Here is a 40,967-nt window from a genome sequence, read left to right on the forward strand (position 1 = left end):
AATAGAGATAATTAACTGATTAAACAAGGAGAATTCTGATGAAAAACATGATTTATACGGTTTTTTATACCTTAGTTATTGCATCTTCAGTTTCTACAGTTTGGGCAAAAAATCCAAATGATGCTAAATTTTCACATATAGGAAATAGTGCTGCTATTCCTAACAATGCTGATACACTGGATGCTACTCATAAGTTTGATGTTCATGTCCAAGGTAAAGCGATTTCAGAATTAACGATTCATTTACCAAAAGGAGTAAATATTGATAAAGGAATTGAAGTCCAAAATAAATTAAGTCAAAAAATTCCTACGACGGTTTCTATGAATGCTACCAAAGCTACGGTAGTTTTTGCAGAGCCAGTAGCGCCTGGTACAAGCATATCAATTCGTATGAAAGGAGTTAATACTCAAGGTTACGAGAAAACTTGGCATTATCCAGTATCAGTCAAAAAGGTTGATATGAAAGAAGAAATTTCACTCGGTTTAGCCAGGATTCAAACTTACGGTGGTTAAGCTAACTAACCACTGTTTCAGCTTTGCTGTACCTGTTGGAACTTGCTAAGAATCATGTAAGTATGTGTTTCACTTATTAAGTTTCAAAGAACTCCAAAAAATAAATTATTGCACTTGAAGCATTGACTGTTGACGGTTCACAGTTAACAGTCAACATAGCAATGAAATATTTTCTACTTGCAAGTTTCTAATTGAATTTAATTATTTTCCAGAGAAGTTTGTTTATCTGTTGTAACTTTAAGTTATAAGTTTTCTCAATTCCAGATTTTAAAAAATCAGAAGGCTGGAACAAAAATATGTCATTAAATTCACTAGGAATTTCGGGTAATTTATTTGAATCAACGATTTTAAACTGTACGTTTGGCAAAACTAAGTGACTGAGTATTTGTATTTCTGGAACTATTTTGGCATCACTAATTAAAAGTGCTTTTTGATATTGAGAAACTATGTTCGCCACCTGTGGATATTCTTCATATTTTTCCGGAAATTTGTTCCACCACATTTGAGATTGAGAACTGATTCCGCAAGATATGATGCCACTAATAATTATCAACAAACTTGCCAATGACCAAAACTTTTTTTGAAAAGCTTTTTTATAGTTAAACCTGATTTTATTGGCTAATAAATAAGCAATACTTAACTGTATACCTAAAATACAGGGAAGTGTATATCGACTAGTACCATATCGCTTGTGAAACACAAAGTCTAAAATTACTAAGGGAAGACCCACAGATCCAATTAATGTTAAAACAAATAACCATACTCTTTTATTAGTTCTTCGGCAAAGAACATAAATTGAATAAATAATTAGAACTAAAATAATGCCGATAAAAGGAATCAAGGCAAATTTAAGTTCCTTAGAGTCACTAGGACTAACACCTAAATCAAGAACCACACGACTAATAATTCCAGCCCATCTTGAAGCTGAATCAAATAAAGTTTGTTTTACATTCGCCCAATATACTGCATCTGAGTGACTATTTGTAACTATAATCCAAATCCAAGGTACAAAAGTTATAAACCCTACAAAGGATGCTAACAGGTAATAAATTGAAGTTTTACTCAATCGAAAGCGTTCAATTATCGCTACATAAATTGCCTGTGCAACAGCAATAAAACCAAAAAATATATGACTATAAAATGATAGTGATAATGTTGCTGCATAAATGCACCAACTAACCTTGGTTTTCAAACGCATCGCTCGCAGTAGCGCTGCGCTTGATATTAAAATAACTACCATCCATAAACTATAAGCTCGTGCTTCTTGTGCATATATGACATGAGCAGGTGAAACAGCTACCAACGCCATCGCTATCCACCCCGTTAGCGAAGATCTAAATAATTCTTGACATAGCCAATATATACAAGGAAATGTTAACAAACTAATAAAGGCCGAAAAACTTCTTGTTACTGCTATAGAATTACCAAATAACTTCACCCAAAATCTAGTCAGCAAAACGTGTAATGGTAAAATATGTGCGTCTTCTATAACTATGCCTTTCATGACATCAATCGTAGTTTTTTCTGGATTAGGATATTGGTATTTATTTAGTTCTTCTTTATTAATTAAATTACCATTACGTAATTTGTTTTCAAGTTCTGACTCCGTATATCCAGATATGCGTAATGATGATACAACTTCATCACTCCAGTAAATCTTTTTATCAAGATTCACAAAGCGGAAAAACACACCTATTACTAATAAAATAATTATTAAAAAGCGTATCAAAGATTGAAAAAAAAGCCTGTTTTGTGAAAATAGATTTTTCATTTCCATTAAAATTTTAAGTGAAGATAACAACATTTAATTTTGTTAATTTATTTTAATATATTACTACAATTTAAGTTATTTTTTATTTAAAACTACCTGTTAAATTAACTTCAAAATGAATTAAAAACGAGTATGTTTAATTATATTAAAGTTGGAATTAGTCAGAAAATAATTGTATTTTTCAAGAGAAATTTATTGAAGCTCGTATATGGATAAGTATATTTATATGGTGATTAAAATCTTTATGTAATATTTTATATTAGATATACATTCAAATTGAAAATACTCTTAATAAAGATAAAAAGATTCAATGAAGTTTTTGCTAAAAATTTTAAATATTCTTTGCATAACTGGAAAATTCCAGTGAAATTGAGGTTTATTGAAACCCTGAGTAAATATTATTTTTCAAGAGTTTTAGCTGAAGCTAACATTAGTAGTAATTAAGGCGTTGCATGTATGATGTATATGAGTATCCTATCTGATAGTCATCTGATACTATTTATTTATATAGCAACCTATTGCATCTACATTAATTTACCAAGTGTTTGCATTAGTTCTGTTATTTTTGCTCCCTTAGCTAACCATATCTGCCAAAAGCCCTCTGTACCATCAGAGGGCTTTTATTTGCTTTCAACTTGGTTAGGACTCACGTATGCTAAACGAGAAATTACAGCAATTTTCAGGTAAATACACCATCCTGTAGGGGCCATACCTACCACAGACGTGGTTCAAATAGATGAAAACTGCTGTAATTTTTGTGGAGTGAGTGTCTTACCCAACCTAATTATGCAGGACTTACGCAAGTGTATTAGTATAAAGCTATTCTACAGACTCTTTGAGCTAAACATGACTCTGATTATGGGGAGTATTGAAAATCTGAAATGTTGTCAAGGAAAATAAAATAATTGCCAATATCACTAAATTGATTTCCGGTAATTGTGACATCTACTGAGTTGATGGTATCATTGCCATTGTTAGTTGTATTAACACCGTTTCCATCAATTAGTGACAGAACATTGTTAGAGATGTTAGCACTGCTAGTAACGTTATCATTAAAAAATTCTAGTTTAATACCATTAACAAAATTCGAGTCTCCTGGGTTAAAATCTCGGATATTGATAATTGTATTCTCAGATATTGTCAAGATTGTCTGAGAATTATTCCTAACTTGGAAATTCATGCCATCTTTATTATTTATGTCGTTGATAGTATTCCCAGAAACACTAATATTGTTAGCAACAACATCATCAGCAGCTTGGAAGTTGATACCATTTGAAATCGTACTTGTGTTTACTCCAGTGATTTGATTGTTATTAATATTTATACTGCTTAAATTAGCATTGCCTGTTAATTGAACATCTACACCACTACCAATATTAGAAATAATATTATTATTAATGTCTACTGTACCGGATGCACTACCAGACAAATTAACACTAATATCATTGGAGTTTTCTGACAAATTATTATCACTAATTGTTAAATTCACGCTATCTGTAGAATTTTGGGTAAAGATACCAAAACTGTTATTCAAACCGTTAATAATATTTCGATTGATGGTAACTGTACCTGTGACTTCAAATAAAGCAATACTGTCTTGATTCGCATCAGTAATTGTATTGTCTTCTATATTGAGAGTACCGTGGGAATTTTCCACCTGGATACCTTGACTACCTGCATTGGTGATAGCATTATCAGTAATTTTTGCTGTTTCAGCACCACTTAATTTAATTGCTACAGCTTGGGGATTTTCGATAATGTTGTTTATCACTTCTAAATTGCCTTGCAAATTATCTAATTTAATACCTTCAGCAGTAGTATTTAAAATTTGATTTTCTGCAATACTGACATTCAAAGTAGTTGTAGTGCTAAAGTTACCAGCATGAATACCGCGTCCAGCTATGTCAGAAAGATTATTACTACTAACACTAACTGTAGAATTGACATTATCAAAAATTTCTAGATTGATACCATCAGCTAAATTTAAATCTCCGGTATCAGTATCTCTGATATTGCTAATTGTATTATTAAAAATTGTCAAGCCAGCACGACTATTTCCATTAAGTTGAAGATTAATTCCATCCCCATTGGTTATGGTGTTGATAGCATTACCTGAGACAGTTACATTATCAGCAATAACATTATTAAAAGTTTGGAAATTGATACCATTAGATGTGATATCTGCATCAACTCCAGCAATTTGATTGTTGTTGATAGTTATACTACTTAAATTAGCACTATCTGATAATTTCACATCTACAGCCGTGCCATTATTAGTTATGGTATTGTTATTAATTTCTAAGGTTCCTGAAGCAGTACCCGCTATACTGATGGCAATATCTTTAAAATTTTCTGTCAATTCATTGTTGATAATTGTTAAATTGACATCACCTGTAGTATTGGTAAAGTCAATACCACTGCTATTGTTACTACCGTTGATATTGTTCTGACTAATATTTGCCGTACCTGCGATTTCTGATAACTTAATGCTTGCTTGTTTGCTATCAATTAAGGTATTATTATTAATATTTGTAGCACCGCTAGCAGTTTCTACTACAATACCCCCATTGCCAGTATTGTTAATGCCGTTATCAGTAATTGTGGGAGAAACAACTTGAATTAGGTGTATGCCATCTCCAGAGACATTATTGATAGTATTACCATTAATTGTAGGACGAGCGATCGCATTATCTATTGCTTGTAATTGAATAGCGCGATCGCCACTATCACCACTGCCAATATTTTGGATAATATTATTAGCAATAGTCACAGTTACATCTGCTTTATCTCCCACTGCAAAGTCAATTCCATTATTATCAGAGGTATCTAAAGTATTTTCTGTAATTGTGAAGTTTGTAATACTATTATTAAACAAATTCGCTGCTATATTTGTAGCTTCTGGCTTTAATAAATCAACTTTGATACTACTATCACCAACATTACTAATGATGTTGTTGATAATGGTAAAATTAGCTTCAGAATTAGCAATGGCAGTAATTGAAATTCCTTCATCAATAATGTTAGTCAAGGTATTTCCACTTATTAAAAACATACCTTGACCAAAGTTACCTAAGTTCAACTTGATACCATCTGCACCAGAACCACCATTAACTTGACCATTGTAAATAATCTGGTTATTCAGGATATTAGCTGTAATACTGGCGTTGCTACTACAGGTTTTATTGATAAACGCTACATCAACATCACGACAGAGATTAACTTCAATTCCATTTACTCTATAATTAGTATCAACATCAAAGTTAGTAATGATGCGGTTATCGCTAATTGTTAAATCTGTAATCCCCTGGTAATTCCAGACAAAAACCCCACTTTCTAAACTAGTGTCAATTGTAGGACTGCGGGTATCAATAATAGTATTTCTGGCAATTTCTACTGTACCTATGACATTTTCTAAATAAATACCTCCGCTAAATGCATTGGTTATTTGATTATCTAAAATTCTCACATTACTAATATTAGTTCCCTTCACACCTCTGGCATCATCAGTCCCAGGAATTTGAAGATTAAATCCCGAAATCACAGTATTATTCCCCAGTGTAATTAATCCATTTCCAGTGGGAACCATACCCGTAATTGTTGGATTTATCCCACTACCAGATAAAGGTAGGGTGACAATTCCCAAATCTTTGACATTAACTACTTGTAGAGGGCCATTAGAGAACACTCGAACACCATCGGGAATAGTAAATGGCGGAAAAACAGTGGTTGAATTAGAACGAACATAAATAACATTGTCTGCTTTAGCCACCGCCAAAGCATCAGCAATTGTGCCAAAAGGAGCTTCAAAAGTACCATTACCAGTACCACCAGGAGCTACATGAATAATGATGGAGCGATCGCTAGTATTATTATTTGTAGAAGTATCAATATTATTTGTAGAACCTTGATTTCCTGATTCAATGCTTGCAGCAAAACTATCAGTTCTGTTTTCAACAGCAACTAAAATATTAGCTTGGTTTTCTACCGTTGTTGCCATCCGTGCTAAAACACTATCTTTCTTGGGCTTGCTTCTTCTACTACCACTACCAGGGAAATTCGCACCAATACTAAAAACCAGCCTAGTATCAAATAAGTCATCATTTTGCAGAGAAAGACTCAAACCTAAATAATCATTCGGACGAGCTTCAATTCTCGTTTTCCAACCAAAAGCTTCCCTTGATTGACCGCCAGAATAGTAGTATACACCTGCATAGCCCCGCAAATCGCCGCTACCAATTTTTGTCAAACGCGTACCCACTTCTGCATCTACACCAGACAGCGCCACTTCTAAAAAGCGCGATCGCTCTATAATTAATGAATTACCTTGAAACAATGGTAGATTTCTTTGGTCAATTTGTTTTTCTGAAGAATTCAAAGGCAGATAAGCATTAAAACGAAAATCCCAACTACCTAAAGCTTCAAAACCTAACCCTAATCGCTCAAAATTACTTCTACCTGTGTCGCGAGTAGAATAAGAGATATAGCCACCAATAATCCGATTATCTTTGGCACTAAAAAATCGATGTCCTAACAATATATTGCTAGCTAAATTAGAATCATTGTCTAATAAAATCCTGCCTTGTAAAAAAGTCAAACTATTCCCAGGAGTTTGTAAAACAGGCAAAAACCCCTCAAAAGTGCTAAATGATTCATATCCTCCACCCTCAGTGGTGTAGCGTACTCCCAAGCGGGGTGAAAATATCGGTTCTGGTTCTGGTATTGTTTGAGCGATCGCTGTTGACGCACAAGCCAAAACCCCAAACAAAGTAACGCAACCCAAATATTTCAAACTATTCATTGGTAGACCTGATATATAAAACCCAAATCAATGTAGAGACGTTGCACTGCAACGTCTCCTGTTCTCCAAACATTAGATAAACCTGCTAGTAGAATTTTTGCGGCGAATACCAATTACACAAGGACGAGGAATACCCGTAGATTGCTACTGTGTGAAGATTCCAAAACAGTCTTCAACTTTGACAGCTGCTAGCCAACTACTCATTCGTTATCTATGTATTTAGTCAATACCAGTTAGCTGATACAGCCGAAGATATGACCGCTTACATCTTAGTTGTATTTTTTCCAACTGTCACTATAGTTAAAGATGCTTAAAAATCGCTGCTAAAAACAAGGAAGCATCAGGGGTGTAAGGACAACACAAATGAACCAAATTGGTTTTATAATTCTTCGCACTTATTCACACTATTAAATAAACATTCAAATGCTTGAGTATAAAATATCAATTGCAAGTCAGCCATACTCTAAAGAAGTTGAGTTTATTGACAAGCAACTTCACGAATTCAATGTAGACAAGATTGGCGATTATCAATATACGCCATTGTTTTTACTACTTCGTGATTCTCAGAAAAACGTAGTCGGCGGCTTGGAGGGTTTTATTGGCTTGGGATGGTTCCACATCAGTACTCTCTGGGTTGCACAAGAGTTAAGAGGTGATGGATATGGAAAAGTACTACTTTTTACCGCAGAACAAGAGGCTGTTAATCGTGGTTGTTTACACGCTTATGTTTTCACTTACAGTTTCCAAGCTCCTGGATTTTATCAGCACTTGGGTTATGAAGTATTTGGAGAGTTGGAAGATTTTCCTCCAGGTCATCGCCGATACTTTCTAAAAAAGTTTTTACAAAAAACACTTAGTTAAATTCAACAGTGCAGATTAGCGATCGCAAAACAACCACATAACTGAGATAATTTTAATAAAAATTAATATTGTGTAGCAATGCTAAGACTAATTACTGACTTTGACGGCCCAATTATCGATGTTTCCGAACGCTACTACCGAGTTTATCAATTTTGCTTGGAAAAAACTCGTCGCCCAGACCAAGCAGTAAAAGAACTTCCCAAAGCAGAGTTTTGGGAGTTAAAGCGCAACCGCGTTCCAGAAAAACAAATCGCCTTAAATTCTGGTCTAGATGAAGCCCAAGCACAAGAATTCGCTCAGTTGCGGCGACAAACAGTACATACACAACCTTACTTCGAGTATGACACCCTTGCACCGGGCGCTGTGGATGCATTGTTAAAGATTCAACAAGCCGGAATTGATTTGGCTGTTATGACTATGCGCCGAGTCAAGGAACTAGATTATGCCTTCAAAAAATATGATTTAGACAGATTTTTCCCCGAAAATCGTTGTTATTGCCTGAGTAACGACTACGTTAAAACCCGTGACATTGAAGATAAACCTTTGTTGATGGCCAGAGCAATAGAAGAACTACCTGCTGCTGCTGATACCTGGATGGTGGGAGATACAGAAGCCGACATCACCGCAGCCAAAAAACACGATATTAAAGCCATTGCAGTGGAATGTGGCATTCGCGATCGCACTCAATTAGAACTTTACCACCCCGACTTAATTGTTAAAGACTTAAGTGCTGCTGTAGATTTAATCCTAGAGCCTAAAAGTTTTACCTAGATTCGTCATAATGGCTCAAAACCTGAGCGTGACACATGAATAACTAAATATTTTTACTGAGGCTGTACTATATAACTTGGGTTAATTTGGGACGTTAATACCAAACTGACTCGGTAATTTTGTGTGCGCGAAAGCCTCAGACAGTCATACTAACTTCACTGTTACTGCTAGCTGTAATCCCAATGCATCCAGTAATTTACTCAGGCAATAAAATTCAATTTTTCCTTCCTCAGATAACATCAAGTAAAGTTGCTCATAGCATTGCTTAACTTGCGCTGGAAACCGATCGATTCCACCCTGTGCTTCAACGATATTTGTGAGCGCTTTTACTAACATTTTAGGGTCGCCCTCTTCTAGAACTACTTCTATATAAGATGCTGCTTCTAGTGGGTCTTGTAAATGCTTAATTAGTCCTTCGTGATAGCTTAACTTCTAGGCATTATCTCGGCTCCTATAGTCTTTCCAATATTCATGAGCTTTCACAATATCTTGTTCCTGAGTGCTTTTATCTCCACCACATAAAAGAATAATAACTGTTATCCCTTCTTGTCCAAAGTATATGCGGTAGCCTGGGCCATAATCGATTCTTAATTCGCAAACACCTTCTCCAACTGACTTATAATCACCTAAATTACCATCTTCAACTCCATCGAGTCTGGTTCTTTTTTTAGCTTTTGCTCTTCTATCTCGCAGAGAATCAAGCCACTCATCAAAAACATTTTTACCGTCTACTGTCAAGTAATTCCTAATTTCTCTTGGTTGCACTTCCATGATTATCTGGAAAAGTCTATTTATAAATCATGAAATAATTCATAGTTTTACCGCCAACCTTTGACTAACTAACTCAGCCGCTAAATCTATGGCCGCCTTCATACTCGTAGCATCAGCAATTCCTTTACCCGCAATATCAAATGCTGTTCCATGATCTGGTGAAGTCCGCACAAAAGGCAGACCAATAGAAGTATTAACTGCTCGGTCGAACGCCATCAATTTCACGGGAATTAAGCCTTGGTCGTGGTAAAGTGCCAAGTAGGCATCAGCAGGATTTGAAAGGTGAGAATTTCCGTACCAAGCTTGACCAGGCTTAACCCACATAGTATCAGGTGGTATCAGCCCGTCTAATTGTAATTGCGGTCTGTTTTGCCGTTCTTGCTCCAACCAGGGAATTAACCAATCTTGTTCTTCACGTCCCAATTGTCCCTGTTCTCCACTATGGGGATTTAAACCTGCGATCGCAATTCTCGCTTTCTCAATGCCAAAGTCTTGGTTTAAACACTCCACTAACAAATCCAGTTTCTCTGTCAACAACTGGGGTGTCAATGTTTCAGGCACTTGACACAGAGGAATATGTGTGGTAGCAAGTAAAGCACGGAGTGTCCAATTAGTATGGGGCGATCGCGCCACAAATAACATCCCAAAGCGCTTAACGCCAGACTTCTGAGCCAGCAGTTCTGTTTGTCCTGGGTAATCGTAGCCTGCGGCTTTCCAAGCAGACTTAGCGATGGGCCCAGTGACGATACCATCAAATTTACCCGCCAGTGTTTGGGCGATGGCATATTCCATATAAGCAAAACTAGCCGCACCACTAGCAGCATTACCTATTCCTGGAATAATTTCACCATTAATTTCCTCGTTTAACTGTACATCGATTACTGACAACAGCTCTGGATTAACCAAAGGTACTAAATTTTGAGTTAAATTTAGCCTTTCATAAGTCTGTGCCAGTAAATCTCGGTTACCCACTACAGTAATGTCATATTTTTGACTGATTGTCGGGTCTGCTAAAGCTTTCAAAATCACCTCAGGCCCAATTCCTGCTGGATCTCCCAAAGTTAACGCTAAACGCGGAGGATTTTCTTTGCCAAAATTTTCTAAATTACCTTGATGATTTTGATACATAAAATTTTCTCATAATTATCATCCAATTCTCCCTCATCCATCCGATCCCCCCGATCTCCCTCATCCCCCCTCCACAGTAGAGATTGCCTCCAAAACCAGTAGGGATTACCTGCTAAACTAGTTTAAAATTATTTACACAGGTCTAATATCGCAGAAACTATCGAAAAGCTTCTGGTAGACCCACTTTACACAGGCCAACTTATATTAAGGAGAATCACACTAATGGGCGCCGAAATTTTGAATGCAGCTCTATTGTCCTTCGGTTTAATCTTCATCGGCTGGGGCTTAGGCGCGTTGTTACTAAAAATTCAAGGCGGAGAAGAATAGTTGACACTTGAGAGCCAAGTTGCTTGCAGCCGGGAAATCCGTCCAACGCACTGGCTCTTGTTGACGCTCAAAGTTAGGAGTAGACGCCATTAATCCTTGTCTCTACAAGAGTTAACAATTGTTCTCCTTGTTCCCTTGTCCCTTCATCTCCCCCACTCCCCATTCACTTTTCCACCCCTAACTCACAAAAAAGCTTGTCTGCCAACCGGACAGCCGTTTTCTCATGAATCTCTCAAATTCAATGGATTTTCTGAAAAAAATGTAAATTTTTGTTTACATTTAATTATTCTGATAAGATTCTTTTCATAAAACATTAAGATATATTACAACCCTCATGACATTATTAATCGTCGGTGCCACTGGCACCTTAGGAAGACAAGTGGCTCGTCGTGCTATCGATGAGGGATATAAAGTGCGCTGTCTAGTCCGCAGTAGTAAAAAAGCAGCTTTTTTGAAAGAATGGGGTGCGGAACTGGTATCGGGAAGTTTGCGTTACCCAGACACCATAGAAACAGCCTTAGAAGGAGTAACCCAAGTAATTGATGCTTCGACATCCCGCCCTACAGATTCACTAAGTATCAAACAAGTGGACTGGGACGGTAAAGTAGCATTAATTCAAGCTGCAAAGGCAGCGGGTGTAGAGCGTTTTATATTCTTTTCGATTTTAGATGCTGATAAATACCCAGAAGTGCCGCTGATGGAAATTAAGCGATGTACAGAACTGTTCTTGGCTGAGTCTGGCTTAAATTACACCATTTTGCGGCTAGCTGGTTTTATGCAAGGGTTAATTGGTCAATACGGAATTCCCATTTTGGAAGGACAACCAGTTTGGGTAACTGGTGAATCTTCTCCCATTGCTTACATGGATACCCAAGACATTGCTAAATTTGCCATCCGCGCTTTGAGTGTGCCAGAAACAGAAAACCAAGCTTTTCCCGTAGTAGGTACTCGTGCATGGAGCGCAGAAGAAATCATTAGCTTGTGCGAACGCTTATCTGGAAAAGAAGCCAGGGTGACACGGATGCCCTTAAATTTACTGCGTGCTGTGCGCGGTTTTATGCGCTTCTTTCAATGGGGATGGAACGTAGCAGACAGGCTGGCATTTACAGAAGTCTTGGCTAGCGGTAAACAATTAAATGCTCCAATGGATGAAGTGTACAGAGTATTTGGTTTAGACCGAGAACAAACCACAACTCTAGAAAGTTATCTGCAAGAGTACTTCAGCAGAATTATGAAGAAGCTTAAAGAGTTAGACTACGAAAAAAATAAGACTAAAAAGCAGAAATCTAAAAAAACTCCTTTTAAACAATCTTCAAAAGCCAATAGCCAATAGTCATTAGACTTTGGAATCTAGACATTTAACAGCGAACTATCCGGCGCTGACCGCTTGCGGTACAGCGCACTCTTTTCCCAGATTTAGCTAAATTAATGACTAGATTGTCAAAAATGTGTAACGATTACATAATACAGAGCATTGCCTAAACTTGGATATTTGAGTGTGCCGAAAGCAGGCATTATCTACAACGACGTTAAACCGGTAGCGGGTCGTGTCGCTATCGAGTTGAAAGACAAGCTAACCGCAGCCGGTTGGAATGTGTGTGTCACATCGAGTATCGGTGGCATATTGGGCAACTCTACCCCTGATAGTCCAGTACGCCACACCCCCCTAGACGGTCTAACCCCCCCCGGTTTTGACTCAGATATGAAATTTGCGGTGGTGTTAGGAGGAGATGGTACTGTTTTAGCAGCATCTCGCCAGGTAGCCCCCTGTGGTATTCCACTGTTAACAGTAAATACCGGTCACATGGGATTTTTGACAGAAATTTTCCTCAATCAATTACCCCAAGCACTGGAACAGGTGATGGCGGGTGAGTATGAAATTGAAGAACGAGCCATGCTCACTGTCAAAGTGTTTCGTGGAGATTCAGTACTGTGGGAAGCTCTGTGCTTGAATGAAATGGTGCTGCATCGGGAACCCTTAACCTCCATGTGCCATTTTGAAATTGCCATCGGGCGTCATGCGCCAGTAGATATTGCTGCGGATGGCGTGATTGTTTCTACACCAACTGGTTCCACAGCTTACTCATTGAGTGCTGGCGGCCCAGTAGTGACTCCTGGCGTACCTGCTCTACAGCTAGTACCTATTTGCCCCCATTCTTTAGCTTCTAGAGCATTAGTATTTCCAGACACAGAATCGGTCAATATTTACCCAGTCAATATTCCTCGGCTGGTGATGGTAGTGGATGGGAATGGGGGTTGCTATGTATTACCAGAGGATCGAGTACATATAGAGCGATCGCAATATAGTGTCCGATTTATTCGCCTACAACCACCAGAGTTTTTCCGAATTTTACGAGAAAAATTAGGCTGGGGTTTGCCACATATCGCCAAACCAACTTCTGTAGAATTACCATAATCATGGGACATAGGGTATGGGGATGGGGCATAGGGCATAGGGCATAGAGCATGGGTAAGAGGCAAAGGGGCATGGGGTAGAGGGGAAGATCATCTCCCCTGCTCCCTGCTCCCTGCTCCCTGTTTCCCTGCCTCCCTCATCTTCTCCATGCCCCGTGCCCCATGCCCCATGCCCATATCCCAAATTCTTATGACAGTTGCTCAAAGTCCCTGTGTTGTGGTGATTGAAACCGATGAAAATCTAGCAAATCAGCTTGCTTGCGATTTGTTAGAAGCCGGCTATGAATCAATTTTGGCTCATGATGCAACTAGCGGGCTACAACACTGTCGCGATCGCCAGCCTGCTTTAATTGTTTTAGACCGAATGCTAGCAGGAGAATCAGGACTCTCATTGTGTAAAAATCTCAGAAGCATTGGTGTGCGATCGCCTGTGTTGATTTTAATGGCAAGGGATACAGTTGACGATCGTGTAGCTTGTCTAGAAGCTGGAGCTGATGATTACATCCTCAAGCCTTACCGTTCAGAAGACTTTTTGAAGTTAATTCGCCTCTACTTAAAACCCGATGTGGATACCACGGAGCAATTACGCTTCGGAGATTTAATTTTAGATATAGCAACTCGCCGTGCCATACACAACGGGCGGCCAATTGATTTGACAATGAAGGAATTTGAACTTTTAAAATTCCTAATGGAACATCCCCGTGAGGTCTTAACCCGCGAACAAATTCTAGAAAATGTTTGGGGTTATGATTTTCTAGGTGAATCAAATGTTATTGAAGTTTATATTCGCTACTTGCGTCTCAAAATTGAAGATGAAGGCCAAAAGCGCCTCATACAAACAGTGCGGGGTGTCGGCTATGTTTTAAGAGAGTCATAGTCAGCTAATGCACGCTAAATAAAGCATAACTACTTCTGGTAATTGTTGACCGTTAACTGTTGACCGTTGACTGTCAACAGTCTAATCTTCCGTTCTCGTCTGAGAAAAGGTTAAGGGCTAAGGGGTAAAGTATAGACTTCTAGGAGAAGTCGGAAAAAGACAAGGGGAAAGGAGATACATGTTTGGTATTTTCCCTTTCCCCTTTCCCCTTTCCCCTTTAACCAAACCATATTGGCCTGTTTCATCAAAAGTCTCTAAAATATCCCCTATTAGAATCCAAAATCGGATAAATTCTGTAAAATTGAAATCTAAATTACAAAATCAAAAAACTAATATGACTCGTTGGCTAAGCTTGCTCTCGATGTTATTAGGTATTTTGCTGATGGGTTGTTCTGCGCCGACAACAGCCATACCTTCTACCCCCACATCTAATTCTCCAACTCCAGCGCCAGAAAATTTAGGTCAAAAACTACCAATTTCCGCTAAAGCTATTGTTCCCAATGGCACAACTATTCAATTAGAAGTAGCAAAGACGCCGCAACAGCAAGCGATGGGCTTGATGTATAGACCTGCTTTGCCAGATGACCGAGGAATGCTATTTCCCTTTGCTTCACCACAACCAGTTAGCTTTTGGATGAAGAATGTACCGGTATCCTTGGATATGGTATTTCTACAAAATGGTGTGGTTAAATATATACAATCATCTGCACCCCCATGTGCTAGCGAGCCTTGTCCTACCTATGGCCCGAATACACTAATTGACAAAGTAATTGAACTCAGATCTGGACGAGCTGCGGAATTAAATTTAAAGGTCGGGGATGTTATCAAAATTGAGTTTTGAGCCTCTGGTGCCCTATTTTGACCTCAAGCTATCAAAATCTATGTTGTTTTTGTAAAAAATGTCACTTTATATGGTAAAACAGTCAGTTATGAGGCTACTATTTAAAAACTGTGGTAATAATGTAAAATCCTACCGTCTTTAAGCTGAAATCGCAGTTTTCAGTTTCGATTGTAAAAATATTCCCTTAGACGTAAGTGTAAATAGTCGTCAATAGGGGACTATAGGCTATGGAATCTTTGTTACTACATGTGTAATTAACTTAGAGTACACAGTAGACGAGATGAACTCAATTTAACTAAGTAAAAATACTGCTTGAAATTCGAGCAGATGATTTGTCAAAAATTTTTATTTCCAGACTTTCTGTGAGAAGCCTGCTTTTAGGTAGACCAAGAAAATTGGGTCTGGATGTCTGGTCGATAGCGACACAGTGACAGATGAAATATTGGCTACTAGCTAGCAATTAATCATGAACTGATATATGACAATACACTCTGCACAAGGAGGTGAGACACAAATGTCACCATCAAAATATTCTCGACTTATTAATTTTTTGCAGGAAGATTTGGCAATTTCCGCAGCTTCACTAGCGGTGGCACTTCGTCATCGCGAGCAAGACCCAGGCCCTTTGCCAATGATTCTTTGGCAGTATGGATTGATTACTCTAGAGCAGTTAGAGCAAATTTATGATTGGCTGGAGACAGCATAATTAAGCAATTTAAAATCCAAAAGGAGGAAAAGCCATCGTGTTAGTTTGCTTGTTATTAACTGGATGCCAATTGAAGTCAGGGTAGTTTATGAATAGCTTATTCAAAATAATTGAGGCATATCATATCCACTCTAACTTATGCAAAGGTTGACATATGGAGAAATTGTCTCTAGCGGTTTTTACTAATTTGCATACAAATCACAAGAGCGAGCTGATGATTCTACTCGCTCTTTTGATTTGTCATTGGTCATTAGTCATTAGTGAGTTAAAAATAACCAATGCCCCATGTCCTATGCCCCATGCCCCACTAATCTGTAAACACCTTAGCGGCTGCTGCTACACCAGATCCTGGGGTGAAGTCTTCATAGCCAAGTTCTCTTAAGGTAACTTCTAAGGATGCTATGCAGCTGAGGATATCGCGATCGCTCACAAAACCCAAGTGACCTATACGGAAAATTTTATTGCTCAGATGGTCTTGACCGCCTGCTAAAGCAATATCAAAGCGCTTTTTCATAAATGACCGAATCTTATCCGGTTCAATTCCCTGTGGCGCTACAGCTGTAATCGCTGGACTAGCGTAATTGTCGGCTGCAAACAGGGGTAAGTTTAATCCTTTAACGGCGGCGCGGGTGGCATTTTTCAGGCGTTCGTGTCGAGTAAATATTGACTCTAAGCCTTCTTCTTTCATGATTCGCAATGTGGTATGCAGCGCGACAATCATGTTTACAGGAGGAGTAAATGGGGTGGTATTTTTAGCTGCGGCTTTGCGATATTTGCCTAAATCTAGATAATATTTTGGTAATTTTGCGGTTTTGTAAGCTTCCCAGGCTTTGGGGCTAACGGAGACAAAACCCAATCCCGGCGGAATCATATAACCTTTTTGGGAACCAGAGGCGACTACATCCAAACCCCAAGTATCTACAGGTAGATTGAACGCGCCCAAGCTAGTCACAGCATCAACAATAATTAATGCTTCACCGTGTTCTTTAACGTGGCGATTGATAGTTTCTAGGTCATTCAACACACCCGTTGAAGTTTCACTGTGGGTGATTATGACAGCCTTGATTTCCTTTTGGGTATCTGCTTGGAGTTTTTGGGCAAAAACTTCTGGATCTAGAGGTTTTCCCCATTCAACCTTCACTTCTTCTACATTTAAACCGTAGGCTTGACTGATTTCTACCCAACGTTCGCCAAATTTACCGTTAGAACCAACTAAAACGCGATCGCCTGGAGACAGGAAATTAATTATACCAGCTTCCACTGCACCAGTACCGCTGACATTCAACATGAGCACATCACTTTGAGTTTGGTGCAGCCACTTGAGGTTTTCCGTTACCTCTGCCAAGATGTTGCTAAATTCACCTGTCCGGTGTCCAATCGGATGCTTGGCTAATGCCAGTAAGGCCGCTTCTGGCACTGGCGTGGGGCCAGGAATCATCAGCATCAGCTTATCGTTCATGTGTCTATCCTAAAGTCAAATAAAAGTCAAAATTCTGGGAAGTTGGCTAAGCCTGGTAGCAAATTCTAGATATTTCTCTACAAGTTACACTCAGTTTGTCACCAGTCTCGTTGTGTATTTTCCAAGTTTATAGTCAAACTATCGCCGTAGTTAATCAAGGGTCAGTTTATTATTTAATACCTTTGTTCCAGGAAATCAATCTTACCACATACTTAGAACGTCGATTCGGTATTCAAAAATTGTTGATATCCCGTACTAGGAACTGGATATTGGCTATTTTCTCATCCTCCCAGTTGCCAATCACCAATTCTCAACTCAGGCGATCGCCAATAAATTATCAATTTTTATAGTATATTCATCAATTCGTTACATAATTCATCAGTATTTTTCGCTACTTTTCACAGTGAGTCGTTTTTAACTAGTGTCAGTTTAAAAACTGTCACTCATCAGAACCTTGGTTCGATGGCAGAAGGGATATTCTTAATTAGTGCAAGGAGTGATACCATTTCACAACATGTTTGTCACAAGTTATCCCTGCAATGCTCCTTCCTGAGGGAGTACTGTAGATTACAGATGTTGCATCAAACTAGTGAGTTGGTACAAAGTTATACGGGGAAGCGCTTGGGTGAGCAAAACTCTCAAGTGCTTTTTCGTGTATAAATAAAACACTAGGAAACTCTAAAAAATCAATTATTGTGGTTGAACTTGTTGACTGTTGACGGTTAACTGTCAACAGTCAACAGCAAACAATATTTTTTACTTGAAAGCCCTTACTCAATTACTCCTGACTCTGGTTTTCGGACTACTAAATCAGACATTAAATCGGGCAAAAATGGTTGTTGCTCATCTTTTGATGTCTGAATTTTCTCTTCAGCAGTAGGTAACCAGCCGATAAATGGTAGAGGTAAGAGGCGGCTGAGATTAGTAATTAATACCAACAGCCAAAGCAAATCGAAGTTTGTGGCTGTGATTCCCAACCAATGGGTGATTAATGCCCCAAGTGCGTGGGAAACGGTTCCTCCTAAATTGAAAATTGACATTATCAAGGCAAATAATGTTGCTTCTACCCCATCAGGACAGACCCTTGCTGCTAGCACCATCACTTGCATAAAGGCAATTTTCCCCATCACAGAGAGAATAAGGCTATCACCCAAACTAAACCAGTGGTCATCTATACCCAACAACCGATTAGTGTGAGTGATTAATAAAATCATTGTCATCCCTAAAATTGAGGAAAAAACAGCACTCCAAGCAAAAACTACACGAAAAGGAATGCTTTTGAGAAAACGTTGAAAAATCCAAACACCAGCCAAAGAAGCAAAACTTGTCACCAAATGCACCCGTCCCAAGAATTCTGGTTCAAAGTGTAATTCGTTGGTGGTGAAGTAGAAAAAGGCTGAATCAGCACTTGGGGTAGCTTGCCAAATGAAGATAAATGCTGTTGGTAGCCAAATGTTTTTTTGGCTGATGACTTGGCGTAGCTGTGCAAGTTGATGTTTGATTGGTGGGATGTTAGTGCGATCGCTATCTTTACCTTCTTTGTTAATGGGAGACTCAGCAATCAACCAAGCTGCTGCTGAAACAATCAAAGGAAATAAGGCAACGATCCAAAACAGAGTATGGGTACTAAAGTATTGCAGTAGAAAACCACTCAAGTATGCTGTTATCAAACTTCCGATGGCAGAACTACCCCAACACAGTGATTGTAGTGAACCTGCTTTGGCTTGTGACTCGCCTCTAGCTCGTTCCACAACCAATGAGTCAACTATGACATCACTCATAGCAACGGAGAGAGAACTCAGACCGATGGCGATGGCAGCTGCCCAGCTAGTATGAACTATGGTTGCCATACTTACCCAGGAAACAGTCCCCAGTATCCCCGATAAAATTAAATAAGGACGCCGACGATAGCCAAATATCGGCAAGCCATCAGAGATAAAACCAAACACCGGCTTAATCATCCAAGGTAAAAAGGCAGCTCCCAATAAAGCCGACACTTGGACTGGACTTAATAGCAATTCATCTTTGAGGAAAAAGCTCACAGCTAAACGCGATAGCCCTAAAATTCCTTGGACGAAGTAAACTGCGAGGATTGCTATTAACTCAGCATTTGGTTGATTGCCCAAAAAGATTTTTTCTGTGACTGAATCTTTTACCTTGGACAAGCCAGATGATTGAATCAGCATTTGATAAATATTTTTTAAGTTTTATCTACTTTTCCATCATATCGACTTCTCCCCATGAAGCCCGCCGCTTTTCCATAAAAATTAACCAGCAGATGAATAGCAAGTAAAATCTTGAAATCAACATCAAGTCCTGACAAGTTGTTTTACATAAAAATTGCACATTTTTTGGAGATGCTATTAAGGGAACTCCAAAAAATAAATTATTCTGGTTCATGTCGTTGACTGTTGACTGTTGACCGTTGACACTCAGCAGTCAAGAATCTCCTATGGAATATTTTTTTACTTGGAAGTCCTCGGTGGACTGAACACTAATAACTCTCATAGCAAGGGACTGGTGGCTGGGTCAAAAGTCTGTTAATGTCCTAACCACCTTGGCTGTTGCTATAACTGTTAAACTACCGTTCGTAATCTAAAATAAAAAATTTGTCAATGCATCCGAATGAAAAAGCTACTATCTCTACTCGTGTTATTGGTTTAATTAGTGGCACATCTGTAGATGGCATAGACGCAGCCTTGGTAGAGATTTCCGGCGAAGAATTAGATCTCAAAATTGAGTTGCTAGCCGGAGAAACATACCCCTATCCGGCTGAACTGAGAGAAAGAATATTAGCCCTTTGTGCAGGTGCAGCCATATCAATGGCAGAATTAGCTCTCATAGATGATGCCATCGCCTTTACCTTTGCTCAAGCTGCCCAAAACATTCAAAATGGTCACCAGGCGGCTCATTTGATTGGCTCCCACGGTCAGACCGTTTATCATCGACCAGTTGGGAAATGGGAAATGGCAAAACAAAATACTTCCTATTTTCCACTCCCCACTCCCCACTCCCCACTAGGCTACAGCCTCCAACTAGGGCGCGGTGCCTTAATTGCCCATCTCACAGGCATTACAACTGTGAGTAATTTCCGTGCTGCTGATATCGCCATTGGTGGTCATGGTGCGCCTCTAGTTCCTAGAGTGGATGCCTATTTACTCAGCCATCCCGAAGAAGGACGTTGTATTCAAAACATTGGTGGTATTGGTAATGTTGCTTATATTCCGTCTCGGCATGGCGACTGGCTCTCAAAAATTCGTGGTTGGGATACTGGCCCTGGAAATAGCCTGTTGGATTTGGCGGTGCAGCATTTAAGTGCTGGTGCTAAAACTTACGACGAAAATGGCAATTGGGCAGCCAGTGGTACTCCTTGCTATCCATTGGTAGACCAATGGCTCAAACAAGAATATTTTCATCTACCACCGCCTAAATCTACTGGTCGAGAGTTATTCGGTTTGACATATTTAGAACAGTGTTTCAAAGATGCCCAAGCCTATCAACTCAATGCTGCTGACATATTGGCAACTCTCACAGAACTAACAGCTGCTTCAATTGTTCATAGTTACCAGACTTTTTTACCAGAAATGCCACAACGAGTACTGTTATGCGGTGGTGGTAGTCGTAATCTTTATTTGAAGCAAAGATTACAGTTATTATTAGCATCAGTACCAGTCTTAACTACAGATGAAGTCGGCTTAAGTGCAGATTTTAAAGAAGCGATCGCTTTTGCAGTTTTAGCTTACTGGCGAAATTTGGGTATTCCTGGCAACCTGCCTACTGCCACCGGGGCACCTGGTGAAGTTCTTTTAGGGGAAATTCATCAATACTGAGTAGGGAGTAGGGAGTGTGGGGAAAAGGTGAGATTCAAAGACAAGGTAGACAAGGGAGATGACAGTTATCAGTTGACTGTTCACTGTCCAATGCCCAATGCCCAATGACGCCACTTGCTCCAATTGGGGAGACCCCAAGACCGCAGTGGCTCCCCCATGCCCAATGCCCCATTCAACACTTCTATAACTGTAGTCTTGGCGGCACTCCATCGCGACAGGAAATATAAAAGGTGGCTCATACTTTTTTATTGGAATCAGGACGCTGGACAATACAAGGGAATTGGCTAGAACGTAATGGTATGCCAATCAATGTCAAGGGTATGACCTTGGTAGCTTGGAATCGAGATAACTGGTTTACTATGGCCACAAAGCTGATATTCCCAGGCAGCGATCGCTCGGAAATTTCTCTACAATACAAGGGACGCTTGCATGAGGGAGAACGCCAGTATACTTTTTTGCTCCAACATAATATCTTAGGTCAGGTTGAAGGCGAGGGTTGGATTGGTTTGGATACTATTGTGCAGCGTTACTGGGTGTTAGGCGATCGTCAGCGTCGTAGTGGCTTTGAAACCCTACACAGGATTTCTGAAGATACATACTACCTAAGTAGCGGCATCTTGACTGGTCATTTTTTAACTAACACAATGGAAGCTAGCCTAGAACGCCAGATACTCTAGTACTCACAATACTATAGTGGCTATAAATGTCCAAAATTCTAGGCTTGACGTGAAAAATTGACATCTAATTTCATTAGTATATTGAAACGTGCATACTAAAAAAGAAATAATTTAGTTAACATCTGGAATTTAGTATTTTTAGGTAATGGTATAGTTAGGAGATCGATATTCGTGAATCCCAAAGTATCTGTCATTATTCCTGCTTACAATACTGAGGCTTATATTGGGGAAGCAATCAAGTCAGCCCTAGAGCAAACACTCCATGACATTGAAGTGATTGTAGTCGATGATGCTTCAAGCGATAAAACTGTAGAAATCGCTAAAAGTTTTATTGACAAACGTCTCAAAGTGATAGTTAATCAACAAAATGTTGGGGCTGCTGCTGCACGTAATCGTGCCCTCAGAGCAGCCCAAGGAGAATGGATTGCTGTCTTGGATTCAGATGATTGGTATGCTCCTGAAAGATTAGAAAAGCTTGTATCTTTGGCAGATGAAAAAAATGCAGATATGATTGCAGACGATATTTATTTGATTAATGATGGTGAAACATCTCCTTGGAGTACATTGATTCAAGAAAGTGGAGAAGTTATAGAGAAAATTTTTCAAGTTGATATCGTTTATTTTGTAGAAACTGATATTTTTGGACAACCAGGCTTGCATCTTGGTTTAAGTAAGCCTTTATTTAAGCGAGAATTTCTACTTCAACATGGTATTGAGTACGATGAAGATATCAGGATGGGGCAAGATTATTGGCTTGATATGAAATGCCTAATCAAAGGTGCTCGCTTTTTTCTTGAGCCAAAACCCTATTATTTTTACCGCTCACGTCCCGGCTCCCTTGTACATCAAAGCCGATTACCACGTTTAAATCAAAGCTGCAAAGCCACTAATTCCTTCATGCAACAAGAAGCTGTGAAAAAAAATACGGCTTTAATGAGTGCCTTGTCTCACAGTCTAGCAGTGTATAAAAAAAATCTAGCTTACTTTCAAGTTGTAGAGCCTCTCAAACAAGGAAAATGGTTAACAGCATTGACACAAATGACCAAAAATCCTGAATTTTTTTCTTATTTTATTTCGCGAATTAATAATATCATTGAGCGTCGAGTTCAATACCTGATGACCAGAGATAAATCAGTTTTTCACATGTCTTATAACACACAGAAAAAAAGAAAAACTACCAATTAAGCCTCTAAAATTTATCAATTATTTACAAGGTGGTTAGTACATTAACTAATAATAAAATTTAGACACAAAGCAAAAAGTCGGAGTGGCTGCTTTTGCCCTACACCCTTCGGTAAAACCGTTACCGGAGGGTAGGGGTTACTGTAGGCATCTGTTAGGGCAGCGTAAAGCCTTTCTATTTCAAAAGAAGGTAACACCAACGATACAGTAACTTTTAGAGACACTACGCGTAGCTTGCTTAACAGTAGGGGTACGTTTACAGCGACTGTGCGTAGCGTTACTTTTTAAGACAAAGACTTTTACCCAGTCCCTAGTCACCAGTATCCAGTCCCTTGCTATAAAAGCAGAGCTGTTATTTATTTAGTCAAAATTGGGCAAACTAAGACTACATCATAATCAAATCAGTATACATTTACCTTTTTTGCTTATTTGGTCTAGCATGTTGCACTAATTGTAGTAACTGTATTTGTTGCCAACTTCCAGATTGTTTTACAAGACGGAAAAAAGCTAATCCACAAAAAAGCATAACTACTCGTGTTGGTTGTTAACTGTTAACTGTCAACAGTCAGGGATGAGTAAATGTGCAAGTTAAATGCAAAACAGCTTACAGAGGTTAGTAACTGAGTCAAGTGGAGAATTTAAGTTTGCTAGCTAGAAATGAAAGCTGCTTGAATCCTGAATTCTCTATTCTAATTACAGTAATTATGATGTATGATTTAAAACTCAATATCAAGCTAAATACTTACAATTTGCTTTTAGAGTCAAATTTTCTATGTCAGACCCTAACATTGGTCGCTTACTCAGCAAACGCTACCAACTTCAGGAGTTAATAGGTACTGGAGCGATGGGTCGAGTTTATCGCGCTAAGGATATTTTGTTGGGTGGTGTACCTGTTGCTGTGAAGTTCCTCGCTTTATCAATTCAAAATGAAAAGATGCGGCTGCAAGACCGCTTTGAGCGAGAAGCGAAAACTTGTGCTTTACTTGGGCAAAAAAGTATCCATATAGTCAGAGTGATGGACTATGGCGTAGATGACAATAATATTCCGTTCTACGTTATGGAATACCTACAAGGGCAAAGCTTAAACAACATTATCCGCAAGCAACGCCTTCCTTTGCCTAGATTTCTAAGTATGGCGCGTCAACTGAGCTTGGGTTTACAGTGCGCTCATGATGGTATTCCAGTTGACGGTACAATTTGCCCAATTATCCACCGTGATGTCAAGCCAAGCAATATGCTGGTGATTCAAGATCCGAGTTTTGGAGAATTGGTCAAAGTTTTAGATTTTGGTATTGCCAAGTTATTACAGTCAGACAGCGACCATACAAAATTTTATTTAGGAACGTTGGCTTATTCTTCTCCTGAACAGATGGAAGGTAAGGAATTAGACAACCGTTCTGATATTTATAGTTTGGGCGTAATGATGTTTGAGATGCTCACTGGTAAAATGCCGTTGGTAGCACCGACTCATTCTTTTGGAGCATGGTATAAAACACATCATTATCAAAAACCGCGTTCTTTTACTGAGGTTTCGCCGGGGTTAGAATTACCAAAAGAAATAGAAGATTTGGTGATGAGTTGTCTAGCTAAAGTACCACGCGATCGCCCCCAAAGCATCAGCGAAATATTGAAAGTTTTAGCAACCGTAGAACAACCAGACCACACACGCAAAATTAAACAGAATAATTACGCCCTAGTTCCTGCTACATTGACACTTAATGCTGAGGTTGAGCAAAAAACGAAAGTCGATTTGCGGATATCCTCGTCAAATGATGAAATTGCTAAGACCATTTCCTGGCCTCAAAATAAACCCATTGCTGATATTGTCTTTCCCCAACCCGTACATATCAATGGTGAGGTCTTACCAGCATTGTGGGTAATGCTACCCCAAATGGAAATTCAAAAACGCTTAGTTTGTACCCGCTACAATCAATTTCTTTTCATCTCGGTTCCCCATCCAATGCTGTTGTGGATTACCGTCATTTACAACCGCAAACACGGTGCTAAATGGTTACATTACTATTTAGACCTCAAAACCAGTCTTGGTCAAGAAATAGCCCGCTTGCTACACCAAACAGGTTACTACCGCCTGTTATTTTTCGCACGAGAAATGCCCAACCGTTGTACTCATATCTTACTTTCCAGTGTCGCCTCTGCCCAACGTCAACGACTGCAAGAGTGGGTCAAAATCAGCAATACCTTCATGTCTTCTGCTGACCCGCAAATTAGTAAAAACTTACTCAAAAGCGAATATGAAAAGATTAAGCCTCAAATCCTGGCAAAACTTGAAAGTATTGATACAGACTCTCCATACGATCTTTCCAACTAAGAATAAACTGTGTAAAAAAGAGTATCCAATGAAAAATTGTAAATTTTTATAAAAAAAATATATATAATGTTCTAACTTCTAGTTATATGTATAAATAGTGAAAGTGCTAGCTGGCTAAAGTTAGTCACTCTAATTTTTATGTAGATATTTTTGTGTACATGGTCTAATTTAGTACAAATTTACGCAGGTATAATTTAACACAACACTAAGATACAAAAATCTAAGTCTGACTAAAGTACACATTAGATTTGAAATCAAATCTCAAGTTAGCTTTAGAATTTAGCAGTCTTCCTCAGAAAGCTTGACATCATCCGTTAATTAACTTCCAAAGTTTGACTTTTTTGTAGCTTTGTAGAGTTTTTCATCGGAGTTGACGCCCCGGCATCCCCAGCTCTTTTCCTCTGTGGGAACCAAGCAAGAGAAGGAGGTCGCCCACTGCGACATCAGAACGACTCTATGCCATAGTGGAACCGGAATCTAAGCCCCACTGATGCTTGAGAAGTTCTTGATAAGTTGCTTCCCGCACTACCATTTGTTCGTACAGCTTGACTAAAAAGTCTTTAGCCTGTTCGTGGCTCATATGCTGTACTTGAGTTGCAAATGAGCAGATACTGAATTGCTGTTCTAAGGATAATTTCATTGGTTCGTTCATAAGTTACTCCGAAAAAACAACGCGTAAATGGTGATATCGTTCACAGAAGTCCAAATGGGATAATACTTGGACTTGTATCTGTCCCGCATTTGTTCCTCCGTATTAAGAAAGATAACAAGTGTTTGACAGATTGCCCACATCCTAAGTGTGGAATTTTTCTGTTCTGATATCTTGCACCTAATCCCACTGATATACCACCCAAGTCGGCCGAGTCATATTCCAGAAAATATGCTCTAGTTTGTCCTAAGAAGGTGAATTTGCCTTTGTTACTCCCTTTTTCTTGGGAATAGATAGTTTTCCTAGTTGAGAAAAACGTCAGATGGCGTCTCTCTATATATGGAAAAACTTTCCAAGCTGGGGAGTTGGAGGAGGCTGGGGAATAAATGGTAATAAGCGTGAATTATAGTCGCTTTACCTTATTACGTGCAAGATGTCAATTTACTAATTTATAGAAATTTAGCCTCCTAAGGTAACTTTGGAGGCTAAAAGTATTAGTATCAAATTGTCAAAAGCAAAAATGCTCAGGCTGAACAAATTGATGGGTATATTTACCGGATTTGTCATTGATTGTTGAGCGTGGGGCATAGGGCATAGGGCATGGGGCATGGGGCATGGGGAGATGACGAGGATGTGGCTTTAGCTTCTCTTTGGGAGACGCTAGCGCGAACCCGTAGGGTGAGAAAAGAGGAAGTCAAAAGGTAAAACGCAAAAGTAAAAAGAAAAGAATACCAATGCCTTTTTATTTTTCAATGCCCAATGCCCAATGCCCTGTTTGCCCAATCATTGAGAATTATTTTCTTCCAGTGAGACGAGAACAACGGTAATGTTATCGTGCCCTCCTTGCTCCTTAGCAGCCTCAACTAAAGAGATGGCGGCTTTATCTAGCCAAGGGGTTTCTTGGAGACAGCTAGCAATCTTTTGTTCGACAAGTTCTTCTGTGAGACCATCGCTACATAAGAGTAAGCGATCGCCAGTTCTTACATCCAGTGGTTGCACGTCAACCTGATGTAGGTCTTCCCGTCCTAAACAGCGGGATAATACATGACGAAAAGGATGTAATCGAGCTTCGTCTTGGGTGATGTCACCGATTTTGATTGCTCGTGCTACCCAAGTGTGGTCTTCCGTGATCTGTTCTAATTGCGATTGTCGGAAGCGATACAGGCGGGAATCGCCAACATGAGCGCACCAAGGCGGTTCTGGAGAGCGAAAAATTACTGCTACAACCGTTGTACCCATATCGGCACGTTCGGGATGATTGTGCTGATCTTGCAAAATGGCTTGATTGGCATCCCACAAAGCTTGCTCTAGCAATTCTTGAGAAGACTTTGGAGATTCCCAATTGGCCAGCAAATACGCTTGAATTTCTTTAGTGGCAATGCGACTTGCTTCTTCTCCTCCCGCATGACCACCCATACCATCAGCTACAACAAAAAATCGTCCTTGTGGGTCGATATAGTAAGCATCTTGATTATTAGAACGAATAAGTCCCGGATCGCTAAGACCCGTGAAATTAATTTTCATAAATTTTTTCAACAATTAATACATACGGTCATAACGGTCGAGGCGCAGAAGCAGTCTGATCAAAACCACTGAAATTCCTGCTGCGATTAAAGTAGGCAGCAGTGCCAGCCATACAAAATTCTTCACTACTAAAATAGTAGCTGAAAGGGTGAAACCACTAATTAACAGAGCATAGCTCATGGAAAGCTGAATATTACTCTGCCGTCGCAGCAAACGTTCAGTTTCTATAGACCGAACGCGCAGGCGCATGTCTCCCCGTTCTAACTTTTCTAGAGTGTCCTCTAGTCTACGTGGTAAACCCAACGCAGTACTACTTACTTGAGCTGCTTGACGACTCAATTCGTTAAGAAAGCTATTACCCTCAGAACCATTCATATCGGTCATAAGCTGCATTGCATATGGTTTGGCAACTTCCATAAAGTTAAACTCTGGATCTAAGCCCTTGCCTACCCCCTCTAGGGTGGAAAACGCTCGCATCACAAAAGTGAAAGTTGCTGGAAATCTAAATGGTTGATTATAAGCTATTTCGTAAAGATCATCACTAATTGCGGCCACAGATTGATTTTCAAAGGGCTTATCCATGAAATTGTCCAACATATATTGGACAGAACGCCGCACTGGCCCCATGTCATCTACTGGGGCGATCGCACCTAAATCGATGAGAGATCGGACTACGCGTTCGCCATCTTTTTGGGCAATACCAAACAATGTTTCCATCAGTCCTTCACGGATGTTGGACTTGATTTGCCCCATCATCCCAAAGTCGTAGAATATTAAAGAGCCATCGGGACTGATAGCAATATTGCCTGGGTGGGGATCGGCATGAAAAAAGCCATTATTGAGTAACTGTAGCAAATACGCTTGAGCGCCTTGACGAGCGATGGTTTTTCTATCTAAACCTGCTGCTTCCAAAGCTTCGTATTGGCTGATTTTTATTCCCGGAACATATTCCAAGGTCAGCACGCGGGAAGTGGTGTAACGCCAGTAAACTTTTGGCACTTTTACCCAATCGTAGCCACGAAAGTTACGCCGAAAAGTATCAGCATTACGACCTTCATTGAGATAATCAATTTCTTCCCACAGAATGCGACAACATTCTTCATAAATACCCAGCCAATCTCGTCCTTTTCCCCATTTGGGATGGTTTTGAAAGTAGCGGGTAATTCCTTTAAGAATTTGTAAATCTATTTCAAATAACTTTTTTAATCCCGGACGTTGCACTTTCACTACTACTGCTTCGCCACTATGCAACACAGCTTTGTGTACTTGTCCCAAGCTAGCAGCAGCTAAAGGTATAGGTTCAAAATTTTGGAAGAGTTCAGGAATTTTCCTGCCTAATTCTTGCTCAATAATCGATTCTACTTGTTCATAGCTAAATGCTGGTACTTTGTCTTGTAACTTTGCTAGTTCTTCTACATATTCAACAGGGAATATATCAGCACGAGTAGAAAACAATTGCCCAACTTTGATAAACGTTGGGCCTAAGTCCAGCAGAGTATTACGAATCCAAACCGCTTGGGTTTTGCGTCTTGCGGTTTGCTTGATTTCAGTCACACCACCTGGATAACTCCAAGATTTGTTGTACAGCCAAAGTTTGAACAATAAGGTCAAGACGAAAGACCAAATGTCCACAAAACGCCGTCTGCTAGAGTATTTTTCCCGATTCCAACGGTATGCCTTATCTGAATAACCTTGTTCCATATGCTCCATTTACCGTTGGTTTGCAACCAATATTATTTGCAAGAAAAGACACTCTGATTCCTAAACTGTTTTTTATATTTGTTTTGTCATTTGTCCTCTCTTACAAAGTTCCGATCCAAGGAAGCCTTGGCTCAGACTTTGCGCTTTGTCAAACGACTAATGACCAATGACCAATGACCAAATTTATGCAGAAGTTCTGCGATGATGTTGTAGTTCTGTTCGCAATAGGGCAATTTCGGCTCGCAATTCATCAATTTCTGCTTGCACGTCTACTGGCTCGGAACCAGGTTGCCTAGTGCTTGTGCTAGCTTGGCCGGTATTAGCGGCTTCAGCGGCTCGATTTGCTCGCTCTAGAACTTCTTCTGTAAACTGGCGCAACTGCTCTCTAGCTTCAGCATCAAATTTGCCCAGTTCGCTCAAAGCATCGGTCAAGGCGACCTCTAAACGCTCGTTAACGACTTCAGCTACCGCTCTGCCTACAAAAAAGGCTTGTACAAGGGGGTTACTCATAAATTTTTGTTACGTTCATCCGCAAAAGAATTATAACTTGCCTGTATGCTTTGCGGCTTCTGTTGTAGAGCTTGATATTTAAGTTGCAGCTGACAGACAAGTGTCAGTGCAATCCGAAGATAAAAGTTGCAAGCAATACCAAAGCCAGCGGCAATTACTAAATTTGAAAGGTAATGACAGGTATTAGAAAAGACTCAAGAACAAAAATATCACTGTTAGTGAGATGTCAGTAACTCTCGATAATACTCCTCAGGTGTACTGGGCAGATGGGTTGTCATTTGTAAAACTTGTTCTTTCAATTTGAAACTTTGAGTAATACTAATCCGACTGAGAAAATCTAAATCATGGGAAATTACCCAAATAGCTCCTTGATAATCATTGATACCTACTACCATTTGTTCAACGGTTTCAATATCTAAGTTGTTTGTTGGTTCGTCGAGGATTAGTAGGTCAATTTCAGAGATACTAATCATAGCGATCGCCAATCTTGCCAACTCACCACCACTGAGTACAGACGCGCTTTTATTAACCTCATCGTATTTAAATAGAAAATGTCCCAGTTGTTGCCGTAAAAGCTGATAGCTGAGATTGGGATTAGCTGCTTGCATATTTTCCAGAATTGTGTATTGGCGATTTACCAATTCATAGGTTTGATCGAGATACATAGCTTTCATGATTGGTGCAAGTAAAACTTCGCCTGATTCCAAAACTGCTGTTTGATTTTTGCTTCCCAAAATTGCCTTCACCAAACTCGATTTACCGGAACCATTGGCACCAACAATGGCAACGCGATCGCCAGAAGCAACATGCAACTGAATGTTGTGTAAAAGTATCCGTTCTGATACCCTTAGATTTGCACCTTGAATATCAATTAAATTTTTGCGCTTTTGGCTTTTTTCTTCTAGCTGGATACTTGTAACTTTTGTTATTTTCACCTTTGTATCTGCAACTTTTTGATTAGCTTTTGCTACTGCTGCTTCATGTTTCTTTTTCGCATTTCCGGCTGATGTTTCGGCTTTAGTTTTAATCAATCCGGCTGCCATTCTGTCGATGCTACCATTGATAAACTTCGCACGACCATTGCGCTGAGCTTGGGCTGCACGCTGTTGTTCTTGCATCGCCGTAGCCTGGACGCGCTTGAATTCCTTCCTAGCAATTTCGTGCGATCGTAATGCTGCTTCTAACTCAATTTTTTTCTGTTCTCGATAATCAGAGAAATTACCACCATACACTTTCAAACCAACAGGTGTTAGTTCCCAAGTAATATTTGTCACTTGGTCTAGAAAAAAAGGCTTGTGGGAGACAATTACATAAGCACCAGTAAAATTTAAAAGAAATATTTTTAAGGTTTCTAAGGCTTGTAAATCCATGTGATTCGTTGGCTCATCCAGCAACAACAAGTTTGGTTTTTGAAGCAAACCAATGGCTAAAAATAGTTTTGTTAATTCTCCACCACTCAAATTTTCAATTGGCAGATAAAGGTCAAGATTTGTAGTGAATTTTGTTTGCAAAATTTCCTCAATCTGCCACCATTCATCGGAGAAAGAAACCAAAAAATTCAGTACTGTATCTGATTTAATTTCTTCTCTCAGAGTGCTGATTTGGGGCAAATAATAAACAACACCATGACGCCAAACTGAACCTGTGCTGGGTGTAATTTGACCTGCAAGAATCTTGAGGAGAGTTGATTTTCCTACACCATTTTTACCTACTAAAGCGATGCGACTTCCAGCTTCAATACTCACTTGAACTTTTTCAAACAAAGTTTTGTCCAAGCTGAGTTCATAACTTAAATTTTCAGCTAATAATATTGATTTTTTCTGCATTCTTTTCAAACCTCAATTCGCAAACCTCCACCCGCGTGTTCGTAACGATTTTGGGTAGATTAGGCACAAAACAAACTCAGCCGTTACCAAACGGTCTGATAGAGATACGAGTAATGACAATATTGCTAGTACATGACTGTGTGAAGTAACCCTGTCAAACTAATTGCGTTTATTTTTCGTTGACATTTGTTGCTTCGGCGCAACAGCTGGTTGGTGCTACTTCATTTTTGATATCTCGTTTGATTTGTGATGAGATTTGATATTGACTACAGTTTAGCACAAAGGAATTTCGTAAAGTAAGAGGCGATGAATGTATTGCGATCGCTTTCACAAAAAAATTACGATATATAAACAAATGAGTATAGGTCAATCTATGCCTACCAAACAAATCACAGAGTATTTCAACTTCCTGTCTTCTGAAGACATTAGACTCAAAGACTCAAGAATTGGGATTGAAACAATTCTTTATGAATACATTGATTGTGGACGTTCTCCAGAAGAAATTGCCCAAATTTATCAAACAATATCTTTAGAGCAAGTATATGCAACAATTCTTTATTATCTGCAAAATAAAGAAACTGTCAGCGCTTACATGAAAAACTGGATAGAACACGGTCATAGAATGAGAGAGCAACAGAGACTTGATCCTCCACCAGTCTCTGAAAAACTGCGGCAACTCCGAATTGAAAGACAAGCTACACAGCAAGGATGACACTGCAATATCTGATTGATGAAAATGTCAATCCCATATATCCAAATCAAATTAGGCTGCGAGAACCTGATATTACAATCAAATAGCCGACCATATTGCTGTTAATCGTCACGTACCAGGAATTTTTATCCTCAATCCAAATTTAAGTATTGGTGAAAATATAGAAGAACTTATAATACTTGCTTTGGCTTCAGAAGACGATGAATATCAAAACAGAATAATTTATTTACCCTTACCCTAAAAATAGGATATTGTTACAGTCGGCAATGTCCTGCACTGTTAGTAACTCCAGAATGCGGGTTAATATTCCATAACCATATTGCCTATTATCTCTTGCCTAACTACACAAATAATTTTACTCTTTTAGTCTCAAAGTTTTACCAACTGTTGACTAAAGTAAAGACGATACAATTCACACATTACACAAGCTTGATTGCCGTTGAGTTGCACTAAACCCATGCTTTCTAGTTTATAGGCAGCGATCGCATCTAATTCTACTTTCTCGTTGCTGGTGATTACCTGTTGCATTGCAGGCATTAATTCTGGTTCTTTTTGCAGCAAATTCAACAGTTCTCGCAAATGCTGGGTGTAAATTCCCATCGGTGTTGATGCTGTTTCTAATAACCTTTCTAAGGTGATTTCTTGCCTTGATAAATGATATAGTGCAAGGCTCACCAAATAAGGATGTCCCCCCACCATTGCTTGTAGAGATTCCAGGCGTTTTTCTCCTTCGGGAGACACTGCCCATTCTAGCCCGTAACGCAATGCTAAATCCTGTACTTGTTTGGGGGTAAATGGTGGCAGAGTTATTGTTATTCCTACATTAAAAGGTGATTGATTGAGTTTCAGAGGAACGTAAATTTCTGTGGTGTGAACTACCACCATTCGTAATTTTTGCCAAATGCAATCTTGCTTTGCTTGTTCGTGCCAAAATCGCAGCATTGGTAAAAAATCTTGGGCGATATTTGGATGTTCAAAAACTCGCTGCACTTCATTCAAAGCCAAAACTACAGGATTTTCAGCAATATATTGTAATAAATAAGCTTCAAAATAAATTTTGCAGCTGACTTTGCTGCCCATTTCTATATCCCAAAAATCATCTAGACAGGGAAAGAGATTTAACTGCCTAGTGACATAAATACAAAACCAACGCAAAAATTTATCCAGAGAAACAAAAACTTCTTCGTCTGCTTCTTGAAAATCCAAATAGACGACTTGATAATTTTGCTCTTTAGCATAAGCAATCATTCGGTTGAGCAAGGAACTTTTGCCCATTTTTTTGGGTGCTTTAATTCGGATTAAGCAACCAGGTTGTATCAATTCACTACAAATCAGTTCTTCTAATGGCGGACGATTAATGTATAAACTAGAATTTATCGGCAAAGGGCCACTGGGAAATTCCATCTTGCCGGGTGAAAATAAGTTTGGATAAAACCTTGTGAATCTGAATTTTGTGTCCGGCTGTTGTTCTTGTGGTTGATTTTGCTGTTCAGTTATCCCTTGTAAGTATTTGCTTAAGACTAGATGTAGATTTTTTTTTGTTATTCTTTCTCCAGCAGCTTGGGACAAGTCTTGCCACAACTGAGAGCCAATTTGCTTGATGTAGTTGCTACCATAACCTGTTCCCTGTGCCATCTCATCGTAAGTTTTACCTAACCACGATTGATAAAGCACAAACCACTGAATGGAATCGAGAGGCCTGTTTTGGAGAATTTTTTCTACAGCGTCTAGCAATTCTTCCACGGTTATAAAAAGTTAAACATTTAGTAAAATTACAGATTTCCTTTAGCTTAGTATTAATATACAACCGGAAAAATACTTGGATCGGGAAAAATCTATAAGTCTCATTGTGTTCTGAAAATTATCAGTATTTAAATAGGTTCCTAAGTATAAGATATTCACTGAAGCTATTGCTAAGCTTTCACGCATTTAACTTGCACATCTTTTGATGTTCGCGGTTGACTAGTTAACCCTCAACAGGAGTCACCGACGGGTACGTAGGGGTTACCCCAAATGCAGCAAGTGGGGTTCAACGTGCAATTAGCCCAATAGCTTACTCGCTCTAATTATTACGATACCGTCATTATTACCACTACCTTCATTAACAAGATAAATATTTTTTACTGAAAAAATATCTAAGAGGGAGAAACTCATAAAATCATGTCAGGGCGTAGGCTTTGCCTCACCGTAGGGCAAGCCGTTCGCCCTTACTAGTTTTTGTATTTCCCGTATAGCGAGTATTAGGAATTATTTTGACTTGCTGTCTTCCAGCCATTCATACTAGGTGGGAAACCTCGCACATTTTCATAGCCTAACAATTGTAAAGACATAACAGCCATTGCGGAACGATAACCAGCAGAACAGTAAACTACTACAGGCTGTTTTTTAGGAATCTTGTGGAGGTTTTGAGCCAATGTCCGTAGGGGAACATTGATAGCATCACCAATATGACCCAATACGTACTCAGAAGGCTCTCTGACATCTACCAAAAAAACATTATCTTGTTTGAGCAACTGTTTCAAATTTTCCACTTTCCCTACCGCGTAATAATCTCCAGGGATAGATTTGAGATAACTATCCACTGCTGTTTTAAGATTGACATCGGAAGTAGATACCACTGCTATTTTCTGGGTTTGTGACAAGGGGGATGCTAAAGCTGATGTGTCATAAATACCAAAAAATGCATAAATAAATACACAAAAAAATAATAAAATTACAGTTGAAAAATGTCGGACTTGCATTGCCTAATATTCCCCTGTGATTATTCGTTTTTCTAAATAGTTATGGTAAAGATAATCCTCAGCAGATTTTCCTTGTTGGGTTGAGTTTCTGTGTTAGAGGAGTTTGACTGTAGATTATTCGGGCGTTGCGATGATTATCTACCTGGGGCGATCGCGGATGCTGACGATTCTGCACTAAAACTAAAGCCGCAACTGCAAGCAAAAAATAACCAAAAGTTTTCTGAAGTCTATTAGCTGGAACAAATTCAGCTAAGTACGCACCAAAAATTGTTCCTACACTAGCAGCCACAATGAAAGACAACATCAAATTCCAATTAAAAGAAACATGTCCCAAGTAGCCCAAAAAACCTGCAACTGAATTAAATACAATGATTAACAAGGATGTGCCAATGGCCTGTTTCATGGGTACATTTCCTAGCAATACCAAAGCTGGGACGATGGCAAATCCACCACCAACACCAACCAAACCAGTCAGCACTCCCACACCCAAGCCTTCACTAATTAACCACAACCAACAATACTTACAGATGGGTGGCGGATAAAATGCCAGTTTGTTATCTGCTGTTACAGGTTTAGAACTACGCCGAATCATCAACACCGCAGCCAGCAACATCATGATTGCAAAGAGCATCATTTGGAAAGCTTCAGTAACTACTGGGAGAGTAGCAATTTTCGCTCCCACAAATGCCCCCACTGTCGTTGCCGAACCAAAAATAAATGCTGTCTTGAAATTAACATTTTTGGCTCGCCAGTGGGGAATCACCCCCAATAAGCTAACGGTACCGACAATTACCAAAGTCATGGCGATCGCAGATTTGGGAGGTATACCCATAACGTAAACTAGAATTGGCAGCGCTAACACTGAACCCCCACCACCAATCAAACCCAAGCTCACCCCAATACAAGCAGCCAGTAAATGCCCAACAATCCACAGCGTCATACACTGCTCCGTTGATTATAAGGGAGTTTTGCTAGTAACATCCCTAACATACAGCTATCTGTAATTCCCGAAAACATTAATCCTGCTCCTATAAAACCACTGAGAATCAGGAACCAGGGAGAAACAAATGTTCCTAATAATGTGCCGATTAATACTAAGGAACCAGCAACAATTTGCACTTGTCGCATTAAACTAATAGGGGTATTTTTGTTAATTGTGGTAGCATAACCGGCTTGTTTCCAAGCGCTTATACCTCCTTCTAGATGGGTAACAGTGGTAAAACCCGCATCAAATAGCTTTTGAGCAGCCATTGTTGAACGATTCCCGGAACGACAGTAGAAAATCACTTTTGTGTCTGGATCTTGAGGAACTTTGCGCGGATCAAATTTGGATAGGGAAATCAGGGTTGCTCCGGGAATATGCTCTAGAGCATATTCAGCTGGTTCTCGTACATCTATAAGTGTGACAGCTTGTTGCTTCAGCAGCTGTTTGAGTGTTTGAGCATCAACAGTTTGTAATTTTTTTACATTGGAAGTAGTCATTGCTTTTTATACTTAGGAATGTAGATTTTTCAATGCAAAAGTTTTTGTCAGATTTTGTTACGCAGCAACGCTACCGCAGCGCTGGTTAGCGGGTACTGCTTCCATAATCTTTTTGGGATTGGGTAAATTCAGATTTGCCATCAATTGGATAAATTCACTGCGGTTATGTCCCACGAACCGGGGATTCCATTGTTTTTCTTCTCCAATGGTGGAAACTGTGTTACCTCGATAATCATGACCGGGATAAACTAAGGTTTCATCAGGCAATGTAAACAATCGTTGCGTTATTGCGTCATACATCATCCCTGCATTCCCACTTTGAAAGTCAGTCCGTCCACAACCACGAATTAACAGGGCATCTCCAGTGAGTAGATGAGTATCATTAACCAAATAGGTATTATGGCTATCAGTATGACCGGGAGTTGCGATCGCTTCTACTTTCACACTGCCTAACTTTAATACTTCTCCATCTTTCATAAATTTATCTGCACATACAGCTTGGGCATTTTCCGGTACAATTCCCAAACAACCTGTAGCCTCCCGCAATTTAGCTGTTCCCGTAATATGATCGGCGTGGATATGGGTTTCTAAGCAGTATTTCAGAGTTAGCTGTAGTTCTTTGAGTAATTGGCCATCGCGCTCCACTTGTTCTAATACCGGATCTACCAAAATCGCCGTTTTAGTCTCTAAATCAGCAATTAAATAAGTATATGTGCTTGTTTCTGGGTCAAAGAGTTGTCGAAATAACATCATGGCTAACTCCAGATGAAATTGTTTGATTATTTTATAGTATAACTATGTAGTTATTTACTGTCCAAGGTGGAATTACTTTTTTTGTGAATGTCGGGCCGTAGCCCATCACCAAACAATGATTCTTCCGTTACAGCAACACCGTTTTGATAAAAAAAGCAACCCAAACCATTTGGGTTGCCAACACTGTTGAGGAGTTAGAACGAAGTGAATTCAGAATCAGTTAACCGTGAATAGCAGGAGCAACTAAAGCTACAGGTTGAATATCTCCAGTTGCTAAATCTAAGGGGAAGTTGTGAACGTTACGTTCGTGCATTGTTTCCATTCCCAAGTTAGCGCGGTTTAAAACATCAGCCCAAGTATTAATTACACGGCCTTGAGCATCAAGAAGGGAGTTATTAAAGTTCAAACCATTGAGGTTAAACGCAAAAGAAGATACACCTAAGGCAGCACACCAGATACCAATTACTGGCCAAGCACCCAAGAAGAAGTGTAAAGCACGACTATTATTAAAAGATGCGTATTGAAATATCAATCGACCAAAATAACCGTGAGCCGCAACAATATTGTAAGTTTCTTCTTCTTGACCGAATTTATAACCGTAGTTTTGGGATTCAGTTTCAGAGGTTTCCCGAACTAAAGACGAAGTGACCAAAGAACCGTGCATCGCAGCGAATAAAGCACCACCAAAAACACCAGCTACTCCTAACATATGTAATGGGTGCATGAGAACATTGTGTTCTGCTTGCAGTACAAACATGAAGTTAAAAGTACCACTAATCCCTAAAGGTAGCCCGTCAGAGAAGGAGCCTTGACCTACAGAGTAGACTAATAGTACCGCAGTGGCAGCAGCTACAGGTGCGCTGTAGGCGATAGAAATCCAAGGACGCATCCCTAAGCGGTAAGATAATTCCCACTGCCGACCCATGTAGCAGAAAATACCAATTAAGAAGTGGAAAATAATTAACTGGTAAGGGCCGCCATTATATAACCACTCATCTAAGCTAGCTGCTTCCCAAATGGGATAAAAGTGTAGACCAATAGCATTAGAACTAGGCACAATGGCAGCAGTAATGATGTTATTGCCATAAAGTAAAGAACCACTAACAGGTTCGCGAATACCATCTATATCTACAGGTGGTGCAGCAATAAAAGCGATGATGAAACAAATGATTGCTGTTAAGAGTGTGGGAATCATCAGTACACCAAACCAACCAATGTACATACGGTTGTCAGTACTGGTAACCCAATTGCAGAATTTCTCCCAAAGATTGTTACTACTTTGGCGTTGTCGCAGAGAAATAGTCATAATGTTTAATTCCGAGGTTAATCGTTGTTCAAGGCAAGTTAACCTTATATTTTATATAACCATATAGTTATATATTTAGTCAAGTAAGTTTTCATATTATTTTTTACTTAACTCCCGAAACACCCTACTCCCTTTTACCAAAGTTTAGGGATTGCTTCGTCGCAATGACAAAACAGAATAATTCCAAACTCAAGGTTTCAACATGGACAACGTTTAAAATCTTGTGTAAATGCTGTTTTGCGGCAAAATATATGTATTACATAGTAAGCTATGTTAACTAAGGCACTATCAATAGATAGTGATGCCGTACTTTTGGCGATCGCACATCGTAAAATTCAATCAACAAAATCCTTGTAAGATAGCTATTACAAATTAAACATTTATGTCAGAAAAAAGTTCTTCCGTTAAAAATATTTTGATTTTAGGTGCAACCGGCTACATTGGCGGAGAACTGTGCCGTAAATTTTACCAGACACCAGATTTTGCGGTATTCGGTCTTGTGCGTCCAAGCAGTGATGTTGAAGCCATAAAGCCTTTTTGTCAAGAAATAATCCGCTCTCAAGAGGCCAACTTTTCCAGCAACGATGTTATCCAAGCAATTCGTAACCATAACATTACAACAGTAATTAATGTTGCTTGGCACATGCCTCCAGAACCAACTAAAGAAGCTCAATTTGCTAAAGACCGCATAGCATTAGAAGCTGCTTTAGAGGGTGCAAAGGCAGTTTCACCAGATATTCATGTAATTACAACCAGTGGCAATTTCTCTTTAATCACTGCTGATGGCGGGCGAATTACCGAAACACCTCCGCCAAAAGGTTATATACTGCCCGAATATTTGGTATGTATCGATTTACTAGTGGGTGTAAATGTCTTAAAAGATGGGCTAGTAGAAGAATATATTAGTAATGGAGGTAATGCTTCCATTGTGTATCCTTCATCAGTGTATGGTGCAGCACCGACTCGTGGCAGTTTCTGGGATTTTGCAATTCAGCAATTCATTACAGGTGAAGCATACCAAGGCTATCAGCCATTTCCACCAGATTTTATGACTGCGTGGGTTCATGTTGAGGATTTAGCAGAATGCTACATTGCCGCAGCACGAAAAGGTACTAAAGGAGGACATTACCTAGCTGCGCCAGAAAATTTGAGTATTAGTCAGATATCAACTTTGTTTGCTCAAGCTGCTGGAGTAGAATTCATTGCACCAGTGTTTGAAAACAAAGACAAAGTTATATTTGATGATTCTCACACTAGAGAAGTGTTGCAACTGCAATGGAAGTATAAAGTGGCTGATGAAATCAAAGGTTGGGTAGAGAGAATAAAAGAGTTGGGAACTTATTCTTTAATCAATCCAGATACCATTTAAGTGACCTAACTGCAACGGATATGGGAACAGAGAATGGGAAGAAGAATTAGCCGCGAAAAAAGATTTTTGTAAAAATTCAGAGATTTTGTCATAATGGCGATCGCTCAAAATTACTGACAATATCCCTGTTAACTTTTATATAGCCCGGTTGGATATGGGTGAAGTGCGAACTCAACTGTTGATGAGCTGTAGCTAGAGCGTGAAACGGAATTGATGGGTACAAATGATGTTCTGCATGAAATGACATATTCCACATCAAAAATTTTACAGGAAATAACGTCAGGGTTGTACGAGTATTTGTTAACAGATTTGCATCAAGAGTACAACCTGTGTGTTCTGCCAACAAAATAAAACGCAGAATTGGTTGACCAACAAGCAATGGTAGCAACCAATACAGAAAAAACCAAGGCTGATTTGCTGCTATGGAAATAGCGATCGCTCCTGCATAAACAGCTAATTGCCAACGAGTTGAGCGAATAACTTCAGCTCGTGCTGTTTGCGGTATAAATGGGCAATCATCAAGTTGACCAAAAGCAACCTGAAAATGTCCGCGAATTTTGCCTAACCACCAGGGCAAACCAGTAATTATTAATAAATATTTACCTAAATTGGTTGGTTTGAGATCCGTCAGTTCTGGATCTTTGTCTGGAACACGAGTATAGCGGTGATGCCAGTTGTGGTAGTAGCGGAAAAATGTGCTGTTGTAAAATGAAAGTAAACCCGCACACCAAGCCACAATGTCATTCAACCGATTGTTAGCAAAAGCAGTTCTGTGAACGCACTCATGCATAGGTGCAAACATAGAAGCTATACAAAAGCCGTAAATCACCAGTGCTGGTATTGCTAACAACCAATTGCCAAAATTCATTGCCCATAGATAACCACTAATTCCCATAACGGTTAAATGTCCAGCCAATTGAACTACACCCTTCCAGTTGTAGCGATGATTCAAAACATTTAATTTTTGCATCTCAAGAATTTGGCGGGGCTTATGTTGCTTATCAACTTCGTTTTCTAAGAATTCAGTTTTAATAATTGCATCGCTAGACATGATTAAAACTCCACATAGTAAAAATTTAACTATTAAATACAAAAAACTACGAATATTTTCAACCGTAGCTGAGTAACGAGCGTTCAGT

34 protein-coding genes are annotated in these 40,967 nt (G+C 39.4%); 15 read left to right on the forward strand and 19 right to left on the reverse strand.

The window, feature by feature from the left end:
• The first annotated feature begins 38 nt into the window (after positions 1-38).
• On the forward strand, positions 39-512 hold the full coding sequence (locus tag GNE10_RS04470; protein ID WP_185563840.1) for a DUF2808 domain-containing protein: 474 nt from the start codon (positions 39-41) through the stop codon (positions 510-512).
• A 187-nt stretch (positions 513-699) separates the two neighbouring features.
• Here the strand turns inward: GNE10_RS04470 and GNE10_RS04475 are convergent, their stop codons facing one another.
• On the reverse strand, positions 700-2,316 hold the full coding sequence (locus GNE10_RS04475) for a glycosyltransferase family 39 protein (protein ID WP_185563841.1): 1,617 nt from the start codon (positions 2,314-2,316) through the stop codon (positions 700-702).
• Positions 2,317-3,139: 823 nt separating this feature from the next.
• The gene (locus GNE10_RS04480) at positions 3,140-7,081 is read right to left on the reverse strand and encodes a right-handed parallel beta-helix repeat-containing protein (protein WP_185563842.1); all 3,942 of its coding nucleotides are present in this window, start codon (positions 7,079-7,081) and stop codon (positions 3,140-3,142) included.
• Between the two features lie 423 nt (positions 7,082-7,504).
• On the opposite strand from GNE10_RS04480, the gene GNE10_RS04485 reads away from it, so the two are divergent.
• Positions 7,505-7,942: a GNAT family N-acetyltransferase gene (locus GNE10_RS04485; RefSeq protein ID WP_185563843.1), complete on the forward strand. Its 438-nt coding sequence runs from the start codon at positions 7,505-7,507 to the stop codon at positions 7,940-7,942.
• Positions 7,943-8,020: 78 nt separating this feature from the next.
• Positions 8,021-8,713 (forward strand): HAD family hydrolase, encoded by a 693-nt coding sequence (locus tag GNE10_RS04490; protein WP_185563844.1) that lies wholly within the window; start codon positions 8,021-8,023, stop codon positions 8,711-8,713.
• A 144-nt stretch (positions 8,714-8,857) separates the two neighbouring features.
• Here the strand turns inward: GNE10_RS04490 and GNE10_RS04495 are convergent, their stop codons facing one another.
• From GNE10_RS04495 to pdxA, 3 genes are read right to left on the reverse strand one after another with little or no spacing between them, the layout of a single operon-like run.
• Positions 8,858-9,121 carry a hypothetical protein gene (locus GNE10_RS04495; RefSeq protein ID WP_185563867.1) on the reverse strand — a complete coding sequence of 88 codons (264 nt, stop codon included), beginning with the start codon at positions 9,119-9,121 and terminating at the stop codon, positions 8,858-8,860.
• A gap of 24 nt (positions 9,122-9,145) precedes the next feature.
• Positions 9,146-9,484: a type II toxin-antitoxin system RelE/ParE family toxin gene (locus GNE10_RS04500; protein WP_185563845.1), complete on the reverse strand. Its 339-nt coding sequence runs from the start codon at positions 9,482-9,484 to the stop codon at positions 9,146-9,148.
• Positions 9,485-9,523: 39 nt separating this feature from the next.
• Positions 9,524-10,612, reverse strand: a complete 1,089-nt coding sequence (pdxA, locus tag GNE10_RS04505) for a 4-hydroxythreonine-4-phosphate dehydrogenase PdxA (protein WP_185563846.1) — start codon at positions 10,610-10,612, stop codon at positions 9,524-9,526.
• A gap of 222 nt (positions 10,613-10,834) precedes the next feature.
• On the opposite strand from pdxA, the gene GNE10_RS04510 reads away from it, so the two are divergent.
• The 6 genes from GNE10_RS04510 to GNE10_RS04535 all read left to right on the forward strand — a co-directional run bounded on the left by GNE10_RS04510 (position 10,835) and on the right by GNE10_RS04535 (position 15,778).
• Positions 10,835-10,939 carry a PetM family cytochrome b6-f complex subunit 7 gene (locus GNE10_RS04510; RefSeq protein ID WP_185563847.1) on the forward strand — a complete coding sequence of 35 codons (105 nt, stop codon included), beginning with the start codon at positions 10,835-10,837 and terminating at the stop codon, positions 10,937-10,939.
• Positions 10,940-11,273: 334 nt separating this feature from the next.
• A complete protein-coding gene (locus tag GNE10_RS04515; protein ID WP_185563848.1) occupies positions 11,274-12,272 on the forward strand; it encodes an SDR family oxidoreductase in 999 nt (332 codons plus the stop codon).
• 165 nt (positions 12,273-12,437) lie between these two features.
• The gene (locus GNE10_RS04520) at positions 12,438-13,355 is read left to right on the forward strand and encodes an NAD(+) kinase (protein ID WP_185563849.1); all 918 of its coding nucleotides are present in this window, start codon (positions 12,438-12,440) and stop codon (positions 13,353-13,355) included.
• A gap of 189 nt (positions 13,356-13,544) precedes the next feature.
• Positions 13,545-14,231 carry a response regulator transcription factor NblR gene (gene nblR, locus GNE10_RS04525; RefSeq protein ID WP_099068719.1) on the forward strand — a complete coding sequence of 229 codons (687 nt, stop codon included), beginning with the start codon at positions 13,545-13,547 and terminating at the stop codon, positions 14,229-14,231.
• Between the two features lie 334 nt (positions 14,232-14,565).
• Positions 14,566-15,072 (forward strand): DUF192 domain-containing protein, encoded by a 507-nt coding sequence (locus tag GNE10_RS04530; RefSeq protein ID WP_185563850.1) that lies wholly within the window; start codon positions 14,566-14,568, stop codon positions 15,070-15,072.
• Between the two features lie 478 nt (positions 15,073-15,550).
• Complete coding sequence (locus GNE10_RS04535) at positions 15,551-15,778, forward strand: DUF2949 domain-containing protein (RefSeq protein ID WP_099072571.1); 228 nt, start codon at positions 15,551-15,553, stop codon at positions 15,776-15,778.
• Positions 15,779-16,085: 307 nt separating this feature from the next.
• Here the strand turns inward: GNE10_RS04535 and GNE10_RS04540 are convergent, their stop codons facing one another.
• Both GNE10_RS04540 and GNE10_RS04545 read right to left on the reverse strand, forming a co-directional pair.
• Positions 16,086-17,237 (reverse strand): alanine--glyoxylate aminotransferase family protein, encoded by a 1,152-nt coding sequence (locus GNE10_RS04540; RefSeq protein WP_185563851.1) that lies wholly within the window; start codon positions 17,235-17,237, stop codon positions 16,086-16,088.
• A 770-nt stretch (positions 17,238-18,007) separates the two neighbouring features.
• Positions 18,008-19,423 carry a folate/biopterin family MFS transporter gene (locus GNE10_RS04545; protein WP_185563852.1) on the reverse strand — a complete coding sequence of 472 codons (1,416 nt, stop codon included), beginning with the start codon at positions 19,421-19,423 and terminating at the stop codon, positions 18,008-18,010.
• A gap of 429 nt (positions 19,424-19,852) precedes the next feature.
• On the opposite strand from GNE10_RS04545, the gene GNE10_RS04550 reads away from it, so the two are divergent.
• The 4 genes from GNE10_RS04550 to GNE10_RS04570 all read left to right on the forward strand — a co-directional run bounded on the left by GNE10_RS04550 (position 19,853) and on the right by GNE10_RS04570 (position 25,255).
• Positions 19,853-21,067: an anhydro-N-acetylmuramic acid kinase gene (locus GNE10_RS04550; protein ID WP_185563853.1), complete on the forward strand. Its 1,215-nt coding sequence runs from the start codon at positions 19,853-19,855 to the stop codon at positions 21,065-21,067.
• A gap of 230 nt (positions 21,068-21,297) precedes the next feature.
• Positions 21,298-21,744 (forward strand): hypothetical protein, encoded by a 447-nt coding sequence (locus tag GNE10_RS04555; protein ID WP_185563854.1) that lies wholly within the window; start codon positions 21,298-21,300, stop codon positions 21,742-21,744.
• Positions 21,745-21,915: 171 nt separating this feature from the next.
• Complete coding sequence (locus tag GNE10_RS04560; RefSeq protein ID WP_185563855.1) at positions 21,916-22,929, forward strand: glycosyltransferase family 2 protein; 1,014 nt, start codon at positions 21,916-21,918, stop codon at positions 22,927-22,929.
• A gap of 769 nt (positions 22,930-23,698) precedes the next feature.
• Positions 23,699-25,255, forward strand: a complete 1,557-nt coding sequence (locus GNE10_RS04570; protein ID WP_185563857.1) for a serine/threonine-protein kinase — start codon at positions 23,699-23,701, stop codon at positions 25,253-25,255.
• Positions 25,256-25,709: 454 nt separating this feature from the next.
• On the opposite strand, the gene GNE10_RS04575 is transcribed toward GNE10_RS04570, so the two are convergent.
• The 5 genes from GNE10_RS04575 to abc-f all read right to left on the reverse strand — a co-directional run bounded on the left by GNE10_RS04575 (position 25,710) and on the right by abc-f (position 31,465).
• Positions 25,710-25,907, reverse strand: a complete 198-nt coding sequence (locus tag GNE10_RS04575) for an NblA/ycf18 family protein (RefSeq protein ID WP_096537979.1) — start codon at positions 25,905-25,907, stop codon at positions 25,710-25,712.
• A 780-nt stretch (positions 25,908-26,687) separates the two neighbouring features.
• Complete coding sequence (locus GNE10_RS04580) at positions 26,688-27,428, reverse strand: Stp1/IreP family PP2C-type Ser/Thr phosphatase (RefSeq protein ID WP_185563858.1); 741 nt, start codon at positions 27,426-27,428, stop codon at positions 26,688-26,690.
• A 15-nt stretch (positions 27,429-27,443) separates the two neighbouring features.
• The gene (locus GNE10_RS04585; protein WP_185563868.1) at positions 27,444-29,129 is read right to left on the reverse strand and encodes an AarF/ABC1/UbiB kinase family protein; all 1,686 of its coding nucleotides are present in this window, start codon (positions 29,127-29,129) and stop codon (positions 27,444-27,446) included.
• Between the two features lie 183 nt (positions 29,130-29,312).
• Positions 29,313-29,639 carry a DUF6825 family protein gene (locus tag GNE10_RS04590; protein ID WP_099072813.1) on the reverse strand — a complete coding sequence of 109 codons (327 nt, stop codon included), beginning with the start codon at positions 29,637-29,639 and terminating at the stop codon, positions 29,313-29,315.
• 215 nt (positions 29,640-29,854) lie between these two features.
• Complete coding sequence (gene abc-f, locus GNE10_RS04595) at positions 29,855-31,465, reverse strand: ribosomal protection-like ABC-F family protein (RefSeq protein ID WP_185563859.1); 1,611 nt, start codon at positions 31,463-31,465, stop codon at positions 29,855-29,857.
• A 373-nt stretch (positions 31,466-31,838) separates the two neighbouring features.
• Between abc-f and GNE10_RS04600 the strand changes: the two genes are divergently transcribed.
• A complete protein-coding gene (locus GNE10_RS04600; RefSeq protein ID WP_185563860.1) occupies positions 31,839-32,177 on the forward strand; it encodes a DUF433 domain-containing protein in 339 nt (112 codons plus the stop codon).
• 369 nt (positions 32,178-32,546) lie between these two features.
• Here GNE10_RS04600 and GNE10_RS04605 read toward each other — a convergent pair whose 3' ends face one another.
• From GNE10_RS04605 to psbA, 6 genes are all read right to left on the reverse strand, one after another.
• Positions 32,547-33,926, reverse strand: coding sequence for an AAA-like domain-containing protein (locus GNE10_RS04605; protein WP_185563869.1), 1,380 nt, complete (start codon positions 33,924-33,926; stop codon positions 32,547-32,549).
• 491 nt (positions 33,927-34,417) lie between these two features.
• Positions 34,418-34,918 carry a rhodanese-like domain-containing protein gene (locus GNE10_RS04610; protein WP_185563861.1) on the reverse strand — a complete coding sequence of 167 codons (501 nt, stop codon included), beginning with the start codon at positions 34,916-34,918 and terminating at the stop codon, positions 34,418-34,420.
• A gap of 58 nt (positions 34,919-34,976) precedes the next feature.
• On the reverse strand, positions 34,977-35,858 hold the full coding sequence (locus GNE10_RS04615; RefSeq protein ID WP_185563862.1) for a sulfite exporter TauE/SafE family protein: 882 nt from the start codon (positions 35,856-35,858) through the stop codon (positions 34,977-34,979).
• Positions 35,855-36,400, reverse strand: coding sequence for a rhodanese-like domain-containing protein (locus GNE10_RS04620; protein ID WP_185563863.1), 546 nt, complete (start codon positions 36,398-36,400; stop codon positions 35,855-35,857). The genes GNE10_RS04615 and GNE10_RS04620 overlap by 4 nt, the downstream gene beginning before the upstream one ends.
• Before the next feature lie 57 nt (positions 36,401-36,457).
• Entirely contained in the window at positions 36,458-37,150 is a 693-nt protein-coding gene (locus GNE10_RS04625) for an MBL fold metallo-hydrolase (protein WP_185563870.1), read from the reverse strand.
• Between the two features lie 223 nt (positions 37,151-37,373).
• Positions 37,374-38,459 carry a photosystem II q(b) protein gene (psbA, locus tag GNE10_RS04630; RefSeq protein ID WP_185563864.1) on the reverse strand — a complete coding sequence of 362 codons (1,086 nt, stop codon included), beginning with the start codon at positions 38,457-38,459 and terminating at the stop codon, positions 37,374-37,376.
• Positions 38,460-38,841: 382 nt separating this feature from the next.
• On the opposite strand from psbA, the gene GNE10_RS04635 reads away from it, so the two are divergent.
• On the forward strand, positions 38,842-39,828 hold the full coding sequence (locus GNE10_RS04635; RefSeq protein ID WP_185563865.1) for an NAD-dependent epimerase/dehydratase family protein: 987 nt from the start codon (positions 38,842-38,844) through the stop codon (positions 39,826-39,828).
• An 88-nt stretch (positions 39,829-39,916) separates the two neighbouring features.
• Here the strand turns inward: GNE10_RS04635 and GNE10_RS04640 are convergent, their stop codons facing one another.
• Positions 39,917-40,879, reverse strand: coding sequence for a fatty acid desaturase (locus GNE10_RS04640; protein WP_185563866.1), 963 nt, complete (start codon positions 40,877-40,879; stop codon positions 39,917-39,919).
• Positions 40,880-40,967 lie beyond the last annotated feature (88 nt).

This window comes from Nostoc sp. 2RC, from assembly GCF_014222165.1.
In the GTDB taxonomy this organism is placed as follows: domain Bacteria; phylum Cyanobacteriota; class Cyanobacteriia; order Cyanobacteriales; family Nostocaceae; genus Nostoc; species Nostoc linckia.

Coding starts and splice junctions, on each gene's coding strand:
- GNE10_RS04470 (WP_185563840.1), top strand. CDS start 39: ATGAAAAACATGATTTATACGGTTTTTTATACCTTAGTTATTGCATCT.
- GNE10_RS04475 (WP_185563841.1), bottom strand. CDS start 2,316: ATGTTGTTATCTTCACTTAAAATTTTAATGGAAATGAAAAATCTATTT.
- GNE10_RS04480 (WP_185563842.1), bottom strand. CDS start 7,081: ATGAATAGTTTGAAATATTTGGGTTGCGTTACTTTGTTTGGGGTTTTG.
- GNE10_RS04485 (WP_185563843.1), top strand. CDS start 7,505: ATGCTTGAGTATAAAATATCAATTGCAAGTCAGCCATACTCTAAAGAA.
- GNE10_RS04490 (WP_185563844.1), top strand. CDS start 8,021: ATGCTAAGACTAATTACTGACTTTGACGGCCCAATTATCGATGTTTCC.
- GNE10_RS04500 (WP_185563845.1), bottom strand. CDS start 9,484: ATGGAAGTGCAACCAAGAGAAATTAGGAATTACTTGACAGTAGACGGT.
- pdxA (WP_185563846.1), bottom strand. CDS start 10,612: ATGTATCAAAATCATCAAGGTAATTTAGAAAATTTTGGCAAAGAAAAT.
- GNE10_RS04510 (WP_185563847.1), top strand. CDS start 10,835: ATGGGCGCCGAAATTTTGAATGCAGCTCTATTGTCCTTCGGTTTAATC.
- GNE10_RS04515 (WP_185563848.1), top strand. CDS start 11,274: ATGACATTATTAATCGTCGGTGCCACTGGCACCTTAGGAAGACAAGTG.
- nblR (WP_099068719.1), top strand. CDS start 13,545: ATGACAGTTGCTCAAAGTCCCTGTGTTGTGGTGATTGAAACCGATGAA.
- GNE10_RS04530 (WP_185563850.1), top strand. CDS start 14,566: ATGACTCGTTGGCTAAGCTTGCTCTCGATGTTATTAGGTATTTTGCTG.
- GNE10_RS04535 (WP_099072571.1), top strand. CDS start 15,551: ATGACAATACACTCTGCACAAGGAGGTGAGACACAAATGTCACCATCA.
- GNE10_RS04540 (WP_185563851.1), bottom strand. CDS start 17,237: ATGAACGATAAGCTGATGCTGATGATTCCTGGCCCCACGCCAGTGCCA.
- GNE10_RS04545 (WP_185563852.1), bottom strand. CDS start 19,423: ATGCTGATTCAATCATCTGGCTTGTCCAAGGTAAAAGATTCAGTCACA.
- GNE10_RS04550 (WP_185563853.1), top strand. CDS start 19,853: ATGCATCCGAATGAAAAAGCTACTATCTCTACTCGTGTTATTGGTTTA.
- GNE10_RS04570 (WP_185563857.1), top strand. CDS start 23,699: ATGTCAGACCCTAACATTGGTCGCTTACTCAGCAAACGCTACCAACTT.
- GNE10_RS04575 (WP_096537979.1), bottom strand. CDS start 25,907: ATGAACGAACCAATGAAATTATCCTTAGAACAGCAATTCAGTATCTGC.
- GNE10_RS04580 (WP_185563858.1), bottom strand. CDS start 27,428: ATGAAAATTAATTTCACGGGTCTTAGCGATCCGGGACTTATTCGTTCT.
- GNE10_RS04585 (WP_185563868.1), bottom strand. CDS start 29,129: ATGGAACAAGGTTATTCAGATAAGGCATACCGTTGGAATCGGGAAAAA.
- GNE10_RS04590 (WP_099072813.1), bottom strand. CDS start 29,639: ATGAGTAACCCCCTTGTACAAGCCTTTTTTGTAGGCAGAGCGGTAGCT.
- abc-f (WP_185563859.1), bottom strand. CDS start 31,465: ATGCAGAAAAAATCAATATTATTAGCTGAAAATTTAAGTTATGAACTC.
- GNE10_RS04600 (WP_185563860.1), top strand. CDS start 31,839: ATGCCTACCAAACAAATCACAGAGTATTTCAACTTCCTGTCTTCTGAA.
- GNE10_RS04610 (WP_185563861.1), bottom strand. CDS start 34,918: ATGCAAGTCCGACATTTTTCAACTGTAATTTTATTATTTTTTTGTGTA.
- GNE10_RS04615 (WP_185563862.1), bottom strand. CDS start 35,858: ATGACGCTGTGGATTGTTGGGCATTTACTGGCTGCTTGTATTGGGGTG.
- GNE10_RS04620 (WP_185563863.1), bottom strand. CDS start 36,400: ATGACTACTTCCAATGTAAAAAAATTACAAACTGTTGATGCTCAAACA.
- GNE10_RS04625 (WP_185563870.1), bottom strand. CDS start 37,150: ATGTTATTTCGACAACTCTTTGACCCAGAAACAAGCACATATACTTAT.
- psbA (WP_185563864.1), bottom strand. CDS start 38,459: ATGACTATTTCTCTGCGACAACGCCAAAGTAGTAACAATCTTTGGGAG.
- GNE10_RS04635 (WP_185563865.1), top strand. CDS start 38,842: ATGTCAGAAAAAAGTTCTTCCGTTAAAAATATTTTGATTTTAGGTGCA.
- GNE10_RS04640 (WP_185563866.1), bottom strand. CDS start 40,879: ATGTCTAGCGATGCAATTATTAAAACTGAATTCTTAGAAAACGAAGTT.